At 38.9% G+C, this 41817-nt stretch carries 30 protein-coding genes, 1 tRNA gene and 1 rRNA gene; 28 read left to right on the top strand and 4 right to left on the bottom strand.

Annotated elements, in window-relative coordinates; translation table 11 throughout:
- The 5 genes from BJR36_RS16675 to BJR36_RS16655 all read left to right on the top strand — a co-directional run.
- Positions 1-132 (top strand): 23S ribosomal RNA (locus BJR36_RS16675); the annotation flags it as partial.
- A 213-nt stretch (positions 133-345) separates the two neighbouring features.
- A tRNA-Trp gene (locus tag BJR36_RS16670) sits at positions 346-418 on the top strand.
- Positions 419-695: 277 nt separating this feature from the next.
- A complete protein-coding gene (locus tag BJR36_RS16665; RefSeq protein ID WP_091236461.1) occupies positions 696-1904 on the top strand; it encodes a tyrosine-type recombinase/integrase in 1209 nt (402 codons plus the stop codon).
- 309 nt (positions 1905-2213) lie between these two features.
- Positions 2214-2981 (top strand): GIY-YIG nuclease family protein, encoded by a 768-nt coding sequence (locus BJR36_RS16660; RefSeq protein WP_169823759.1) that lies wholly within the window; start codon positions 2214-2216, stop codon positions 2979-2981.
- An 813-nt stretch (positions 2982-3794) separates the two neighbouring features.
- Positions 3795-4064, top strand: a complete 270-nt coding sequence (locus BJR36_RS16655; RefSeq protein WP_091236456.1) for a hypothetical protein — start codon at positions 3795-3797, stop codon at positions 4062-4064.
- A gap of 701 nt (positions 4065-4765) precedes the next feature.
- Here BJR36_RS16655 and BJR36_RS16650 read toward each other — a convergent pair.
- Together BJR36_RS16650 and BJR36_RS16645 are read right to left on the bottom strand one after the other, a co-directional pair.
- Positions 4766-5902 (bottom strand): AAA family ATPase, encoded by a 1137-nt coding sequence (locus BJR36_RS16650; RefSeq protein ID WP_091236454.1) that lies wholly within the window; start codon positions 5900-5902, stop codon positions 4766-4768.
- A gap of 1 nt (position 5903) precedes the next feature.
- A complete protein-coding gene (locus BJR36_RS16645) occupies positions 5904-6686 on the bottom strand; it encodes a bifunctional DNA primase/polymerase (RefSeq protein ID WP_207648897.1) in 783 nt (260 codons plus the stop codon).
- A gap of 496 nt (positions 6687-7182) precedes the next feature.
- On the opposite strand from BJR36_RS16645, the gene BJR36_RS16635 reads away from it, so the two are divergent.
- From BJR36_RS16635 to BJR36_RS16620, 4 genes are all read left to right on the top strand, one after another.
- Positions 7183-10680 carry a hypothetical protein gene (locus BJR36_RS16635; RefSeq protein WP_091236449.1) on the top strand — a complete coding sequence of 1166 codons (3498 nt, stop codon included), beginning with the start codon at positions 7183-7185 and terminating at the stop codon, positions 10678-10680.
- Positions 10677-12749: a hypothetical protein gene (locus tag BJR36_RS16630; RefSeq protein ID WP_091236446.1), complete on the top strand. Its 2073-nt coding sequence runs from the start codon at positions 10677-10679 to the stop codon at positions 12747-12749. Before BJR36_RS16635 ends, BJR36_RS16630 begins: the two co-directional genes overlap by 4 nt.
- Before the next feature lie 502 nt (positions 12750-13251).
- Positions 13252-13806, top strand: a complete 555-nt coding sequence (locus BJR36_RS16625; protein ID WP_091236444.1) for a hypothetical protein — start codon at positions 13252-13254, stop codon at positions 13804-13806.
- A 270-nt stretch (positions 13807-14076) separates the two neighbouring features.
- Positions 14077-14406 carry a hypothetical protein gene (locus tag BJR36_RS16620; protein ID WP_139133575.1) on the top strand — a complete coding sequence of 110 codons (330 nt, stop codon included), beginning with the start codon at positions 14077-14079 and terminating at the stop codon, positions 14404-14406.
- Between the two features lie 14 nt (positions 14407-14420).
- On the opposite strand, the gene BJR36_RS20425 is transcribed toward BJR36_RS16620, so the two are convergent.
- Positions 14421-14732, bottom strand: a complete 312-nt coding sequence (locus BJR36_RS20425; RefSeq protein ID WP_169823758.1) for a hypothetical protein — start codon at positions 14730-14732, stop codon at positions 14421-14423.
- 343 nt (positions 14733-15075) lie between these two features.
- Here BJR36_RS20425 and BJR36_RS16615 point away from each other — a divergent pair, with 343 nt between their 5' ends.
- The 7 genes from BJR36_RS16615 (at position 15076) to BJR36_RS16585 (ending at position 20902) form a co-directional block, all read left to right on the top strand.
- Positions 15076-16404, top strand: coding sequence for an ankyrin repeat domain-containing protein (locus tag BJR36_RS16615; RefSeq protein WP_091236441.1), 1329 nt, complete (start codon positions 15076-15078; stop codon positions 16402-16404).
- Positions 16398-17231, top strand: coding sequence for a radical SAM protein (locus tag BJR36_RS16610; protein WP_091236439.1), 834 nt, complete (start codon positions 16398-16400; stop codon positions 17229-17231). The genes BJR36_RS16615 and BJR36_RS16610 overlap by 7 nt, the downstream gene beginning before the upstream one ends.
- Positions 17228-18850: a uracil phosphoribosyltransferase gene (locus BJR36_RS16605; RefSeq protein ID WP_091236437.1), complete on the top strand. Its 1623-nt coding sequence runs from the start codon at positions 17228-17230 to the stop codon at positions 18848-18850. Before BJR36_RS16610 ends, BJR36_RS16605 begins: the two co-directional genes overlap by 4 nt.
- A gap of 308 nt (positions 18851-19158) precedes the next feature.
- Positions 19159-20235, top strand: a complete 1077-nt coding sequence (locus BJR36_RS16600) for a nuclease-related domain-containing protein (RefSeq protein WP_091236436.1) — start codon at positions 19159-19161, stop codon at positions 20233-20235.
- An 18-nt stretch (positions 20236-20253) separates the two neighbouring features.
- The gene (locus BJR36_RS16595) at positions 20254-20469 is read left to right on the top strand and encodes a hypothetical protein (RefSeq protein ID WP_091236434.1); all 216 of its coding nucleotides are present in this window, start codon (positions 20254-20256) and stop codon (positions 20467-20469) included.
- A gap of 12 nt (positions 20470-20481) precedes the next feature.
- Positions 20482-20676: a hypothetical protein gene (locus BJR36_RS16590; RefSeq protein WP_091236432.1), complete on the top strand. Its 195-nt coding sequence runs from the start codon at positions 20482-20484 to the stop codon at positions 20674-20676.
- Between the two features lie 4 nt (positions 20677-20680).
- On the top strand, positions 20681-20902 hold the full coding sequence (locus tag BJR36_RS16585; RefSeq protein ID WP_091236431.1) for an HNH endonuclease: 222 nt from the start codon (positions 20681-20683) through the stop codon (positions 20900-20902).
- A gap of 1187 nt (positions 20903-22089) precedes the next feature.
- On the opposite strand, the gene BJR36_RS16575 is transcribed toward BJR36_RS16585, so the two are convergent.
- Complete coding sequence (locus tag BJR36_RS16575; protein ID WP_139133574.1) at positions 22090-23256, bottom strand: hypothetical protein; 1167 nt, start codon at positions 23254-23256, stop codon at positions 22090-22092.
- A gap of 319 nt (positions 23257-23575) precedes the next feature.
- On the opposite strand from BJR36_RS16575, the gene BJR36_RS16570 reads away from it, so the two are divergent.
- The 12 genes from BJR36_RS16570 to BJR36_RS16515 all read left to right on the top strand — a co-directional run bounded on the left by BJR36_RS16570 (position 23576) and on the right by BJR36_RS16515 (position 41749).
- Positions 23576-23770, top strand: a complete 195-nt coding sequence (locus BJR36_RS16570) for a MerR family transcriptional regulator (RefSeq protein WP_091236426.1) — start codon at positions 23576-23578, stop codon at positions 23768-23770.
- 44 nt (positions 23771-23814) lie between these two features.
- Positions 23815-27057 carry a helicase-related protein gene (locus BJR36_RS16565; protein WP_091236424.1) on the top strand — a complete coding sequence of 1081 codons (3243 nt, stop codon included), beginning with the start codon at positions 23815-23817 and terminating at the stop codon, positions 27055-27057.
- 10 nt (positions 27058-27067) lie between these two features.
- On the top strand, positions 27068-27679 hold the full coding sequence (locus tag BJR36_RS16560; protein WP_091236422.1) for a DUF4391 domain-containing protein: 612 nt from the start codon (positions 27068-27070) through the stop codon (positions 27677-27679).
- Complete coding sequence (locus BJR36_RS16555) at positions 27679-28500, top strand: toll/interleukin-1 receptor domain-containing protein (RefSeq protein WP_091236421.1); 822 nt, start codon at positions 27679-27681, stop codon at positions 28498-28500. Before BJR36_RS16560 ends, BJR36_RS16555 begins: the two co-directional genes overlap by 1 nt.
- Positions 28501-28504: 4 nt before the next feature.
- Positions 28505-30340: a site-specific DNA-methyltransferase gene (locus BJR36_RS16550; RefSeq protein WP_169823757.1), complete on the top strand. Its 1836-nt coding sequence runs from the start codon at positions 28505-28507 to the stop codon at positions 30338-30340.
- A 1-nt stretch (position 30341) separates the two neighbouring features.
- Positions 30342-33461 carry a type III restriction-modification system endonuclease gene (locus BJR36_RS16545; protein ID WP_091236418.1) on the top strand — a complete coding sequence of 1040 codons (3120 nt, stop codon included), beginning with the start codon at positions 30342-30344 and terminating at the stop codon, positions 33459-33461.
- 135 nt (positions 33462-33596) lie between these two features.
- On the top strand, positions 33597-35945 hold the full coding sequence (locus BJR36_RS16540) for a zinc-ribbon domain-containing protein (RefSeq protein WP_091236416.1): 2349 nt from the start codon (positions 33597-33599) through the stop codon (positions 35943-35945).
- A gap of 53 nt (positions 35946-35998) precedes the next feature.
- Positions 35999-36217: a YdbC family protein gene (locus tag BJR36_RS16535; protein WP_091236414.1), complete on the top strand. Its 219-nt coding sequence runs from the start codon at positions 35999-36001 to the stop codon at positions 36215-36217.
- A gap of 235 nt (positions 36218-36452) precedes the next feature.
- Positions 36453-37259, top strand: a complete 807-nt coding sequence (locus tag BJR36_RS16530) for a hypothetical protein (RefSeq protein WP_091236413.1) — start codon at positions 36453-36455, stop codon at positions 37257-37259.
- Positions 37260-37381: 122 nt separating this feature from the next.
- A complete protein-coding gene (locus BJR36_RS16525; protein ID WP_169823756.1) occupies positions 37382-40870 on the top strand; it encodes a RecQ family ATP-dependent DNA helicase in 3489 nt (1162 codons plus the stop codon).
- Positions 40864-41370 carry a hypothetical protein gene (locus BJR36_RS16520; protein ID WP_091236409.1) on the top strand — a complete coding sequence of 169 codons (507 nt, stop codon included), beginning with the start codon at positions 40864-40866 and terminating at the stop codon, positions 41368-41370. The genes BJR36_RS16525 and BJR36_RS16520 overlap by 7 nt, the downstream gene beginning before the upstream one ends.
- 166 nt (positions 41371-41536) lie before the next feature.
- On the top strand, positions 41537-41749 hold the full coding sequence (locus BJR36_RS16515; RefSeq protein ID WP_091236407.1) for a hypothetical protein: 213 nt from the start codon (positions 41537-41539) through the stop codon (positions 41747-41749).
- Positions 41750-41817: the final 68 nt, after the last annotated feature.

Here is a 41817-nt window from a genome sequence, read left to right as displayed (position 1 = left end):
CCCCCTCAAGATGAGATATCTCATAGCATAAGCTAGTAAGACCCCTTGAAGACGACGAGGTGGATAGGACAGAGGTGGAAGCATGGCAACATGTGTAGCTGACTGTTACTAATAGGTCGAGGGCTTGACCATAAACACTTAGGTGTGCAGTGGTTCATAGGATAGAACAAAAATGGATGATTGAATAGTTTGAATGTGTGGTTTTGAAGGTACATAATAAATATTGAATTTGATAAAAATTTAAGAGTGACTATAATGTAGTCACTAGAATTTTATCTTAATATAATATTGACATAATATGTATATCATGATAAAATTATTGAGTGTCTAAAAGACACAAAATGAAGGGATATAGTTCAGTTGGTAGAACGTTGGTCTCCAAAACCAAATGTCGAGGGTTCGAGTCCTTCTGTCCCTGTTTTTTAAAAAGCCAGAAAACCTAGCAATTGCAAGGGTTTCGGGCTTTTTTTGCGTTCAAGAAAGTCCATGAATGGTGGCTTGAATCACTCCTTTTCACTTCATTTCACTTCCAAAAAGGTGTACAAATGGGTGTACGCATTTGAAGGTTATGTTATGTGAGACCATTATATGGATTTTCGTTAAAATCAAGCCCATCTTTCATACTATACAAGTAGAAAGAGCGAGCTAATTGTGCCGTTTCTATACTACAAAAAAATAGAGCGGAGGTCATTATTATGGCTAAAAGAGAAAAAAAACTACCAAGGTATAGTTATGGAACTGGGTCGATGAGCAGAACAAAAAGCGGAAAAATCATGTATAAAAAGTGGGTAGGTGAGGGAGACAATAAAATACGCTTAACGACTTATGGTGAAACCGATGAGGAAGCACTTGAGAAGATGCAATTAAAAGAAAAGGAACACTGTACGGGTATAGAAAAAGCGAAAAAACAGAATATATCCTTTACATTAGGAGATAGTATAGGAGAATGGATGAGCCTCTATAAGTATAATACAATCCGGAACAGTAGCTATGACCGGGAAGAGGCGACTTTGAAAAATCAGATTCAGGGTTATGGTATTGCCAAACTACAGGTCCAGGCGGTTAAAGACAAGGATATAATAGGGCATCTACAGAAGCTAAACTGCGAAGGATATTCTTATTCGACAATCAAAAAAACATACGAAATTTTCAAGCAGTATTTTGACCATGTCTATAAGAATGATCCGGCTAAAAATCCTATGCGTAACGTCAAAATGATTGGCAAAGAAAATGTCAATACAGAAGAAAAAGTTGTAGAGGCCTTCGACGAGGAAGAAATCAATAAACTGATAGACGCAGCAATGTCAAGGCATGGAAATGGTGAGTACGTCTATTATCATGGCTTAGGAATCATATTCCTCATGTTCATATTTGCACGAGTAGGAGAGGGCTTGGCACTGCAGTGGAAAGACATAGATTTTGAGGGCAAAACCGTAAATGTATCGGAAACTGTGGCAAGATGTCTGGATAGGAGCGGAAATGCATCAGTGAAATATACAATGGAAACCCATAAGCCAAAAACCAAAAATGGGACGAGAGTCGTTAGCATGTCGGAAGACGCATGTAAAATAGCTGTTTTGCTCAAAAATCAGAAGAAACCGCCATCAGATGAGGAATATGTATTTGCAACCCGGGAAGGTACGGTGGCTATCTATCGTAATTTATACAGGGCATTCAATAGCATTACAAAGAAGGCGGGAATAAATAAAAAGTGTGGCCTGCATACCCTGAGGCACACCGGTATTACTTTATATATTAATCAAGGGGTAAAATTAGAACCATTATCAAAGATGGCAGGGCACAGCAGTATACAGATCACTGCTGATATATATTACAATTTGACCGATACAGCAAAAAAAGAAATTACTGCGAAAATGAATAGTAAATCTTTTATTGCTCGCTAATGGTAATGGATTTATAAATTATTTCTGGATCTATGGAATTATGAATTGGACAGAACTCTCTGCTCTTTTTTTAAAAATTGAAATACATACGAAAATGACATACTAATTCCAGACGCAGATAAGAGGTTTGGAGTGTTGCGTAGCGTTATGTTAAAACGAATTTAAAATGACGAAAGGAGAGGTGGTTTGCTTTGCTGATACAGAAGGGGAATATTGTTCAAGTTTTGCACGGAACGTAAAGCGATTGTTTTAAGCAAAAGATCCTGGTCGGTTATTGAAAAAACAAATTAGAATATGGAGGATGTCGAAATGAAGAAAAACAACACAAAAGAAAATGAAATCACCGGAATAATTTACAAATTGACCAATAATATTACGGGAGCTATCTATATCGGTGAAACAAAAAAACGTATCGAGGAAAGGATAGGGATGCATAGATTTAATTCTCAAAATGAGAAAAATCCTAATAGCAAACTATATAACAATATCCGTCATTATGGGTGGGAAAATTTTAATTGGGAGATATTAGAGTATTTGGCTGGATCTGATGATGAAAGGAAAGAAAGAGAACGTTACTGGATAGAACATTACAACAGCTTTGAAGATGGGCTTAACAGTTCCCGTGGGGGAAGGGGCCTATCCGGGCATAGACATTCGGAAATTACGAAGCTCAAAATCGGAAAGAAGCATAGGGGTAAAACTGCAATCATTGATTCAGTTACTGCAGAAGACATCAAAAGGAGATTAACGGAAGGAGAAACGATGAAGGTCTTGAGTGACGAATATAGTATCAATATAACAACAGTGCGTGAGATTAAACTGCTGCATACATGGTGGTATATTTGTCCGGAACTCAATAAAAAACTCAAAGAGTTGACAAAGACGATTATCAGAGAAAGAGTCGATTACAGCGGAATAATGAAGTTGGATCCGACGACGAGAGAAATAATTGCGCTTTATGATAGTGTCACAGAAGCAGCAAAATCAGTAAAAGCCGAAAGCACAAATATAAGTGCATGCTGCAGAGGTAAGATTAAAACATGTAGAGGATATGTTTGGAAGTATTGGTTAAAATAAGCAATTGTGATAAAATGAAAAATCATTTAGGGTTCAAAAGTGAAAGAGTATCTGATAGGGCATTCTAAAGTAAAAGTCAAAGATGATATAATAACTGATACATATTAAAGAGACCCTTGAAAAAAGAGGAACTGTCGTTAAGATGACAGTTCCTCTTGCTTTATTGTCCAGCTGGAAAGCAGGATACGCCTACAGACCACATGACAACACGTATCGGGATTGTAAGGATGTGATAGTGGATTTAACTATCATCAAGATAGTTGAACAAAAAACAAAGCGCATTCTCTATACAGACTACGTATTGATAAGGAGTATGTGCTTTTTGTCGGTAGAACCTGCGCCAATTCGTTCTCAAAAAATCATATAAAAATTTGGTTTTCTCCGAAAGCATGCCAACTAGAGGTATAGCTTATTTCAAGAAAGGAAACCACATCGATAAAGGCAACAGCGTCGTAATAGGTAAAAATCAAACATTACAACACTATATTCTGGGACCCCATGAGGCCGTAGCCGAAAGCCATGCTACGCCATCGATGGTGCGACATCGAGCAGGACGCCTTGTCGAAGCTTGGTGCGAAGGTATGCAACAATGCTATGGAGCATAAGCGCCATCCAGACGATCCGGATTATTGTATCCTTTTATCGGTTAAGCCACGCTAGGTGGAGGAGTACAGTCCGCGCGGGGAATTCTCCAAGGCTCCAGTGCGAGAATACGAAAATACTCGTATTCTACCGGGACAATATGTTTCTGATAGCTGACAGACATGCAGAAAAGCTCAAGCGTTACCATAAGAGGGACTGGGGGGGATTGACATGGATCTAAAAAAGTACGATTTGGACTATTACATCCGGCGCTGCGGCATGAAGAAGGTGTCTGCGCCGTTGCTGATGCGGAAGTACAGGGAGTTGTTCCAGCTCATTTCCTTCACGGAGAGTGTCACGCTGTCTATGAAGCATCTAGAAGATAGCATCATCATCGCGGTGAAGCTCAGAAACAATAATAGCGTGGTTTGCAACACTATGAGGACAGACGAGACTGTCTTTGCCAGAAGGTTCATTGGCCTGGCAGGAGAAAAAGACTGACTCTACCATCAGCTGAACCGTATAAAGAAGGTTCAGCAGAACGGGAGCGCGATGATGCTGGTGCTGTGGGTGCTGGAGAACGTTACAAACCTGGAATCAGCCCGAAACCGGCATGGGCCATCGTGAACTACGCCATGGAGTGACATGCCAACACCAGCGCGTTCGAGTACCTGAACAACGTTTGAAGGGCATCCGCTTTGCAGAGTCTGCGGCTCGCAACACCAACCGGTTGGCCTGACAGGGTCACGAGAGATGTCGACAGCACAGCATATGCACGCTCCCAGGCGGCACAGTGTCCGGTAAGGGAGTCTATGTCTACCATTTTAGCATGATGGGGAGCAGTATCCGGTCATGCCTGTGACAGAACTTGAGTTGGCGGAATAGATACTGGTTTATAGAAATAAGTATCTTTTGTAGAATGTTGGAATCATGGCGCGAATGCACCAAAAGCATAGTGCCTTCATGATTCTGAGAGTCACAGATACCCAGTCCTAGAAACGTAACATAATGACATCTTTGCATTAACCGAGTATTCTGGTTTTAAGGAATAAGCAGATTCTAGGGTATTAGAGGTATTGATGGTATTGAGATTAGGGAGCAACCACCAGTTATATGGCATTTCATCAATATCTATCAATACTATAAATACCTTTAGGGGATAGTGTGATTCTATCAATACCTCGGTAGGAGACCAGTCAGTATCAGGCAATGGTTTGCATAGTAGGCGATATGGACTGCTGATATGAATATGTTTTTGAACCGCTCCCGTTGTTGATTACAGTGCAGGTAATGCCATCGTACTTTTCAAGGAGTACATTAAGCTTCCTGATATTCATGCCGAGTTTCGTGACGCTATCGGATATGGGCATTTTATAATGCGTGCTTGCATCAATGATGTCGGATACTTTACCCTTCCACGCCCCGTCGCCCGTATGCACGAGTAGCCTGATAATCTTTGCTGCCGGCAAAGCGTTGTATTGCTCCCTCGCTCTGAGCTCGTTGTACTCTTCCATGGTGCCAGCCGCGTGCCAAGTGCCGGTGTTTTTATCAAAGTCAAGCATGATATCGTTGGACTCGACGTCTCGGCCGCAGATGCTCATCTTAGTGTGACGATCGGATCTGTCCTCTTTGAACATCGTAATCATGCAGTCCATGGCTCCGTTTATTCCGTAGGTTCCACTGATGTTGGCAAATGGATCGTTCGGATTGCTTTCTTTCCGGCTGTGATGTACTAATAAGATGCAGAGATCATACTTTGTCGCAATCTCTTTGATTGCCTTCATATCGTTATAATCAGCCTGGTATGCGTTGTCATTTCGGCTCCGGCTTCCGCTCCTGATATACTGCAATGTGTCAAATACAATCAGCTTAATACCCGGACGCTCCTCTATTAGACTGGTTATCTGTTCTTCGAGGCCTTTCGTCATCGATCTGCATTCTGTGGTGAAGAGAAGCTCCTTTGGAAAGGGAGCTTCTCCTTTTATTTTCTTGAGACGGTCATTCAGCCTATTAGGGCTGTCCTCCAGTGCAAAATAAACAACCTCACATTTGCTGGTAGCATGGCCTAAAAAATTGCGTCCCTCTGCAACCGCAATGCAGAGATTCAGCACAAACCAAGATTTTCCAGCCTTGGGTGGTGATGCTATGATACTGAGTCCGTGAGGCAGCATGTCTTCTACGACGAATTGAACTGGCTGTAAATTCATATTCTGAAGATTCTGTGCGCTAAAAAACTGTAGCGGTTCAACCGTCTTTTCATTGGAGGGCACAACTTTCCCATTTTTTGCTGTCATCCGTGTTTTTTTTTCGAGCATTTCATCGACTTCGTTCTGTGTCATTCTACAATCCCTTTCTGGTCTTTCTGGTTCTAGTTTTAATTGCGCTTTTAAGTTTGTTTCTGACGATTCTCTCGCCTAATGGTGGTTGGCAGTTTTCTTTGTCTGCCTGGAGCATGATTAGCAATGCTTCATGCTCATTCACGCCTCGACCTAGCAAGGAACATGCAAATCGGAACATGGTGCCGTCTCGCTCGCCATCGTAGATTATTTCGGGCAAATAAAAACGCTTGCTCTCAGCATTTTCGAAATGGACTTTTTTGTACTGCATCCCGTCAACAACGAATTTCAAGACCCTTTCATCTGTGTTTGCAATGTTGCAGTCGTAGGATGCCACATCCCAGGTATATAGCCTGCCATTTGGATGTCTTGATGGCGGAGCTATTATACACCCTCCATCGGCGCGTATATCAACTCCGGACTGCCGCTCAAATAAATCAGTTGCGCTATCAATTTTATAATTGCACCGATACCAGAAATGTAGCCCGCCTGTCCCGCTGATTGCCATCCAAGTGTCTGGGAGCTCGCCGTTCTGCCGCTCGAACTTTCGGAGATAATCATAGCCGTATATTCCGAGGTCTTCCTTTATATCAAAATCCAGCACCAGTAGCCCGCCGCTTTTCTGCCCAGTAGCTACTGCGATATTGGCGTCGGGGTATCGGGTCCACCATCGTTCTATTTGTTCGATGTCTGTCGTCGCATCATTAAATCCATTTTTAGACAGAAATCTATTTTTGGTTCCAAACTTTAATGGTACGATGGCAAATCCATTTCGTGCATATGTCAAAGCATGATCTTTCATAGTTTTTTTCTGCATTCTTCTAATATCCTTTCTTGTTCTGATTAGTTTAGTAACGAAATCTTCTTTGTGAATGAATAAAAAAATTCATAGACAGTATGGTAAGATAGCTGGAAGTTTGCAGATTTATTTTTGGAAATCGACGTATTTTTTTTAGTACATAGATTTTGAGAGGTTTTTATTTGCAGAGTTGTTTAAAAGTGGTATAATATTAGGTTTTTCAAATGAAATGATATTGAAACAGAAAGTTATTACTAGCCAGAATAGGTTGGGTTATGGTAAGCGCTGTGATTCCTTGTGGGAGTGAGCCTAATAAGATTGGAGATACATTTCAGCTTATTCTTGACTTTTATGTGAGGAAAGAATGGTCTTCTAAAGGCAAGAATACTATAATATGGATAAAAGCCACTCTATGTCCCTGCCGGGCAAGAATACAGCAGGGACGAACAATGCGCACTACCCATGAAGACCAGGAGGAATGAAAATGAAAGAGACAATCGATCGCTTTATCCGATCGACGACAGAACGCAATGGCCTGCTGTTGGCAGACCTGCCCACAGGGTATGGAAAGACATACAGAGCAGCAAGAAGCATTCATGAATATATTCGGGACACAGAAAGTCTCCAAAAGGTATTTTTTATTACGACGCTGATTAAGAACCTGCCCATCGATGAACTGAAGAAGGCATACAAAGACGCTGGAGATTCGGAAGGATACGACCGGGATGTGCTTGTAATCCGGTCTAATTTTGACTGCGTGCGCAAGAGTCTTCTGGGATTGAATGTACCGGAACAGCATCAGACGGAAGCGTACTGGCGTTTGCGGGAAAAACTTGAGACTCTCGAGAGGCTGGAAAAGAGAGGCGGAGAATTTTCCGTACTCAAGGGGGAGATCGCCAAAGAAATACAACAGAAGCTTGAGCCGGATTTTCGCACAGATATTAAACGGATTATCAAGAAAGAGCTGCCAAATCGCAGTAACGAAAGAAGGGAGGCCATCCGAGGGCAGAAGAACTATCGGTGGATTGGAGAATTATACCCAGCCGTGTTTACAAGCGATTATAAGGTATATCTGATGACGGTTGATAAGTTTCTTGTGAAAAATTCAACGCTTGTAGAACCGTCCTATGAGTTTATCCAGCATTCGATTTCTGACAATGCGATTATTTTTATTGATGAATTTGATGCCACGAAGGAGACCATTCAGAAGTCGATTATTCAGAAGGCAATCAATTCTCAGCAGGACTATATAAGCCTGTTCAAGCAGCTGCATGATGCAATGCTATTGCGCGAATGCCCGGATAATCTGCAAAGGCCATACCAGGAATACATGCGCAATCATAAGTCGGCATATGGTTACGAGGACCTGCAGAAAGAAGCTGAATCCATATACAAGGAATTTCATCTGAAACATAGTTATAAGACGGTATCAGGGGACATTGATCGTAGGCAGAACTTTTTATTTAACGATGGCTCATACCATACAATGCTGCGAAATAACCGAACCCATATAAGGGTGACGCCGAATGAAGAAGCCAGGCAGGTCAGCATTCATTTTGAGGGTAAAGATGAATATGATAGAAATAAAAGTGGACAGGATATCATCATTCATCAGCTGATTCGCAGCATCAACGGTTTTTTGAACAGGTTTCGGCTTATGGTGTTTGGTTGGTCCAGCGTGTATGCTGACTGCGTCAACCGGAGCCGGGAGGAAACGGAAGATCTGTTTAGTGCAGAAAATGCCATGAGAACTATTTGTAGGCATTTTGAACTGTCAGAAGGGCAGGCAGAACTGCTTATGGGAGGTCTTAACTGGAGCGGGGGAGTGCAAAAAGAGGAAGGAGAGTCAGTTCCAGATTTATCTTTTTATGCAAATGGGTTCCGATATTTCGAATTTACAGACAGCGATAGCCATCTGACACAGACGGCATTCAACTATATTCAGATACTCGACACACCCGAGAAGATTCTGCTGTATTTATGCAGGAAATCCAAGGTGGTCGGAATATCTGCCACGGCAACCTTGCCCACAGTAATCGCAAACTATGATACAGGATATCTGTCAGACATGCTGAAGGACCGGTATGTGCAGGCGGAAAATGAGGTTTATGAGAACATCAGGCAGGAGCTGGACCAGCAATGGATGGCATATTCCGAGGGACGGATATCTGTGAGGGTTGAAATCATTGACCACAATCTCGATCATCTGCTTCTGGAAGAACGGCTTAAGGATGTGGCTTCCGATCGGGACTTTGTGAAGGGATTTGCAAGCAAGATTCAGGCAAAGGTTGGCGACAACGAATATTTATGGAAGCGATATTGCAGCATAATCAAGGCCATGCGGGAGTTCGTCGCTCGGGATGACATCCAATCGTTTCTATGCCTTAACATGGTACTTCCGAAAAGTGGTGGAAACAGTCCTGCTTTCGACCGTGACCTGCTGGAGGAGGCAATGGATGATTTGCTCGAGATTCATGGAAAAGCGAAAGGCCTGTCTGCCAGCAGTTGCATCGTGGTTCTGAAGGGAGAGAACTTCGCGGCAGAGAGGGATGAGGTTTTGGACAGGCTAGGAAGGGGAGAGAAGATATTCATCTTCTCGTCCTACAAGACGATAGGAGCAGGCCAGAACCTGCAGTATGATGCCGTCGACGTCAGCCGTTTCGTGAAGACTGGTGTAGCAAAGGGATCGGACGACAGCAGGATATGGATGAAGGACATGGATGCCCTGTTCCTGGGTGATATCACGAATATTTCCGTTAATACATATGATGCAGAGAATTTTGGAAAGGAAGAGTTGGCGCGGTTCTTATTTCAGGCGGAATATCTGTACCAGAATGACGAAATCAGCCATAGTATCCTGAACAGGCTCATACGTCTCGGATTCCGTGCCTATGCTGGGAACCGTGAAGGGGATTCTGTAGCAGCAAAGAAACTATCGGACGCAAAAAGTATCCGTAGGCAGGCTACAAGGGATATCATGCAGGCAGTAGGCAGAATATGCAGAACATTCCTTAAGAATCCGGTTGTATATATCTATACCGTAGAATCAGTCATGACAAAGGTGGAATTCGACTGTCTGGAAGGGCAGCTTCTGTGCCCGGAAATGAAGGCACTGGTAGATGCAAAGAGGCAGTTCGGATATCGGCAGAGGGAAGAGGATGAAAGAGTGCTGAACCGGGCCGAACGCATCTCAACAAGAGGAAAAGAACTGATTATGAAGATGCTCTCTCGAGACTGGACGGAAGAAAGCATGCTCCTTTGGAAGAGGCTGCGGGAGACTGTGCTTGCAAAGCCGACAGCGACGCCAGAGGAATCCAGGCAGAACGAAATCATAGAAAAGCTTTATGTCACAGGAGGAGAAGCGCACAAGGCTTATCTCTATGCTCAGAAGGGGGATTTTTCCGACGTCGTCATAGAGTTTGAAAATGACCGACATGTGTTTGCAGCAGGTATTCGGTGTGAAGGAAAGATTGTGTCCTGCGTAAGCGAGGACGATGCAAGGCTGCAGGATATCCTACGATATCCAGGCATGCAAAGGCACTTTTGGGAAAAAGGATGGGCGACTTCCTTTATGCCAGAGGAATTCATCCTGAGTCCAGTTCTGTTCCATAACATCTATAAAGGCGCATTGGGAGAAGCGGCTGGAAGATACATTCTTCAGAGGGAATTGGGGATGGAACTTCATGAAATTGAGGATCCCTCAAGTTTTGAATTTTTTGATTATCAGATCAATGAAGGCGTGTACCTTGATTTTAAACACTGGAAGCAGCAATATATGGTGGATAGGGAAAAAACAAGGGAAGAAATCAGAAGGAAGCTGGATATAATAGGAGGACAGAGAGTGTACATAATCAACATTCTGGCTGTCGATAGTTTTGTGCCGCACAATGATGGGAGGATTGTCGAGATTCCCTGTCTGCTGAATACGGATGGAACTGCCAATGAAAAGGCACTGAGACTTTTGAAGGGGGAATGCATATGATATTAAGCAACAAGCTGAATGTAGAGTTCAAAAGAGAGAATATTGATAGGGATTTCGACATTTACCGTGTGACGAAGGAGGCGAAGGAAAACTACTATTCGTCAAATGTTCTGGACATTCCAAACATTATGTTTAAGGCAAAATCTGTCGTATATACATTTGGTAATGACTGCTTTGTTATGTTCGGAGAAGGAATGCTGGAAAAGGAGCGATTCAAAGAGGAACTTGCAAGGGAGCGTCCAGATGCGGTTATTCAGAAAATCGACCTGATGAAGGATAATGCAATCTATCCCAATGTGCTTGCCCAGCTGATATTCAATACCCTGGCCAGTCCTGACCGGCGGAGCCTGCAGTATAACAATATTACGGGAAAACTTCTGTACGAAAGGGCTGGATGGATGACGTCCAGAAAAGGCGTTCCAACTACATTTTACATGCTGAGATTCAGGCTGACGAAGGATTTTTATATTTCTATGGAAATAGAGACCTATTCCAATGTACATGATGTCATAAAGTACTATAAGAAGGCAAATACATCGCAATATGTCTTTGACAGGGAGTCTGGACGGTTTCGTAAGAAACTGCACAATGACGACTACGGACCGAAAGAAAGTTATGTGAAGAGGAGCCTCGGTTCCGAGCATAATACGGTCTATTTCCTTGATTTTACATCCTATAAGGCCTTTCAAAACTGCAAGGTCGGAATTTACGGTCAGTTTGTCCAGGATGTCCGCGATCATCTGGGTGAATATATAGAGATAGAGAACGCTGGTTATGAGGACTACGAAAGCTTCCAGCCAGATGCCGGGTTTGAGAACAGGGACTACTCATCTATGCTGGGAAGACATCCCATTCGTATTGATGATGTCGAAGGTACCGAGGAATCCGCGATATACTGCAAGGCTGCCGTAAACATTTTCCGAAAGCATTATGGACAAGAGGTATCCATCGGTGAAGCACAAAAAGGAGCATATAACATCAGGGTGCTTCGAAACCGCGAATACTATAAGAGTCTGGGCTTAGACGATCCTTATGGGAAAGTAGTTGAGGGGGCGGTTGTCCAGCATATGACAATAGATGACGTCCAGATTGAAAAGTTTGAAAAGAGCATAAAGGATGGCAGATTTGAAGTATCATCTGTGTTCGAGAAAATTATTCAGGAGATGCTTATTAAGGATGATATTCGAGAAGGAAGGATTGAGATAGCTGACTGGAAACGGCTTGGATACAAGCAGGCCTGGACCTTTGTAAGACCCTGGACTTATCGGGACGATACAAACAGAATGAAGGTGAAGTTTTACCGGATACGGATAGAATGCGATGGAAGATTTTTCATAGACAGGCATGAGAAAGGAGAAGGATTCCTGCTGGATGACGAGTGGGAGGCCATCGAGAATGCATATGACAGCCACAACAGGATGCAGGATCGGGCTGTCGATGGGCTTGCTTATACAGACTTCAGAAATATCTACGTTATCATGAGCACTGATCAGCGGACGATGCCTCACTTCGAGCAGCTCGAGGAAGCGTTGCGCTATAGTGACAAGGAGAAGAAAGTGCCTACCAGCATTATACTTGATTGTGCAGAACGGTTTATGGAGGATTGTGAGGAATTCAGGGATAAGACGGAAATCTTCATTGAAAGAATCAAGAGCCTTTCAAGTCCTGCTAGCATTAAAGATATCAACAAAATGCTGGATATGAGAGGAAACAAGAAATTCGGGAAAGTCATGAACCAGTATATATATGAGAACATTGGCGTGATGATTAATTCGTGTCTTAAAAGTAAGGAAAATATCTGGAAATTGACACCTATGTTAGATATTAAATATTTCCGCAAGTATGGTCGCTTCTATTATTTTATTGGAACAAAGAAAAAGAGCCTTAAGCAATCCATCCATAATGCATGCCTGTTACGGGAGATTGCCGCAACGGGTGGGCAGATGGACTTTGAATCTTTGATGCCGCTTATGGCAGTGGAATTCGTCCGAAACAGGCAGTATACGGTAGTGCCGTTTCCTTTTAAGTATTTGAATGAAGTCATTAATTCCGACAATATGTATTGTTAGGATGTATTCTACGATATTATGAAGCGTTTTGTCCGAGAGCTTTTTTTGAATAATGGAAGGTAAGGATTGAGTGATACAAAAATTGGAACCAATATGAGATATAAAATAAGAGGGGTTTTCAAAACTACGAGTTAGAATTCGTTGGTTTTGGGAACTCCTCTTTTTGGTAACGAGTGAAATACTTTTGAGCATTAATCACAATTTAGGACATGGAATCCGAAGAAAAAAAAAAGTTTGAAAAATAGCAAACCCGTTGTGCATAAGCGTATATTTTCTATCATACTAATAGGGCTGAGGTATTTAAATGGATATTTTATCAATTTCAGCAAAAAAATAAGGAGGAATACACATTTGTTACAGCGTAGAAAGTACAATGATACAAAACCAATAGAATCTGCAAATCGAGGACTGTGTAAAGGACACAGCCCACCAACAATAATAATTATAAATGGAGATTTTTTATGTAGCAATATCAAAATAAAAATAGAATAGGAGTAAAATAATGAAAAATTGGAAATGCGTAAACTGCAATACGACAATTTATAAATGCGAATATGATAAAGGGGATAATTATGAGGAGGATTTACGTTACTTTGCGGTTTATCATAATGACACAGATTTGTTGGGCAAAATTTATCCGGCAACAATAGAGGATACGCAAGAGTGCATATCAGCTTTGGACAACCACGAATGTCCAATATGCTCAGGATGGGAAGATGGTCTTGGCAATAAATGCAATCTGTTTGGTTGGGGAGATGAGCATATAAGGAAAATTGCAATGTTAACAGAAAAACCAAATTGGGAAGATGACACAAAAGAAGAATACTACATAAATTATAACACAGGAGGGGGGAATTTTTACTATGAAGGTACTTTGAAAGAAGCCATGGAAGCGGCTGAAGAAGGTATTGCCTTTACAGGGTGCTCTATTTCAGTGGAATTAAATGATTGGGAGGTGGCAACGCTACCGTGGTATAATGTGGCAGCTCGTGATGGGTCTATTGTGACAGCTGGTTATGGTGATTTTGGCCATTATGGAGAGTGGCAGTTAGATTAGGATTTAAAAAAATGTGAAAAAATAAATTTTCACAACTCAATAATAGGACTTATTAGGCCATGGAGGGGTAGAAGTCCCATTCATGCCTGATAAGCAAAAAGCATAAAAATTTTCAGAAAGGTCTTTGAAATGCAGCAGAAAAAAGCAAATCAAAAGATCAGGCTCGATTTATTATTTAAAAGAACCAGAATAAAGAGAATCGAAGAACACGCAAGGGTAAAACGATGTACCCTTGACATTACGTTACAGAAAGATATGAGGAAATCAATTATGAAATTAATTAAACCTAAGCGATCGAAATTAATCAAAAATAAGCTTCAAATGAAAGAAATCTTATTGATGATTATGCAGAAAAAGAATGTTAATATGAAGAAACATACGGGTATGATAGAGGAATCCGAAGGATTTGATGTTGATAATAAGTATACGCTTCAAAACATTACTTATCGAGGTACGCATACGGTGACAATGTATACGCTAATATATTGGTGGCATACGCAGGAGTTATTTTATTTTATGAGTCAAAATTTGCTTGGAGCAAATGGAAAAATCACAGAAATAGATACAGATTATGATGCATTTGATTTTAATATATTTTAATTGTAATGTGCAATTTAAGATTGCAACCGGGCATGATGATGCATTGCCAACAGGGCATGCTGGAGACCAAAAGCAGAAAAATGCACTAAATGCATGTTGGTGTGTGAGTTTAGATGTTCATTCTTGTGAACATCAAAAACACCAACTTTTTGTTGAAAGTAATGAAGTATGAAACCGAAAAATAGAAAATCTGAAAGCCATACCGTCTGCTGTATGGCTTTTTCGGCATGGTTGGGGAGCAAAAGACATGCTGTTATCGCAATAAATTCACTTAATGTGTGCAATTTGTAAACTGAAAAGGGATATGAATATTGAGCTTTTTTCATATAAAGAAAAGGGCTAAAAATCATGAGGAAGAAAATCGTATCATATGCAATGAAGAGACGGAGCTTGAAAGTATAACGAAGTTAAGATTATAGAGCTAGTAGAAGATTGTACTTAGAAGGTAAGTTATATCCTGCAGGCTTTTTTGTGTCGTGGATAGTACGCGCTGTTGCATCAATAAAGGAATAGTTGCATTAATAGTGCTAATTACAGTGAATGTTGCATGATGTAGAGATATGTTGCGAAAACAGTGCTTTATATTGAGAAAAAAGCAACAAATGTTATAATAGGAATATGTTGCCGAAGGTGTTTTGTATTTTAACATATATGAGAGGGGAATATATAATGGATAAAACAAATGATATTACGTTTCTTTGCACTAGATTAAAAGAGCTTCGCGAGAAGAATGGATGCACAATGGACGAAATGGCACAAAAGCTTGCTGAAAATGGTATAGCGCCAAATAAGTCTTCTATTTCACGAGTTGAATCGGGAAAAACTAGTGAGAAAACTGTCCTTGAAATGGCAGAAAAATATTGTAAAGTTTTTGGGATGTCTAAATTTCAGATAGAACAGTTTCTTCGTGGAGATAAAATTGCAGTTCCGGATACTTCTGCATTATTAAAGAATGTACAGCTTATTGATGAATTAAATAAGGAATATGGCAAAGTAGTAATTCCCAAGATAGTAATCGATGAATTGGATAGAATGAAAAATAATTTCAATCAAAAATATTCTTTAGGACTTTGTAAGCGAGCATGGGAAGTTATTCGTGGTATTAGTTATGGGGAAAGAACGATAACCATGGACTATACTGGTGATAGTTCAGAAGATAATGATGATTGTAAAATAATTTATATTGCTCAAGAGGCATCGGATAAATATTACTGTAAAGTGGATATTATAACTAATGATACAGACTATTCTGCATATCTTAAAGGTCACGAGGCAGTTTCTGCATTGCATTTAAGAGAATATATGGCAACAAGACAAGGTATTATAAATATGGAGCGATTGATGCGTGTAAATAAATATTATTCAGATTCATATGACGATGTGGAGATTCCTGGTTCAGAAGAAATGAATGCATATATGCCAGATGGAAATACATTGATTATTTCTTGCGTACGAAACTCAGATGTTCCAATTAATCAAAGAAAAGAAAAACTCAGATGGCTTATAGCTCATGGAGCAGATGTAAATAGACGAGATTGTGGGAGTAAGTATCTACCAGCACTTTCATATGCTATTCAGATGAAAGATCAATATGAAATGTTTATATTTTTGCTTAACGAGTGTAAGGCTGATCCAAATGCCGGTAGTAGAAATCCACATGGTGCGGGTAAAGTGCGCCAAAAGAATGAAGGAAATATGCCTTTGATGATTGCAGCATGGTGGGGAAAAGATAAATATGTAAAAAAGCTATGTTCAGATGAAAGAATAAGCATTAATCAGCAGGATGAGAATGGATTTACAGCACTAATTAAGGCATGTGCAAATGGAAAACTAGGGTGTAGAGATATTTTAATAAAAGCGGGAGCCGATACGAGAATAATAGATATAGACGGAAAGAATTACGAGGATCATTATAACGATTTCCTTGAAATGGGGCCATTAATGACTCGTTTCAAGAGAGACAAGCAAAACAAAAGAAGGAACGAGAGGAAATGGTAAAAAGAGCATGTATATCAATTAACAATAGATGTAATCTCAATTGCAAGTATTGCCATTTTCATTATAAACAGGAATACATCCAAGAGAATGAAATGGATGTGTTTAAGATTCTAGACAATATAATTAGTCATATTGATGAGCATAAACTTGAATTGTTTAAACTTGGATTTGTCGGCAATGGAGAACCTTTGATAGATTATCCAAAGCTAAAAGAATATATCCTTTATATATCAGAATATCTTAAGACCGGTAAAATTGCTGCTTATACAATAACGAATGGGCTACTTATTGATCGGGAGAAACTTGACTTCTTTAAGAGAAATAATATTAATGTCGGATTTTCAATTGATGGAATTCAGCCTATTCATGATATGTATCGATGTAATACCCATGCTAAGGTTATGGATAAAATCAAGTTGTTTAAAGAGGTGTTTGGAAAGTACCCATCCATGAATTGTACAGTTGGAAAAGAAGTAATAAAAAATGCGGAGGAAACAATAGCATTTTTCCAACAGTTTGAAAATCGTATTACCTTTTCGAGAATGATTGGAGAAAATGGTATTTCATTACAAGATTTTCATGGCTTTCTGAAACGTGCAATGGAAACTTTGAATGTTAGAACCGGTGGATATGACTGCACAATGTATGGTGGTTTATGCGGTGCAGGGATGGATAATGTATTCTATGCAAATGGAAGTGTTTATATTTGCGGTAATTGTATAGATTTACCCTATTTTATGTCGTCAGATACAGCATTGGATAATGTGAGTTTTGATGTAAAGGAATTTGATAGACATTGTTGTTTTAAGGAGGTATTGGCTAATTGAAAATAGCGTTATATGGAATGCCTTGTGCTGGAAAAACATTTATTATGGAGAAAATGTCTAATGTAAAGGTTGTTCATGGCAGTCAGGAATTAAATAGAATTAGTGGTGGATTTTTTTCTGAGCTGTCAGAAGATGAGAAACGAGATGTAAGGGTTAAGTACACGGAATATATCAAAAGTCTTAAAGATGAAATTATAATTTCAGATGGTCATTATTCTTTTATGGAGAAGATTGCATTCACAGAGGCTGACGGAGAGCTTTATGATGTATTTGTATATATTTATTGTAAACCGGAAACTTTATTGGGAAGATATAAAACATCAGAAAAGAATAAAAAATTTGCAAATAATTCAGTAGCAGTAATCGAGCAATGGCAGTTATTTGAAATGGGATCGCTGAGAGAGGAATGCCATAGTCGAAACAAGGATTTCTATGTTGTAAGTGACAATGAAACAGATAATTGCGGATTTGCAGATTTTCTTGAATTTGTAAAGAATGGATTTAGTTCATATAAACTTGCTGAGACTATTTGCCAAGAAATTAGAAAGATTTATCCCGTACCAGGAAAGTTATATATAGTGGATGGAGATAAGACCATCATTAAGCAAGATTCATTCAGATTTTGCTGCAATGGAACTACTTTTGTGTTTGATGGAAATTTCTACACTGGATATCAGTCATTCTTATTTAAGGGAGAACTGAAAGGATATGAAATACCTGATAATAAAATTTCTGCAATTGAAATTAATGAAGCTATTTGGAAAGAAATTAAAGACTTCAATTATGTGATTCTTTCATCAGGTATTTCGGATTTGTGGGCAAAGATTGGAGAACAAAAAGGACTACTAAATATCTTTGCAGATCCATTGATTTCTGCTGATACCAAATATTTTGTTGTTAAGTTATTGAAGGAACAAGGATACACAATTACTGCATATGGTGATAGTAAAATTGATGCTTTTATGCTTCGGGAGGCAGATGAGAGTATATTGTATATTGGTGAACGGATTAGTCGATCACTTAAAGGAGAAGATATTTGCGGAATCCATTTAATATATGATCATGCACCATATGTTCTTGCAAAGGAAAAGAAAGCAGAAATTTTAGCGGATATTGCTATATGCAAATCCGATTCTGGCATAAATGGAAGCTTTTTAGCTGGGGCACATTTAAGATTAGGAATACAGTTGGGAGAAAAGATGGCAACAATGATTCCAGAGCAGAATACAGCGCTTCTGGTTTTAGAGCGAGGAGGCAGATTCTTTGGAGATGGATTCTACATGGGATTCGGTGGAACTTTTTATTCAATAAATCCATCTAAGGAGAAATTGCCAAATATAAAGGAAGATAGAATTGTAATTGTCGATAGTGTGATTAATTCGGGAAAGTCAATTCATAAAATGATATCTGATATGAAGGCTGAGAATCCTACAATGGATATAATAATAGCAACCAATGTAATTCAAAAGAATACACTCTTGCTGTTTGAAGAATATAAGGTGTTTACAGTGAGAGTTTCAGAAAATTCTTTTGTTGGAAGAAATCAAGCTAAGCAGATTGGGAAAACTGGACCGGATACAGCTGATAGACTATTTAACTTGATTGAAAGGCGATTTTAATATTTTGTTTAGGAAATTACATATTTAAAAAGGAGATAAATGGTCATTTGGACATCGAAAGGTGTACTGAATGACTTTTTCATTATATGAATTGTTGCAAAATGACTCCAAAAGTTGCAGAAATTGATTTTATTAGATTTTTGTTGCGGACAACACAAACAAGTTGCATAAAATACAAAATAATAATTGCATGTTGCAACATTGTTGCATTAAGTTGCTATAACGCTTATGAATATTGAAATTTACGCAACAAAAGATATAATAAACTTACAAAGCAACGGAACCCAGCTATAAAGGAGGAAAAGCATATGAATACAAATAGAGTAAATGACCTGATGGAAATAATGAATTCTTTTAGAAAGGATAAGTACCACAAGAGTGAATTGCTTACCGAATTATTTTCGCTCCAGCATGAAATTGTAAATCTTACTTTCAATGTTGATCACGCATCAACCGCAAATTTTAAAATATGGGATGTTGAGAGACATCTGGAGCAACTCAATGCAGAATGCGGATATGTGGCAAATGAGGAACTTCAGAAATTTATCGAAGGCAGCAAGGTTCTTTGTAATCTGATTAAAGCTGAGATATCGGGAAACAGAGGAGAATTTAAAGCTTTTAGAGCTCTAGAGTATCTTTGTTCACAGAATAATGTTCTTAAGAATGTAGAGCTAAGTGACGGTAATCATCGTACTGAACTGGATGTAGTTGTTGTAACACCTAATTGCATTACTATCGTTGAAGTAAAAAACACAGCGAAAGATGTCTTTATTGATCAAAATGGCAATTACTACAGAACAGGAGAGTTCTTGAAATGGGATTGTAACATTGCTGAAAAGATGATGATTAAAGAAAATCTTTTGAGAAAATCTTTGGCTGATGTTGGAATAAGTAATTTGATAGTTCAGAGTATTGTGGTTTTTACAAATAATCGAATTGAAGTTCAGAATAAATATGATCAAATCACGACATGTTTTCTAAGTCAGTTGGCATATATCATTGATGGATTTAAAGGAGAGCAGCTTTATTCGACAGAGGAAATAAATATGATCAGCACAACTATTGAGGCAGCTGAATGCAAGGTATCATATCCCATAGAGTTTGATGTGCAACAATATAAATATAATTTTGCCACAGTGATGGCGACACTTGAGGGAGCATCCAATGTAAAGGAGGAGGTTGTAAGAGAAAGCACACTGGAAGCGGAGAAAGTAGTTGTTCACACGGAAAAAAAGACAAGCTTTGCCGATGAAATGAGAACAATCTTTACATCAAAATATGTGAGGTACATTGGAAGCGTAGCAGCAGCGGCAGCTATTTCACTGGTTTCGGTAACGATTACTGTTAATACAATTAACAAAAGGAGTTCTAAATATGAAGGATGATGAAGGAGGTAGAATACTATGACAATAGGGATTATGAAAAAAGGTGACCATGTTTTGAATGTTACATCTGAATTTGTTGCAATTCAGAGAAAAAATGGTGAGGTGGATATAGTTCCACTAATCAATGATAAGGCTGGTTTAAGAGTGGATGCCGAAAATATCGTGACCATTGGTTATGGAGACAATATTGTGCAGACAAGAACCGTTGATGATGTCGTTGTGACTACATTTTAAGGAGGTTTAACTATGGCAGGAAAGAAGGATAAATCAGTTGTTGCAGTTATTTCAGGTCTAACAAATAACCAGGCTGCTCAAATATCTAAAGATATTATGAAATCAAAACAGAAGAATGCACCATATGGCAGAGGCACAGTTGCATCGGGTTTTACATCAAGCGTTTGTTCCCTTCTTCAGAAGGGCAATAAAAGTATAGGAGGTTGATTATATGTCAAATAAAAGATCCTCAGCTCATACAAAAGTTCAGCAAATAGGAAGGGAGAGAGACGGAAATCAATGTCAGGTCTGCGGCTCAAAAGATCATGTTGAAGGACATCATATTTTAGATCATCAATTTGGTGGAGCTGCAAGTATAGATAATATCATTGCACTTTGTCATAAGCATCATAACGATGTACATAACGGAAGAATTGATATATTGAAAATCTAACTATGGCTAAATACATGAGTACGTTGTAAAATTGTAGACCAAATGTAGGAATGTTACCAACAAGACGGTTGTAGCTTGACATGATAAACATAAACACATTACAGGTGTCGCTGGGTGATGTCGAAAACAGGATACCAAAGCGTTACAAGGTTCTCGACAAGGACTGCATCCACAGTCTGCAATATGGATCTCGAGGCGGGCCTACATTTTGATATCGCCGTAAGGACGTGTGAGGATACAGAGCTTTCTTTGTCAACCAGAAACTGGATTGAGGTGCATGTCGCTAGCATCAGCAATATTTTAGACGAGTTCAAGGATGGCACATGCATCCAGGACAAATGGCATGTTAGTCAGCAACAAGCTGATGGGAGTACAGAACCAGTGTGAAAAGCTTGGCGTATGCTATGTAAGTGAGGATTAACCAGTTTCACAGACAGGAGAGCGTTAATGGCAAGAAGTAAACGTTACAAGGGGGCATGAAAGCTCCAAATTCATCGTCAATAGAAAAACTACCATTCCATCCGTGTCGAGGGCGTATACCCTCGTTGTGGGTCTTCGGTGATATTCGGTGTTTGCTAATATCAGATATGGCATTATTATCGTTCTGTCCGGATACAGCCAGTCTGTGAAGATGGCTGTGATGATATTGAGGTTCGACTTGTTAATCATAGCAGAGCGAAGGTTGTCGGTTTGTGAGATTGCTGAATCTGTTGTTGATTGTTTTGGAAGAAGAGGGTTGTTTAAACAGCCTTCTTTTTTTTGTGCTGTCAGGCAGGATATATCTTAAAACAGGAAGAACAGTCATTAAAAACAAACGTTGCTAAACGGAATTCCTGAAAAGCCACTGTCCAGGCTGGTTTCAGGGTTTTTGAGGCGGCGACGATTTACCAACAGGGCGGCGAAACAGCAAGATATGTGGATGAAATAATCTGCAGAAGCGACTAAATCTTGGAAGAGAACGGCAAATTCATTCCCGAAAAGGGCGAAAACTTTCCGTGGTTAAAGTTGATTTTATTGCCTATTGTTTAAATTGTGGAAAAAACATGGTGAAAATGTGGATAAATAGTTCTGGAGATGGCGAGATAAATTGAATAATTGGAATGTGAAGGCAGGAGAAAGAGACGGGACAGTGAAACAGATGTGAAATAAGAGGAAAATCCTGTTTTTGGGCACAAAAAGAAGACCAGTTAAGCCAACTGGCCATAACGATGCTGTATATAGGATCTGGTAAGAGCTCCGAGCAATCGGACTTTCTTCCCTTCTCTGAGTATGTATTCGCGGTAGACAAGGCTTAAAGCGTCGATGACAATCTGTTTCGAGTATTCCACACAGAGACCGGCAAGGTCAGCCAGGTCACCTGGTCGATACGGGAATAACTTAAAGCCGTCAAATGGATTTGAAGCAAAAAAAGACGCATACTGGGATTCGTTTTTGTCCATGACAAGAGTGTTGATTGCGCTGACGTGGTTCGTGAGTTCGCAGAAAAACTGAGCAAGATCCTCTTCGTAATGCGCTTTTTCAGCTTTTTTCACTTTTTTAGCGTTATACTCGTCTTTGATTGCCAAGCGGAGGGAGCTCGCATTGATTGTTACTTCAAACATGTTGAGCAATGACGCTACCTTGCGGATGACGTTTGGTTTGCAGTAATCAGGTAATGTGCGCTTAAGCTCCTTGTAGGTCTTTTCCTGAACGGTAAATCCCTGATTGTTGAGGATGTCAAATTCCATGAGCTGTCTTAAGGACAGACGGATGGGATTCAGCGACCTGGTCTCCACGATGGCAGAGAACACGTCTTCGGACAGCACAAGAAACCCGCGTCCGCCTGAGCCTGCAGGTTCAAAGTAGGATGCAAATTCAGGAAGATATATATTTATAGTATCTGCTGTAACATTGGAAAAATGGATATATCCATACTCCATCAGGATGCGGTTGTTGTTTTTGATTGTCTTGACATTGCAGCCTAAAAGCGTGGCGAGTTCCTTGATGCTCACGTTGCGGACGAAACCATTGTCATCAGCCTCAAGCATATGGTACGCCAAAAAGAGCTTGATGGCGTGAGTCTTCAGGCGTGGGAGGTATCCATATTGGTTCTTCTCATTGCGATACACCTTCTTGTAAGTGCATTCCATTTTAGTCTGTTTTGTTTTGCAGGATGCGCAATTGGATACCTGCTCTTCATAAAGGGCAGTTCCTTCTTTGGCAACGGAGGACACGTCTTTCCATTTGCAGGTCGTACAACCAGAAGCGACTTCATCGGTCACTTCTCTGCGGGATTCAATTTCTTCTGTATAGTTTTTCTGTAAGCCGAGCGCCCTTGCCAGGACCGCTTTCCCGATTTTTGCATACTTTCTCAATGGACTCCATCCTCCTTTCTGTTGTTTGATTACAATTATTTCAAGCATTTTTATACTTGCTTCTCTGGATATTATTAGTCTTCCATTTTACATCTAACAATTCAAAAAAAGCGGAAGAATAAATGCTATACATATTATGCTAGATTCTTGTTGGCTCTGGACACATTTTTCGTATGTTTTATGTATTTTTTTTGATACGTAGATTTTGGCGTCTTAATTGGACTTGAAATCCCTATATCCAGTATTTGTAATTGTTCGCACGTTGGTATATACTGTTTTTATATTGATTTTTCGATTGCTTCTATATGGAGGTGTTTTTGTGGGATATTTATCAGCAAGGGAAACTGCGGAAAAATGGGATATTTCAAGAAGGAGGGTGCAGCTACTTTGCGAACAAGGGAGAATAATCGGTGCTTTTAAACTGAGTGATGTCTGGGTCATACCTGACGACGTCGAAAAGCCAATGGATGGGCGAAAGATGCGAAGCAAAAAAGACGGTATAGGTACCGATTGATGTACCCATAGTTTGTATAATTTATAGGGGAGGGTGATTAAATAATGCCAGAGATATTGGATAACATTACGAAACTGGTAAGAGATGATCTGCAGGTAGAGATAAAAGAGGGTAGCAGGCTTTCGATTGCGGCTGCTTGCTTTTCGATTTATGCATATAAAGAATTAAAGAAGCAGTTGGATAATATAGAAGAGTTGCGGTTCATATTCACATCGCCTACTTTTGTGACAGAGAATGCCAAGAAAGAAAAGCGGGAGTTCTATATACCACGTATTAATAGGGAAATGAGCCTTCATGGAACGGAATTTGAGGTAAAGCTTCGGAATGAATTGACACAGAAGGCCATTGCCAAAGAATGCGCAGAATGGATCAAAAAGAAGGTCACTTTCAAATCCAACGTGACCAATGAGAATATGGCTGGATTTATCAATGTAGAGGCAGGTGAAAACAAGACTGCATATATGCCGATAAGTGGATTTACTACGGTCGATATTGGGTGCGAACGAGGAAACAACACCTATAACTACGTGAATAAGTTTGAAGCCCCTTTTGGGAATGCATATATTACCCTTTTTGATTCAATCTGGAGTGATAAGAACAAACTTCAGGACGTCACGGAAGAAGTAATTGATAATATCACGACGGCTTATAAGGAAAATTCACCGGATTTTATTTATTTTATTACTTTGTATAATATCTTCCATGAATTCCTCGATGACATTAATGAAGATGTGCTTCCGAACGAGGCCAATGGCTTTAAGGAGAGCAAGATTTGGAATATGCTTTATAATTTCCAGAAGGATGCAGTACTGGCGATTATCAATAAACTTGAGCAGTTCAATGGATGTATCCTTGCTGACAGCGTGGGGCTGGGAAAGACATTTACAGCGTTGGCGGTCATTAAATATTATGAGAACAGGAATAAATCGGTACTTGTTTTATGCCCGAAAAAGCTCAATGACAACTGGAATACATACAAGGACAATTATGTAAATAATCCGATTGCCGCAGATCGATTGAACTATGATATCCTGTACCATACGGATTTGTCACGTGAATATGGTAAATCAAATGGATTAGATCTTGGAAGGCTGAACTGGGGGAATTACGACCTGGTGGTAATCGATGAATCTCATAACTTCCGCAATGGAGGAGAGCTGTCAGGGGAATTCAAGGACAAAGAAAACCGCTATCTTAGGCTTCTGAATAAAGTCATACGGGCAGGAGTAAAAACGAAAGTGCTGATGCTTTCGGCTACGCCGGTGAACAACCGGTTCAATGATCTGAGGAATCAGCTGGCATTGGCATATGAAGGAGACAGCGGAATCCTTGATGAACGTCTGAACACGAAACGTCCTATCAATGAGATATTCAAACATGCACAGGGAGCATTTAATGCATGGAGCAAGCTGGAACCGGAGAACAGGACCACCGACAGGCTGCTGCGTATGCTGGACTTTGATTTCTTTGAAGTGCTGGACAGCGTTACGATTGCACGATCCAGAAAGCATATTGAGAAGTATTATGATACTGCTGACATCGGAAAGTTTCCAGAAAGGGAAAAGCCGGTTTCGGTAAGACCGAAACTGACTTCGCTTGACAATGCCATTAATTATAATGAAATTTATGAGCAGTTGATGCAGCTCAATCTGAGCATCTACACGCCGACCAATTATATTCTGCCTAGCCGGTTGGAAAGGTACAAAGATTCAATGAATATAAAAGGATCGGGACTTTCACAGACAGGACGAGAGCAGGGAATCCGTCGTTTAATGAGTATTAATCTTATGAAACGTATGGAAAGTTCTGTGTATTCCTTTAATCTCACGCTTTCAAGAATTCGAGATTATGTGTCGAAGACAATTGGCGAAATTGAATGCTATAAGTCGAGCAAGTCTGCTGATATTGATGTGGAAAACATTTATGACAGCGAGGAATTCGATTTTGACGATCAGAATATGGATCTGTTTTCAGTAGGAAGAAAGATCAAGATAAACCTGGCGGATATGGACTATGCATCATGGCAGTATGACCTGGAAAAAGATAGAGAAATACTGGATATCCTTACGGAAATGGTAAGCGACATCACTCCTGAATATGATTATAAACTACAGCAGTTAATTGATATCGTGTCATATAAAATAGAGCATCCAATCAATGACAACAATAAAAAGGTGATTATATTTACGGCATTTGCGGATACGGCATATTATCTCTATGAAAATATGAGCAAATCAATAAAAGATAAGTATGGCCTTGATACTGCGATGATAACGGGAGCAGTCGATGGAAGAAGCACAATCAAGAACCTCAGATGCGACCTTAACACAGTGCTTACCTGTTTTTCGCCTATATCGAAGGACAAAGACCTGCTGATGCCGGGCAGTAAAGCGGAAATAGACATCCTAATTGCAACAGACTGTATATCAGAAGGACAGAATCTGCAGGACTGCGATTATCTGATAAACTACGACATACATTGGAATCCGGTACGAATTATTCAGAGATTCGGACGAATAGACCGTATCGGAAGCAGGAATAAGACCATACAGTTAGTGAACTTCTGGCCCGACCTGACCCTGGATGAATACATCAATCTGAAGGCAAGAGTGGAAACGAGGATGAGGATTTCGGTCATGACTTCTACGGGTGATGATGACCTGGTAAATGCCGAAGAAAAGGGCGATCTTGAATATCGAAAGCAGCAGTTGAAGAGGCTCCAGGAAGAAGTCGTCGACATAGAGGATATGTCATCTGGAATATCGATTATGGATCTTGGACTGAATGAGTTCCGGCTAGATCTGCTCGAATATATAAAGGAGCACCATGATGTGGAGCGTGCGCCATTCGGCATGCATGCAGTCGTGCCGGCAAGTTTGGAATCTCCGCCGGGTGTGATTTATATACTCAAAAATATAAAGGACGGGATTAATATTGATAATCAGAACCGCCTGCATCCTTTCTATATGGTGTATATAACAGAGGATGGTGAAGTGGTAGTGGACCATCTGTCGCCAAAAGAAATGCTGGATAAATTGCGTTACTTATGCAGAGGGAAAAAGGAGCCGGTCAGGGAGTTGTACGCGGCATTCAACAAAGAGACTCGGGATGGAAGCAATATGAGGCAGTATTCGGAACTGTTGGGAGAGGCAATTACTTCTATTATCAATGTGAAGGAAGAAAGCGATATAGATAGTTTTCTAAGCGGAAAACAGATCAGCTTCCTGTCAAACAATATAACAGGACTTGATGATTTTGAACTTATATGCTTCATAGTCGTAAAGTGAGGGATGGACGATGCTAGGATTACCGGAATCGACGGAGATAAAAAAAACGATATATAAAAAAGTTATTTACAGCAAATTCGAAAAAGAGCTGAGCGATGATCGAAGAAAAAGCTTCGATACGGATATCAGCCGTATCACCATTATGAATGAAATTTCTCCTATATCAGTGAACATCAATGAAGGGGAAAAAGTGAAAGCCATTTTTGTCGTGCTTGTTAATGTAAAGAGCGAAAAAGTGGATGAGCGGAATCTTGCGCTGATTGCAAAGCTGTTCGGACAGTATATGCTGCTGGTAATGGAATATGAGGATAAGTATAGGTTGGTTGCTTATCAGACAAAGGTCCTGAGGACGGAATGGCTGGGAAAAGAGGCCTTTGAAATCAAATTGCATGGCTTGGATTTGGACAGCGTATGGGAAAATATAGTGGTCCAAATAGGAGGCATCAGGATAGAAGAAGGTAATACGCTTAACAGACAGATTGAGATTGATGGGGAAAAAGATAAACTGCGGAAACAGATAGATGTTCTTGAAAAACAGGCTAGAAATGAAAAACAGCCTAAGCGGAAATTCGAAATGTTTCAGAGAATAAAGGCCTATAAAGCAAAGATGGAGGAACTATGATGGATTTATACAAACATTTACAGGTGGAATATAATGGTATAAGAGATGTGATTACTAAATATACTTCAGAGGGGAATATTGTTAATTTTTTAGATGGTTTAAAAAAGGGAATTGAAGAAAAAGATTTGGAGATTATAAAATATACTGTTGGTGAAATATTCAACTGGTATCAAAAAAACATCTCAAAAATAAATACTAACAAATATGTCTTTAGTAAAGAGGAACATGCTAGAAATTTCAAACTAATTGACGAATTTCAAAAAGAGTTAGAAAATTATCATTTTCAAGATGAGCAGTCGGAGCCGAATATTGATATTAAGAATACGATACCCAAAATTTTTCTGAGTCATAAATCAGATGATATTAAATATGGAAATGCCATCGAAAAACTTATATGTGGGTTAGGTGTTAGGAATGATCAGTTGATTTATACATCACATCCTTTACATAAAATACCATTGGATACAGATATATACGAATACCTTCGAAATAATATCGATAGAAATATGTTTATGATTATTCTATGGTCCAACACATATTTAGAGAGTCCAGCCTGTTTAAATGAGATGGGGGCAGCATGGGTTGTTCAAAGCGATTATACAAATATTTATACACCAGATTTTGATTTTGGCAACCCTAAATATCATGAATGTTCTGTAGATACTAGAAAAATGGGTGCAGTACTAAATGGAACAGCGAATTGCAAAGCAAGTATTATTGAATTAAAAAATAAAATATTAAAGATATTCGATCTAACCATAGAGGAACAATATTGGACTTATTTGTTAGATCAGTTTCTGGATGATATTGCGGAGGATTAAAGTAATGGATAAATTGAAAATGCACAGCATAAATGAAGTTGATGGAAATATTGAAAGCATTGGGAAATTGTTTCCTAATACGATAACGGAAGTAATAAAAAATGGGAAGGTTGAATATGCGATTGATTTCGACATATTAAGACAGGAATTGTCTGATTTTATTGTTGAAGGAAAGGAAGAACGTTATCAGTTTACGTGGCCAGATAAAAGGAAATCAATTCTTTTGGCCAATGCGCCAATTGCAAAAACGCTTCGTCCATGTAGAGAGGAAAGTGTTGATTTTGATAATACAGAGAATCTTTATATTGAGGGGGATAATCTAGATGTATTAAAACTTTTAAAGGAAACTTATTTGGGAAAAATAAAAATGATTTATATTGATCCGCCATATAATACAGGGAATGATTTTGTTTATGAGGATAATTTTGCAATATCAGCAGATGAATATATAATAAATAGTGGACAGTATGATGAGAATGGTAATAGATTGTTTCAAAATACTGAGAGCAACGGTAGATTTCATACGGATTGGCTTAATATGCTGTATCCAAGACTTAGATTAGCCAAAGATTTATTGACTGTTGATGGCGTGATTTTTATTTCAATAGATGATAATGAAGTTCATAATTTGAGAAAAATTGCAGATGAGATTTTCGGTGAATCGAATTTTATTGGTTGCTTTTTGTGGAAAAAGAAAAGTACTTCAACCAATGTTTTAAATGCATTGGTAAGTCCGCAAGTTGATTATCAGTTATGTTATGGAAAAACATCGGAATTGTGCCTTAATAGAAGAGTAACTTCAACTGAGTTACGTAAATACCCATTTTCTGATTCGAATGGCAACTACAGAACAGCAATTATCGAAAAGAAAGATGCTGGTGATTATGCAAGAGCTTCAATGAAGTTTCCAATATTAGGAGTAACGCCACGTGACGGGAAGCGGTGGCAAATAGGGGAAAAAACAGCAAGAGATTTGGAAAAACGAAATAGATTTCTCAATGACAATGGAGTAATTAAATTGAAAATATATGATTATGATGACAAAGATACATATTCGGCAAATCCAAATCTTTTACTAGAATGTGGTTCTACGGATAGTGCAAATAAAGAGACAAATATAGAATTGTTTAAAATCCAAGAATTATTTTCGAATCCAAAACCAACTGAATTGCTAATACATCTATTGAAAATGGGTACACAAAAAGATTCAATTATTTTAGATTTTTTTTCGGGATCAGCTACAACAGCGCATGCTGTTATGAAGTTGAATTCTGAAGATAACGGAAAACGTAAATACATCATGGTTCAGCTACCGGAGAAAACAGAAGAGAAATCAGAAGCATTAAGAAATGGATATGTAAATATTTGTGAAATAGGAAAAGAACGCATTCGCCGAGCAGGGAAAAAAGTAAAAGGGCAGAATAAAAACATCGATACAGGATTTCGAACGTTTAAGTTAGATAGTTCGAATATGAAGGATGTATATTATAATCCGGCTGAGTATGAACCATCTCTATTCGATTCAGTAATGGATAACATTAAAAAAGATAGAACTCCTGAAGATTTATTGTTTCAAATTATGATTGATTTGGGAGTATTGCTTTCAAGTAAAATTATGGAAACAACAATCAATAACAAAAAAGTATTTGATGTAGATGATGGATTTCTTATTGCCTGCTTCGATGATGATGTGACTGATGATGTTGTCAAAGCGATAGCTCAGAAACAGCCTTACTATGCTGTTTTTCGTGATAGCAGCATGGCAACTGACAGCGTTGCAACGAACTTTGACCAGATATTTGCGACATATAGTCCGACTACGGTAAGGAAGGTGCTGTAATATGAAATTTAAATTTAAAGTGCAGCAGTACCAGACGGATGCTGTTGACAGTGTGGTCAATGTCTTTAAAGGACAGCAGTATCATGACCGGGTAAGTTATGTGCGGGATATGGGGAAAAAAGAGATGAAAACTTATTCCCAGATGTCGTTTTTAGCTGCGGAACAACTGGAACTGGATTTGCCGGATGATAGCGATGATATGGGATTCAGAAATGAACCTTTAAATCTAACGGATGACGCATTAATCGACAATATACATGGGATACAGAATGCAAATAACATCAGGCTATCTGATGGATTGGTCAAGCATCTGGGGCGTTGTTCTTTGGATGTGGAAATGGAGACGGGAACCGGAAAAACATATGTATATATCAAAACGATGTTTGAGTTGAATAAACGTTATGGCTGGAGCAAATTTATCGTCGTAGTGCCATCCATTGCAATCAGGGAAGGCGTACATAAATCATTCGAAATAACACGGGATCACTTCATGGAACATTATGGAAAGAAAGCCCGTTTCTTTATCTATAACAGCAGCAACCTTAATCAGCTGGACAGCTTTTCAAGCGATGCCGGAATAAACGTTATGATTATCAACATCCAGGCATTCAATACTTCTATGAAAGAGGGCGGAAGGAGCAAAGAGGCGCGAAAAATCTATGACAAGATAGATGCCTTTGGAAGCCGCAGGCCCATCGATGTAATCATGAAGAACAATCCGATTCTGATTCTGGACGAACCTCAGAAGATGGGCGGGGAGGCGACTCAGAATGCCTTGAAGAACTTTAATCCCCTGTTCAGCATCAACTATTCGGCAACGCATGCCAAAAAGAACAACCTTGTTCACGTCCTGGATGCCCTTGATGCATACAATGCGAAATTGGTTAAAAAAATAGAAGTCAAAGGCTTTGAGGTGAAAAACTTCAGAGGTACGGATAAATATTTGTATCTTGACAGCATCATCCTTTCTTCGAAAAAGCCGCCTATGGCAAAAATTGAACTTGAGATTTCATACAACAAATCAATCAACAGAGAATCGCGTATTCTGGGAGTTGGCGATAACTTATACTACATTTCTAACGAAATGGAGCAGTATAAAGGATACGCTGTGTCTGAGATTGATCCAGTAAATGGAAGAATAACATTCAGCAATGGAGAAGCAATATCAAAAGGAGAAGTTGTTGGAGATATTTCAGAAAAGGACATGCGCCGCATTCAGATCAGAGAAACCATACTTTCCCATTTTGAAAAAGAAGAAAAACTGTTTAATATGGGAATTAAGACACTATCCCTTTTCTTTATAGATGAGGTTGCCAAGTATAGGCAATATGATGAGAATAGCGAAGAGGTACTGGGGGAATATGGGGAGGTATTCGAAGAAGAATATACGAATATTCTCAATGAATACAGGTCCATTATTGAGTCTCCCTACCAGCAGTATCTAAATAGGATTGAAGTGGAAGATACGCACAAAGGATATTTCAGCATTGATAAAAAGACAGGACGATCTGTTGACAGCGAGCTGAAAAGAGGAACTGAATATAGCGACGATATATCAGCGTATGACCTGATTTTGAAGAACAAGGAGCGTCTGCTGAGTTTTGAAGAACCGACGCGCTTTATTTTTTCACATTCAGCATTGCGTGAGGGATGGGATAATCCGAATGTCTTTCAGATATGCACGTTGAAGCACAGCGATAGCGCAACATTGAAAAGACAGGAAGTTGGACGAGGTCTTCGTATCTGTGTAAATCAGGATGGTAACAGGATGGATGTAGAGACCTGCGGTAAGGAAAGAGTCCATGAAATCAACAAGCTCACGGTTATCGCAAGCGAAAGCTACAAACAGTTTGTTGGGGATCTGCAGAAGCAGATTAAAGAGGTCCTTTATGACAGGCCATCTAAGGCAACAGTCGAATATTTTGCTGGTAAGCACATTGAAGTCGATGGAAACAGGGTTAAAATTGATGATAGGCAGGCGAAGGAAATTTATCGATATCTACTGAAGAATGATTATATTGATTCGGACGATAACGTAACGAGTGGCTATCATGCAGATATGGAGAATGATTGCCTGGCTCCATTACCAGAAGTGCTGCTTCCTATTGCGGATGGCGTGCATATGCTGGTCCAGAGTATTTTTGATGACAGGGTTCTTGCTGATATGATTGAGAACGGAAATGAAACCAAGATACCGAGCAATGATCTGAATGAGAACTTTGCGAAAGAGCAGTTCCAGACACTGTGGAAGTATATCAATCATAAATATGCATATACCGTGGAGTTTGACAGTAATGAACTGATAGCGAAATCCATAAACCATATAGATGAGAATTTATTTGTATCTCAGCTGCAATATAAGACAACCTATGCAGAGCAAAAAGACAACTTGAATGCAGATCTGATAAAAGATGGTGATGGTTTTTACGGAGAAAGGACCAGAACAGAGACGCTTAAGCATGCCGAAACGAGCCAGATTAAATACGACCTCGTAGGTAAAGTTGCAGAAGGCACAATTTTGACGCGTAGAACGGTTGCAGCTATACTCAAGGGATTGAAGCCGCAGACATTTGCCATGTTTAAGAATAATCCAGAGGAATTCATCACAAAAGTCATTAGACTGATAAAAGAGCAGAAGGCAACTATGATTGTGGAGCATATCTCCTATGATCAGATCGAAGGGGAGTATGACAGCACAATCTTCACAGCGGAAAAACATTCCCAAACGCTGGATAAAGCTTTCAGGGCCAAAAAGCATATTCAGGATTATGTGTTTACAGATGGAACTGCGGAGAAAAGTGTGGAGAAAAAATTTGCTGAGGCTTTAGATGGTGCGGAGGAAGTCTGCGTTTATGCTAAATTACCAAAGGGATTTTCGATACCTACACCAGTCGGGAATTACTCGCCTGACTGGGCTATTGCATTTTTTGAAGGGACGGTTAAGCACATTTATTTTATTGCAGAAACGAAAGGAACAATGGAAAGCCTTAATCTGCGTCCGATAGAGAAGGCAAAGATATCTTGTGCGAGGAAACTGTTCAATGAGATTTCAACAGAAAAGGTGAAGTATCATGATGTGGATAGCTACCAGAATTTGCTGAATATTATGGAAAGTTTGTAAAATGGTTTGTCGATACTTGGAATGAATATATCTAGAATAATAAGGCAAGGGAGTTTAATAAGAATCAAAAAAGAGTATAGATAAGTTCCTGATGAAATATTTTAGCGTTTCGGCTATCGAAAGAAGGAAGTTTTTATGTACTTAAAAGATAATATCCAGTTGATGAGTGAATGGAATTGGGAAAAAAATCAAGATTTGAATCCTGCCGACTATACCAGTGGTTCAAACAAAAAGGTCTGGTGGAAATGTAAACTAGGGCATGAATGGGAGACATCCATAAGTAAAAGAGCTTTATATAAAACTGGGTGCCCTTATTGTGCCGGAAAGAAAGTGCTTGCAGAATATAACGATTTGGCAAGCCGTAAGCCTGAGATAGCTAAAGAATGGCATCCATCAAAAAACCAAGGACTGCATCCGACGGATGTAACGGTTGGGAGTAACAAAAAGGTGTGGTGGCTTGGAAAATGTGGACATGAGTGGCAGGAATACTTATCTTTTAGGGCTTTGAAAGGAACCAAGTGCCCATACTGTTCAGGACGAAGAGTTATCAAGGGTATCAATGATTTTGAAACATGGTGTAGGACCAATAATGAAGTATTGTTAAGCGAGTGGCATAATGTTAGAAATGGGGAATTGAAACCGTGTGACGTCAAATTTGGCTCTGGTAAAAAGGTGTGGTGGCTTGGAATCTGTGGGCATGAGTGGCAGGCAACAGTTGATAGCAGGAGAACAAGAGGATGTCCTTACTGCACTGGGAGAAAAGTCTTAGTGGGTTATAATGATTTGCAATCGAAAAGGCCGGATTTAGCTAAGGAATGGCATCCATCAAAAAATGATGGATTGAAACAAACAGATGTAACGGCTGGTAGCGATAAGAAAGTATGGTGGAAATGTCCTAATGGACATGAATGGCAGGCAAAAGTCAGCAATAGATCTCATGGTCAAGGATGCCCGGTGTGCGATAAAGAGTTTCATACGTCATTTCCAGAAAAAGCCATATGTTATTATATGAAAATGTTACCATATGAAGTGATTGAGAATTATCATGGTATCTGGCTGAAAAATATGGAAATAGACATATTTTTGCCTGGAGTCAATGTCGGGATCGAATACGATGGACAAAAGTGGCATGAAAGTAAGCAAAAAGACATTAATAAAAATGAAATATGTAGAGATAAAGGAATTAAACTGATTAGAATAAGGGAACCACTTTGTCCGCGAATAGAGGATGATTTCTGTGTGCAGTATATTTTGGAAAATATAAGCGATTTGGAATTGGAGAAAGCCATCGTTTTTATTTTGGACTATTTAAAAACTCAAGTAGATAACAAATGGGATATTAAGATTGATATTGCAAAGGACAGATACAAAATAGTCGAAATGCTTCAGATGCAATTAAAAGAGTTATCCTTATTGGTTGTAAATCCTTCGCTAGCAAGAGAATGGCATCCTACAAGAAATGAAGATATTGTACCAGAACAGGTATTTAGTAGCTCAGGAAGAAAATATTGGTGGTTAGGAATATGTGGACATGAATGGCAAGCAAAGGTAAGCGATCGGAATAGAGGGAACGGGTGCCCCTATTGTAGCAATCAAAAGGTATTGTTGGGGTTCAATGATTTGGCTTCGCAAAATCCAAAATTGGCATCGGAGTGGCATCCTATTCTAAATGGAAAATTAGAACCTAAGGATGTGATTGTTTCATCTGGGAGGGCAGCATGGTGGAAATGTCGAGTATGTGGGAATGAATGGAAAACGCGTATAGCAAATAGGAACGCGGGAATTGGATGTCCCTTTTGTGCTGGACAGAGGGTGATAGAAGGTGTCAATGATTTATGTACTGTCAACCCGGAAATAGCAAAACAGTGGGATTATGAAAATAATAAAGAGGTAAGACCAGAAAATATTGCGGCAAATGCAAACAGAAAATATTGGTGGATTTGTGAAAAAGGACATCATTGGATGGCATGCGTCCGGGATAGAAATAAGGGTTGTGGATGTCCGATATGTGCAAACCAAAAATTGCTTGTAGGGTATAATGATTTGGCAACTACCAATCCCAAAGTGGCAAGCCAATGGCATCCAAGCAAGAATGGAGATATATCACCGAATAGGGTACTGGCTGGGAGTGATAAAAAAGTATGGTGGAAATGTAGTGCCTGTAGCTATGAATGGGAAGCGCGGATTGCGAATATGAATTTTGGATACGGATGCCCAAAGTGTGGAAGAAAAAAGCAAAGTGAATCAGCAAAAATAAACCGAGTCAGAAAAAGAGGTTCATTGGCCAGCAATAATCCACATCTTGCTCAAGAATTACATCCAACAAAAAACGGAGAATTTGATTCTAATCAAATAACGGCAGGCAGTAATATGAAAGTCTGGTGGAAATGCCAGAAATGTGGGCATGAATGGGAAGCCACTATCCATAATCGAAATAAAGGACGTGGTTGTCCAGTTTGTGGAAGGAAACGAAATAAATTATAATAATGCATGCGGTATTTTGAACAGAGTAATAATACAAATGAAGGAGAAATCTGATGAGCGAAATAAAATATGATATCATAAGAGAAGTTGGAATACTTTCGGAAAATGCAAAAGGTTGGCGCAAGGAAATTAACCTTATCAGTTGGAATGGAGGATCACCAAAATATGATTTGCGTGACTGGTCTCCGGGACATGAGAAAATGGGTAAAGGAACTACTCTGACAGAAGATGAGATTAAGAAGTTAAAAGTGATTTTAAGTACCATTGAATAAGTGTTAAAAAACAATTATTTCTTATGGCCTGGATTTCAAGACTGAAAACATGCTTTCAAAATCAGATATGAGAAATGAAACTAGAAATATATTTAGCGATGCTTACATGCATTATTCAAGATATTTAATAAAATTTAAAGCACATTCTCTTTCAAAATCACTTATTGGAAGAAGTTGTCTTTTCAGAGATAGGTAGTAGATTTGACACTACCGCGAAAATAAAGGAGATTAAGAAATGATAGATGTTGGTTTGCCACCATATGCATATGAATATGATGGATATGCTATCGCAAAGTTTATGTCAACACCAGAATTCCAAACTGATTTCTTGGATGGCAAGCTGTTTTTTAATAAATCAGATTTCTTTATGATGGGAAATACAGTGGGAGTGAGTGATTTTACTGAAGGGCAATCAATCATTGCTCAGCCAACAGAAGAAAAATTGGTTACAGGGAAAATTGAAGTTTGTAATAGTGAAGCATTCATGGTATTCAGAGATTATACAAACATGCCGGACAAATATCCGGGTTTGCTGGTAGCTGACTATTCCTTTTCTGAAAATAGAAATCGAAAAATAATAAGTTTCTATTCGATGTTTGTAAGTAGTGAGAAGAATAGAATCTCTCCCTTTTCTGAGAGAATGCAACAAGAGTTCGGTCAGTATGCCGTTATAATACTCAACAGACAAGAATTTTTTAAGCGTGTAGAAAATGCGTTGAGACTGGAAGTTCAAGTTAGAGATGCCAAAATGGGATTTGTTACTTATAAACCCGAGGAGGAGATGTCAGGACTTGTGGAGTGGAATCCATTCCTTAAACCGGAAAATTATGATTATCAGAATGAATTTAGAATCTCTTTTCTGAATGATAATGATGCACCTTTGAAATTGAATTTGGGTAGTGATATTCGTGATATTGCGGTTCCGATAGTTGCTGAGGATTTGTATGAAAATACATTTATGGCAGATGGAAAGATATATTATTCGATTACGGACAGGGTAGCTGATAGGAAAGTTTTACTCGATGTTCCATCGGACGCCTGAGGATGCTGTGTTTAAGGTGTTGAGGGTGAGTAAAGATTATTTGATGTAAAAAGAAGATAAAAGTTGGGTTATTATATCAGTAATACAATGGTTACATGGTAGATAACAAGGGGGAACCAATTATGCATACATTCTATAAAGGAGTCCGCGCATACAGCGCTAATTATGCGAACGCAGACAATAATTTTGTAATACAAAATTTAAAAACTAATAACGAACAGAGGGATATCTATTATCCGTCTGTTTGTGTTCTGAAAAACATTATCATGCGTGGCTTGCCCACGCAATTTTCTTGTTACTTATCCGAAAAATTAGGATCAAATGGGGATCTTATCAAAATTGAGAATAAAATATTATTAGTCTCAGAAGAGGGCCAATATTGGAATACGACAATAAAGGGTTATGACGAAACGAATCGGTTTCCAGCAAAAATATTGTTTGATAAATATCTTCCGGAGAAGTTTGGAGAGAAATATGCATTCCTAAAACAGCTGATTATGCCGGAAGCATATATAAATGATATCGTGGGCATTTATAATGCAGAATACTTAAATCAGCAGGTTGATTTCTATATACCCACAGTAAAATTGATAATCGAAGTGGATGGAGCACAGCATTCGGGAAAACTGGACACGCTTAAAGACAAAGAAAGAGATCTATATCTGAGAGAACATGGCATTGAGGTTATCAGAATCCCCGCATCCGCAATCGATAACAATACAAAAGCCCTTCAAAATAAATTGTCGGCAATTGAAAATCATTTTGATAAACATCATGAAGTCTTGGATGGTTATGTGCAGCAAAAAGTAAATTATCAGAATGAGACAGCACAAAGAGTACTTAATGCAGTCGCCGTAATGCGGTTTCAAGTCACAATCTTAGAATTGATACTAAGCGGAAGATTGAAAATGGGCGAAAAAGTATGGAATATCCAAGTCAGAGAGAATGAAATTTCTGGAATTGAAGAGATAGCCATCAATGACCTGCTAATCTGGATGGAAAATCTTCTGGGTTTAAGAAATATAAATTTGGAAATACCAAGGGTTAACCTTACAGTAATTGGGAAAGAAGATGAGTTTGACTGCACGTTGAGGGAGTCTGTAAAAATCGATTTCAGTATTTTAAAGACCTGGACTGATGAGCATTTAAAAAACAGAGATATCATCTTTGTAAGAAACGCCTATTTTCAGGATGAAAATTATTTTACGGTTTCAACTGATGATCCAATTCACTATCCTATTAATGACAGCGAAAGAAAAGATTTTGGAGAAAAAACGTCATTTGAAACCCCAAAGGAATTACTATTTTTGTTGAAGAATCTATTTGGATTTGATGCATTTAATTCCGGGCAGGCTAGAATAATAGCGCATGCTTTGAGCTTGAGAAATACAATAGGGTTGCTTCCTACGGGCAGCGGTAAATCATTGTGCTATCAGATGGCAGCATTGCTACAGCCATGTATCAGCTTTTGCGTATGCCCCATTAAGGCATTGATGTACGACCAGGTAGATAATCTGAATGAACGGCATATTAATCGGACGAACTTTATTACATCGGATTTGTCTCCTGAGGAAAAGCAGAGGATTCAATATGAGTTTTCGCGTGGGAAGTATCATTGGGTGTTTGTTTCTCCTGAGAGGTTTCAGGATGCTAAGTTCAGAGAATATCTTGACCAGCTTAATAGGGAGCGAAATCTGCATATAGGAATGGCCGTTATTGATGAAGTGCATTGTTTGTCGGAATGGGGACATAGCTTTAGGACATCCTACTTGAATCTGGTAAAGACAATCATGAAGTACAGCCCCACAGCGACAATTCTGGGACTCACAGCAACAGCTTCCGTTAACACGTTGAAGAATATTATGGTTGAATTTGAAATGACAGACAGGTCAGATGTCATAACTACGGGCAAGTATACAAGAGATGAGTTGTCGTTTGAGATTGAAATATGCAATTCTGGAGAAGCACCACGTGCCCTGCTGTATCAACGGCTTTCAACATATCGAAGACATTTCCCCGATATATTTAAAGGAAACAACAAGAAGGCAAGGTGTGGTATTATCTTCACTCCATATAAAAATGGGAAAAATGGTTGTTATGAGTTAAGCGCAGACCTTAGCAAATATTTAGAAGCTGACGTTAAATGGTATTCCGGAGAGAAGCCGAAAAAAATAAAACATTATTCAGATGAGCTCTTTACAGGAATAAAAAACAAAACGCAAAAAGGCTTTAAAAAGAATGAATTCACGTTGCTAGTTGCGACAAAGGCATTTGGTATGGGAATTGACAAACCTAATATCAGATATACAATCCATTATGGAATTCCAAGTTCCCTGGAGGCGCTTTACCAGGAAGCAGGACGAGCAGGAAGGGACAGGGAGAAGGCGCAATGTACTGTTATATATGAACCTGAGCTGTATGATAATATTGAATGGCTAAGAGAAATGTTTGCTGTCGAAACGGATGTAAACCGTTTGAAAGAGATACAGAATACAGTGTGCCCACCATATGACAATAACAATGGCGCATACAATGAATGGACAGGTAAAGATATTTTTAAACAGTTTATGCTTCTGACTTCAGGCCTGAATTCCTATGATGAAGATATGGAATTAGCACGAGTAATCTATGAAAACTTTGCGGTGCCAGGGGAAAAGGGCGTAGTCATACAAGTAAATAATATTAGGAGATATAAACCGGAACATTCGTTCACATATGCAAATTTAGAAAAAACAATTTATCATTTGAGTATTATTGGAATAATTGATGATTGGACAGTGTCCGGATACAGAGACAATTCAGCAAAAATAATAGTCGATTTTTGTGATTATTCAGAAGAATCCATAAGTGAAAAATTGGTTAGCTATATAAGGAATTATGATGCACTTTTTTCATTGGATAAAAATTGCAGGCGTAACGAATATAAGCAATACATACAGGAATGGGGAGGCGAAGATTCCGCCGCTGTCAGAGCATTTTCGATATACTGGAAATGGTATTACAATAATGTCATTTATTCCAGAAGGGAAGCTTTAAAACACATAATGGAGCAATGTGACAAATTCAAGAAAGAAGATGCTGATAAATTCAAGAGAAATATAGAGGCCTTCTTCAGTTTCAATGATGTCACGGCTGCGTTTGAAAAAATCTCTGATGACCAAAAGAATTTTGTAAATTGGTTCGAAGTACTTAATATCCAGGTGATTAAAGAAAATGGTATTGAAAATATGATCATGAGTCTGAGCCGTTTTTTAGAAAGTTACAAGAACAATATCGGATTAAATTTTATCAGTGGATTTTTGCGTCTTGCTAATGGTGATTTTGAAGATGGTGACGGCAGGGAAAGATTAGTAAGTGCTCTTCATGATATAAGTACCTTCTCGGAAGATGAGAAATATGAATTAATTGGAAAAATATTACCATTAGCAGATGATCTGCTAGATGAAGAACAGAAAGAAATATTCAGTGAAACGGTAATTAACAACATTGAATACGATCACAGCAGTACTATGCTTTATAAAGGGATGCAGGACAATTACAGTATTCAGTATATATTGGATAGTGCGTTAAGTAGCATTGTAAAAAGTGGGAGGGACTTAGAAATATGGTAAATGTGGATGACTTGAATGAAAGTATTGTCAGGTTTGGAAATGCTGCGGAATCTTTACACGGCGTTAAGGACGTTTATAACAAACTGGATCAGATGACTGAGGCTACAATGGAACGATTCAATCAGATTGAAAAAGACTTTCTTGAAAAAAGTGCTGAAATAGCTGGCCGGCAGGAAAACACGGAAGTTGAAACACGGAATATATTGATGAATACGACTAATCTGTGTACTGAGCAGGAAAAGCATATCAAGGAAAATGAATTTTTTTTAAAGAATAGTTTTCGAGATATGGAATTAAGTATAAGAGAGCAATTGGATACGAATTCAAAAAACATCGGAAATGAAATCAAAATGTTTATTACTGAAGCAGAGAAAACTATAAGTAACAATCAGGTTCAGCAGCTGGAGACAATAAATAAGGGGATTAGATTGTTGAATATCTGGGGTGGTGTTATATTAGCGGGTGTTTTGGTTGTTGCGGTAGTGATGTTTATTAAATAGTAAAAAGGTAGTGTGGCTTTTTATTGAAAGACGCGAAAGAAATGGATACAGTCTGTTGCTGATTATAACTGTATGCTACAGATGCAGATAAACTGGAATCGGAATCATAGAGGAACTTAAACAATTTTATCCGTAGTGGATCATTAATAGACCAGGGGGTAACATATTGATTGACTGGAAAGATATTTCAAAGGCTAAAATTCAGAACGTTTACTTTGAAACATACGATGCAATTGAAGAAGATTATAAAGATGAGTCAAGGTCATATTTGATAGAGCATGAAAAGAAGGAACTTGAAAATATTTCTAAAAACCGCTCTCATGAATTAAGGGTTCTGGTTGGTCAATATTTTGGCTCAATCACAAATTTTGTGGGATAAAGGATTTCTGACATAAGTCTTCCTGCTGATATCAAACAGTTTAAGGAAGAAGTATTCATCATCACGAT

The sequence above is a fragment of the Anaerobium acetethylicum genome (assembly GCF_900096945.1).
In the GTDB taxonomy this organism is placed as follows: Bacteria; Bacillota; Clostridia; order Lachnospirales; family Lachnospiraceae; genus Anaerobium; species Anaerobium acetethylicum.
This window is presented reverse-complemented; position numbering and strand designations above follow the sequence as displayed.

Coding starts and splice junctions, on each gene's coding strand:
- BJR36_RS16665 (WP_091236461.1), top strand. CDS start 696: ATGGCTAAAAGAGAAAAAAAACTACCAAGGTATAGTTATGGAACTGGG.
- BJR36_RS16660 (WP_169823759.1), top strand. CDS start 2,214: ATGAAGAAAAACAACACAAAAGAAAATGAAATCACCGGAATAATTTAC.
- BJR36_RS16655 (WP_091236456.1), top strand. CDS start 3,795: ATGGATCTAAAAAAGTACGATTTGGACTATTACATCCGGCGCTGCGGC.
- BJR36_RS16650 (WP_091236454.1), bottom strand. CDS start 5,902: ATGACACAGAACGAAGTCGATGAAATGCTCGAAAAAAAAACACGGATG.
- BJR36_RS16635 (WP_091236449.1), top strand. CDS start 7,183: ATGAAAGAGACAATCGATCGCTTTATCCGATCGACGACAGAACGCAAT.
- BJR36_RS16630 (WP_091236446.1), top strand. CDS start 10,677: ATGATATTAAGCAACAAGCTGAATGTAGAGTTCAAAAGAGAGAATATT.
- BJR36_RS16625 (WP_091236444.1), top strand. CDS start 13,252: ATGAAAAATTGGAAATGCGTAAACTGCAATACGACAATTTATAAATGC.
- BJR36_RS16620 (WP_139133575.1), top strand. CDS start 14,077: ATGAAATTAATTAAACCTAAGCGATCGAAATTAATCAAAAATAAGCTT.
- BJR36_RS20425 (WP_169823758.1), bottom strand. CDS start 14,732: ATGAAAAAAGCTCAATATTCATATCCCTTTTCAGTTTACAAATTGCAC.
- BJR36_RS16615 (WP_091236441.1), top strand. CDS start 15,076: ATGGATAAAACAAATGATATTACGTTTCTTTGCACTAGATTAAAAGAG.
- BJR36_RS16610 (WP_091236439.1), top strand. CDS start 16,398: ATGGTAAAAAGAGCATGTATATCAATTAACAATAGATGTAATCTCAAT.
- BJR36_RS16600 (WP_091236436.1), top strand. CDS start 19,159: ATGAATACAAATAGAGTAAATGACCTGATGGAAATAATGAATTCTTTT.
- BJR36_RS16595 (WP_091236434.1), top strand. CDS start 20,254: ATGACAATAGGGATTATGAAAAAAGGTGACCATGTTTTGAATGTTACA.
- BJR36_RS16590 (WP_091236432.1), top strand. CDS start 20,482: ATGGCAGGAAAGAAGGATAAATCAGTTGTTGCAGTTATTTCAGGTCTA.
- BJR36_RS16585 (WP_091236431.1), top strand. CDS start 20,681: ATGTCAAATAAAAGATCCTCAGCTCATACAAAAGTTCAGCAAATAGGA.
- BJR36_RS16565 (WP_091236424.1), top strand. CDS start 23,815: ATGCCAGAGATATTGGATAACATTACGAAACTGGTAAGAGATGATCTG.
- BJR36_RS16560 (WP_091236422.1), top strand. CDS start 27,068: ATGCTAGGATTACCGGAATCGACGGAGATAAAAAAAACGATATATAAA.
- BJR36_RS16555 (WP_091236421.1), top strand. CDS start 27,679: ATGGATTTATACAAACATTTACAGGTGGAATATAATGGTATAAGAGAT.
- BJR36_RS16550 (WP_169823757.1), top strand. CDS start 28,505: ATGGATAAATTGAAAATGCACAGCATAAATGAAGTTGATGGAAATATT.
- BJR36_RS16545 (WP_091236418.1), top strand. CDS start 30,342: ATGAAATTTAAATTTAAAGTGCAGCAGTACCAGACGGATGCTGTTGAC.
- BJR36_RS16540 (WP_091236416.1), top strand. CDS start 33,597: ATGTACTTAAAAGATAATATCCAGTTGATGAGTGAATGGAATTGGGAA.
- BJR36_RS16535 (WP_091236414.1), top strand. CDS start 35,999: ATGAGCGAAATAAAATATGATATCATAAGAGAAGTTGGAATACTTTCG.
- BJR36_RS16530 (WP_091236413.1), top strand. CDS start 36,453: ATGATAGATGTTGGTTTGCCACCATATGCATATGAATATGATGGATAT.
- BJR36_RS16525 (WP_169823756.1), top strand. CDS start 37,382: ATGCATACATTCTATAAAGGAGTCCGCGCATACAGCGCTAATTATGCG.
- BJR36_RS16520 (WP_091236409.1), top strand. CDS start 40,864: ATGGTAAATGTGGATGACTTGAATGAAAGTATTGTCAGGTTTGGAAAT.